The organism is Oligella sp. HMSC09E12, from assembly GCF_001808505.1.
Lineage (GTDB): Bacteria > Pseudomonadota > Gammaproteobacteria > Burkholderiales > Burkholderiaceae_B > Oligella > Oligella urethralis.
The window spans coordinates 1-57671 of the sequence record NZ_KV793520.1; the positions used below are offsets into that span (position 1 = coordinate 1).

General features: G+C 47.3%; 61 protein-coding genes and 1 other RNA gene (1 of these 62 running past the window's edge). 21 read left to right on the forward strand and 41 right to left on the reverse strand.

Features of this window, described 5'->3' with window-relative positions; all coding sequences use genetic code 11:
• Positions 1–138 precede the first annotated feature (138 nt).
• From pyrE to HMPREF3179_RS01120, 6 genes are all read right to left on the reverse strand, one after another.
• Positions 139–825: an orotate phosphoribosyltransferase gene (pyrE, locus tag HMPREF3179_RS01095; protein ID WP_070469340.1), complete on the reverse strand. Its 687-nt coding sequence runs from the start codon at positions 823–825 to the stop codon at positions 139–141.
• 87 nt (positions 826–912) lie between these two features.
• Positions 913–2166, reverse strand: coding sequence for a sensor histidine kinase (locus tag HMPREF3179_RS01100; protein WP_048766873.1), 1254 nt, complete (start codon positions 2164–2166; stop codon positions 913–915).
• A 3-nt stretch (positions 2167–2169) separates the two neighbouring features.
• Positions 2170–2886, reverse strand: a complete 717-nt coding sequence (locus HMPREF3179_RS01105; protein ID WP_070469342.1) for a response regulator transcription factor — start codon at positions 2884–2886, stop codon at positions 2170–2172.
• A gap of 6 nt (positions 2887–2892) precedes the next feature.
• Complete coding sequence (locus HMPREF3179_RS01110; protein ID WP_070469344.1) at positions 2893–4353, reverse strand: ArnT family glycosyltransferase; 1461 nt, start codon at positions 4351–4353, stop codon at positions 2893–2895.
• A gap of 16 nt (positions 4354–4369) precedes the next feature.
• Positions 4370–5479, reverse strand: coding sequence for a glycosyltransferase family 2 protein (locus HMPREF3179_RS01115; RefSeq protein ID WP_018026866.1), 1110 nt, complete (start codon positions 5477–5479; stop codon positions 4370–4372).
• Entirely contained in the window at positions 5460–5843 is a 384-nt protein-coding gene (locus HMPREF3179_RS01120; protein ID WP_239660510.1) for a GtrA family protein, read from the reverse strand. The genes HMPREF3179_RS01115 and HMPREF3179_RS01120 overlap by 20 nt, the downstream gene beginning before the upstream one ends.
• 245 nt (positions 5844–6088) lie before the next feature.
• Here HMPREF3179_RS01120 and HMPREF3179_RS01125 point away from each other — a divergent pair, with 245 nt between their 5' ends.
• The 4 genes from HMPREF3179_RS01125 (at position 6089) to HMPREF3179_RS01140 (ending at position 9790) form a co-directional block, all read left to right on the forward strand.
• Positions 6089–6889, forward strand: coding sequence for an exodeoxyribonuclease III (locus HMPREF3179_RS01125; RefSeq protein ID WP_048766867.1), 801 nt, complete (start codon positions 6089–6091; stop codon positions 6887–6889).
• Between the two features lie 159 nt (positions 6890–7048).
• A complete protein-coding gene (locus HMPREF3179_RS01130; protein ID WP_048766865.1) occupies positions 7049–7936 on the forward strand; it encodes an extracellular catalytic domain type 1 short-chain-length polyhydroxyalkanoate depolymerase in 888 nt (295 codons plus the stop codon).
• Positions 7933–9267, forward strand: a complete 1335-nt coding sequence (locus tag HMPREF3179_RS01135; RefSeq protein ID WP_048766863.1) for a class I SAM-dependent methyltransferase — start codon at positions 7933–7935, stop codon at positions 9265–9267. The genes HMPREF3179_RS01130 and HMPREF3179_RS01135 overlap by 4 nt, the downstream gene beginning before the upstream one ends.
• A gap of 52 nt (positions 9268–9319) precedes the next feature.
• Positions 9320–9790 carry a DMT family transporter gene (locus HMPREF3179_RS01140; RefSeq protein ID WP_048766861.1) on the forward strand — a complete coding sequence of 157 codons (471 nt, stop codon included), beginning with the start codon at positions 9320–9322 and terminating at the stop codon, positions 9788–9790.
• A gap of 18 nt (positions 9791–9808) precedes the next feature.
• On the opposite strand, the gene HMPREF3179_RS01145 is transcribed toward HMPREF3179_RS01140, so the two are convergent.
• The gene (locus HMPREF3179_RS01145; RefSeq protein WP_070469345.1) at positions 9809–11068 is read right to left on the reverse strand and encodes a tRNA nucleotidyltransferase/poly(A) polymerase-related protein; all 1260 of its coding nucleotides are present in this window, start codon (positions 11066–11068) and stop codon (positions 9809–9811) included.
• A 9-nt stretch (positions 11069–11077) separates the two neighbouring features.
• A complete protein-coding gene (locus HMPREF3179_RS01150) occupies positions 11078–13144 on the reverse strand; it encodes a lytic transglycosylase domain-containing protein (RefSeq protein WP_070469348.1) in 2067 nt (688 codons plus the stop codon).
• Between the two features lie 47 nt (positions 13145–13191).
• Between HMPREF3179_RS01150 and HMPREF3179_RS01155 the strand changes: the two genes are divergently transcribed.
• Positions 13192–13848, forward strand: coding sequence for a 5-formyltetrahydrofolate cyclo-ligase (locus HMPREF3179_RS01155; RefSeq protein WP_082145059.1), 657 nt, complete (start codon positions 13192–13194; stop codon positions 13846–13848).
• 101 nt (positions 13849–13949) lie between these two features.
• Entirely contained in the window at positions 13950–14570 is a 621-nt protein-coding gene (locus HMPREF3179_RS01160) for a glutathione S-transferase family protein (RefSeq protein ID WP_048766856.1), read from the forward strand.
• An 84-nt stretch (positions 14571–14654) separates the two neighbouring features.
• Here the strand turns inward: HMPREF3179_RS01160 and HMPREF3179_RS01165 are convergent, their stop codons facing one another.
• The 9 genes from HMPREF3179_RS01165 to HMPREF3179_RS01205 all read right to left on the reverse strand — a co-directional run bounded on the left by HMPREF3179_RS01165 (position 14655) and on the right by HMPREF3179_RS01205 (position 22110).
• On the reverse strand, positions 14655–15080 hold the full coding sequence (locus tag HMPREF3179_RS01165; protein ID WP_018026876.1) for a F0F1 ATP synthase subunit epsilon: 426 nt from the start codon (positions 15078–15080) through the stop codon (positions 14655–14657).
• Positions 15081–15089: 9 nt separating this feature from the next.
• Positions 15090–16493 carry a F0F1 ATP synthase subunit beta gene (atpD, locus tag HMPREF3179_RS01170; protein WP_018026877.1) on the reverse strand — a complete coding sequence of 468 codons (1404 nt, stop codon included), beginning with the start codon at positions 16491–16493 and terminating at the stop codon, positions 15090–15092.
• Positions 16494–16557: 64 nt separating this feature from the next.
• Positions 16558–17469: a F0F1 ATP synthase subunit gamma gene (gene atpG, locus HMPREF3179_RS01175; protein ID WP_036558827.1), complete on the reverse strand. Its 912-nt coding sequence runs from the start codon at positions 17467–17469 to the stop codon at positions 16558–16560.
• A 72-nt stretch (positions 17470–17541) separates the two neighbouring features.
• Complete coding sequence (gene atpA, locus HMPREF3179_RS01180) at positions 17542–19080, reverse strand: F0F1 ATP synthase subunit alpha (RefSeq protein WP_048766854.1); 1539 nt, start codon at positions 19078–19080, stop codon at positions 17542–17544.
• Positions 19081–19113: 33 nt separating this feature from the next.
• Complete coding sequence (locus HMPREF3179_RS01185; RefSeq protein WP_070469350.1) at positions 19114–19653, reverse strand: F0F1 ATP synthase subunit delta; 540 nt, start codon at positions 19651–19653, stop codon at positions 19114–19116.
• A gap of 12 nt (positions 19654–19665) precedes the next feature.
• Positions 19666–20136, reverse strand: a complete 471-nt coding sequence (locus HMPREF3179_RS01190; protein ID WP_018026881.1) for a F0F1 ATP synthase subunit B — start codon at positions 20134–20136, stop codon at positions 19666–19668.
• Between the two features lie 149 nt (positions 20137–20285).
• Entirely contained in the window at positions 20286–20525 is a 240-nt protein-coding gene (gene atpE, locus HMPREF3179_RS01195) for a F0F1 ATP synthase subunit C (protein ID WP_018026882.1), read from the reverse strand.
• A 149-nt stretch (positions 20526–20674) separates the two neighbouring features.
• Positions 20675–21562 (reverse strand): F0F1 ATP synthase subunit A, encoded by an 888-nt coding sequence (gene atpB / locus HMPREF3179_RS01200; protein ID WP_070469355.1) that lies wholly within the window; start codon positions 21560–21562, stop codon positions 20675–20677.
• 122 nt (positions 21563–21684) lie between these two features.
• Positions 21685–22110, reverse strand: a complete 426-nt coding sequence (locus HMPREF3179_RS01205) for an ATP synthase subunit I (RefSeq protein WP_048766849.1) — start codon at positions 22108–22110, stop codon at positions 21685–21687.
• Positions 22111–22418: 308 nt separating this feature from the next.
• Between HMPREF3179_RS01205 and HMPREF3179_RS01210 the strand changes: the two genes are divergently transcribed.
• A complete protein-coding gene (locus HMPREF3179_RS01210) occupies positions 22419–24296 on the forward strand; it encodes a M61 family metallopeptidase (protein ID WP_070469357.1) in 1878 nt (625 codons plus the stop codon).
• A gap of 96 nt (positions 24297–24392) precedes the next feature.
• Here HMPREF3179_RS01210 and HMPREF3179_RS01215 read toward each other — a convergent pair whose 3' ends face one another.
• Genes HMPREF3179_RS01215 through gpmA form a run of 4 tightly spaced genes read right to left on the reverse strand, consistent with a single transcriptional unit; the run spans position 24393 to position 29151 of the window.
• On the reverse strand, positions 24393–25148 hold the full coding sequence (locus HMPREF3179_RS01215; protein ID WP_026156888.1) for a HesA/MoeB/ThiF family protein: 756 nt from the start codon (positions 25146–25148) through the stop codon (positions 24393–24395).
• Entirely contained in the window at positions 25141–26664 is a 1524-nt protein-coding gene (locus HMPREF3179_RS01220) for a S41 family peptidase (protein WP_070469371.1), read from the reverse strand. The genes HMPREF3179_RS01215 and HMPREF3179_RS01220 overlap by 8 nt, the downstream gene beginning before the upstream one ends.
• A 22-nt stretch (positions 26665–26686) precedes the next feature.
• Positions 26687–28363 (reverse strand): murein hydrolase activator EnvC family protein, encoded by a 1677-nt coding sequence (locus HMPREF3179_RS01225; RefSeq protein WP_083290662.1) that lies wholly within the window; start codon positions 28361–28363, stop codon positions 26687–26689.
• A 41-nt stretch (positions 28364–28404) separates the two neighbouring features.
• On the reverse strand, positions 28405–29151 hold the full coding sequence (gene gpmA / locus HMPREF3179_RS01230; protein ID WP_036558840.1) for a 2,3-diphosphoglycerate-dependent phosphoglycerate mutase: 747 nt from the start codon (positions 29149–29151) through the stop codon (positions 28405–28407).
• A gap of 151 nt (positions 29152–29302) precedes the next feature.
• Here gpmA and HMPREF3179_RS01235 point away from each other — a divergent pair, with 151 nt between their 5' ends.
• From HMPREF3179_RS01235 to HMPREF3179_RS01250, 4 genes are read left to right on the forward strand one after another with little or no spacing between them, the layout of a single operon-like run.
• Entirely contained in the window at positions 29303–29722 is a 420-nt protein-coding gene (locus HMPREF3179_RS01235; RefSeq protein WP_018026891.1) for a rhodanese-like domain-containing protein, read from the forward strand.
• Positions 29723–29774: 52 nt separating this feature from the next.
• Entirely contained in the window at positions 29775–30032 is a 258-nt protein-coding gene (grxC, locus tag HMPREF3179_RS01240) for a glutaredoxin 3 (protein ID WP_018026892.1), read from the forward strand.
• A gap of 47 nt (positions 30033–30079) precedes the next feature.
• Positions 30080–30601: a protein-export chaperone SecB gene (gene secB / locus HMPREF3179_RS01245; protein WP_018026893.1), complete on the forward strand. Its 522-nt coding sequence runs from the start codon at positions 30080–30082 to the stop codon at positions 30599–30601.
• 21 nt (positions 30602–30622) lie between these two features.
• Positions 30623–31708 carry an NAD(P)H-dependent glycerol-3-phosphate dehydrogenase gene (locus HMPREF3179_RS01250; protein ID WP_070469375.1) on the forward strand — a complete coding sequence of 362 codons (1086 nt, stop codon included), beginning with the start codon at positions 30623–30625 and terminating at the stop codon, positions 31706–31708.
• 35 nt (positions 31709–31743) lie between these two features.
• Here the strand turns inward: HMPREF3179_RS01250 and HMPREF3179_RS01255 are convergent, their stop codons facing one another.
• Positions 31744–32697, reverse strand: coding sequence for a methyltransferase domain-containing protein (locus HMPREF3179_RS01255; RefSeq protein ID WP_048766839.1), 954 nt, complete (start codon positions 32695–32697; stop codon positions 31744–31746).
• A 92-nt stretch (positions 32698–32789) separates the two neighbouring features.
• On the opposite strand from HMPREF3179_RS01255, the gene HMPREF3179_RS01260 reads away from it, so the two are divergent.
• Both HMPREF3179_RS01260 and HMPREF3179_RS01265 read left to right on the forward strand, forming a co-directional pair.
• Positions 32790–33575, forward strand: coding sequence for a ComF family protein (locus tag HMPREF3179_RS01260; protein ID WP_246824322.1), 786 nt, complete (start codon positions 32790–32792; stop codon positions 33573–33575).
• 20 nt (positions 33576–33595) lie between these two features.
• Complete coding sequence (locus HMPREF3179_RS01265) at positions 33596–34066, forward strand: tRNA (cytidine(34)-2'-O)-methyltransferase (protein ID WP_036558846.1); 471 nt, start codon at positions 33596–33598, stop codon at positions 34064–34066.
• A gap of 49 nt (positions 34067–34115) precedes the next feature.
• Here HMPREF3179_RS01265 and HMPREF3179_RS01270 read toward each other — a convergent pair whose 3' ends face one another.
• The 6 genes from HMPREF3179_RS01270 to rsmB form a co-directional block, all read right to left on the reverse strand.
• On the reverse strand, positions 34116–35585 hold the full coding sequence (locus HMPREF3179_RS01270; RefSeq protein WP_018026898.1) for a TrkH family potassium uptake protein: 1470 nt from the start codon (positions 35583–35585) through the stop codon (positions 34116–34118).
• Positions 35586–35636: 51 nt separating this feature from the next.
• Positions 35637–37013, reverse strand: coding sequence for a Trk system potassium transporter TrkA (gene trkA, locus HMPREF3179_RS01275; RefSeq protein WP_036558852.1), 1377 nt, complete (start codon positions 37011–37013; stop codon positions 35637–35639).
• A 71-nt stretch (positions 37014–37084) separates the two neighbouring features.
• Positions 37085–37801 (reverse strand): response regulator, encoded by a 717-nt coding sequence (locus HMPREF3179_RS01280; RefSeq protein ID WP_070469379.1) that lies wholly within the window; start codon positions 37799–37801, stop codon positions 37085–37087.
• 115 nt (positions 37802–37916) lie between these two features.
• Complete coding sequence (locus HMPREF3179_RS01285) at positions 37917–40223, reverse strand: sensor histidine kinase (protein ID WP_168160344.1); 2307 nt, start codon at positions 40221–40223, stop codon at positions 37917–37919.
• A gap of 14 nt (positions 40224–40237) precedes the next feature.
• Positions 40238–40873 (reverse strand): DUF4390 domain-containing protein, encoded by a 636-nt coding sequence (locus HMPREF3179_RS01290; RefSeq protein WP_070469383.1) that lies wholly within the window; start codon positions 40871–40873, stop codon positions 40238–40240.
• A gap of 27 nt (positions 40874–40900) precedes the next feature.
• Complete coding sequence (gene rsmB / locus HMPREF3179_RS01295; protein ID WP_141743412.1) at positions 40901–42322, reverse strand: 16S rRNA (cytosine(967)-C(5))-methyltransferase RsmB; 1422 nt, start codon at positions 42320–42322, stop codon at positions 40901–40903.
• 36 nt (positions 42323–42358) lie between these two features.
• On the opposite strand from rsmB, the gene rimO reads away from it, so the two are divergent.
• Entirely contained in the window at positions 42359–43687 is a 1329-nt protein-coding gene (gene rimO / locus HMPREF3179_RS01300) for a 30S ribosomal protein S12 methylthiotransferase RimO (RefSeq protein ID WP_070469385.1), read from the forward strand.
• 85 nt (positions 43688–43772) lie between these two features.
• Here the strand turns inward: rimO and fmt are convergent, their stop codons facing one another.
• The 6 genes from fmt to HMPREF3179_RS12185 all read right to left on the reverse strand — a co-directional run bounded on the left by fmt (position 43773) and on the right by HMPREF3179_RS12185 (position 48547).
• Positions 43773–44717 (reverse strand): methionyl-tRNA formyltransferase, encoded by a 945-nt coding sequence (gene fmt, locus HMPREF3179_RS01305; protein ID WP_070469387.1) that lies wholly within the window; start codon positions 44715–44717, stop codon positions 43773–43775.
• Positions 44718–44726: 9 nt separating this feature from the next.
• Positions 44727–45401, reverse strand: a complete 675-nt coding sequence (locus tag HMPREF3179_RS01310; RefSeq protein ID WP_246824324.1) for a DUF484 family protein — start codon at positions 45399–45401, stop codon at positions 44727–44729.
• Between the two features lie 224 nt (positions 45402–45625).
• Positions 45626–46684 (reverse strand): metal ABC transporter solute-binding protein, Zn/Mn family, encoded by a 1059-nt coding sequence (locus HMPREF3179_RS01315; RefSeq protein ID WP_070469388.1) that lies wholly within the window; start codon positions 46682–46684, stop codon positions 45626–45628.
• 39 nt (positions 46685–46723) lie between these two features.
• The gene (locus HMPREF3179_RS01320; protein ID WP_018026908.1) at positions 46724–47572 is read right to left on the reverse strand and encodes a metal ABC transporter permease; all 849 of its coding nucleotides are present in this window, start codon (positions 47570–47572) and stop codon (positions 46724–46726) included.
• A gap of 9 nt (positions 47573–47581) precedes the next feature.
• On the reverse strand, positions 47582–48295 hold the full coding sequence (locus tag HMPREF3179_RS01325; RefSeq protein ID WP_070469390.1) for a metal ABC transporter ATP-binding protein: 714 nt from the start codon (positions 48293–48295) through the stop codon (positions 47582–47584).
• Positions 48296–48370: 75 nt separating this feature from the next.
• Positions 48371–48547 (reverse strand): hypothetical protein, encoded by a 177-nt coding sequence (locus HMPREF3179_RS12185; protein ID WP_168160341.1) that lies wholly within the window; start codon positions 48545–48547, stop codon positions 48371–48373.
• Between the two features lie 130 nt (positions 48548–48677).
• Between HMPREF3179_RS12185 and HMPREF3179_RS01330 the strand changes: the two genes are divergently transcribed.
• The 5 genes from HMPREF3179_RS01330 to hslU all read left to right on the forward strand — a co-directional run bounded on the left by HMPREF3179_RS01330 (position 48678) and on the right by hslU (position 52935).
• Positions 48678–49148 carry a Fur family transcriptional regulator gene (locus HMPREF3179_RS01330; RefSeq protein WP_070469392.1) on the forward strand — a complete coding sequence of 157 codons (471 nt, stop codon included), beginning with the start codon at positions 48678–48680 and terminating at the stop codon, positions 49146–49148.
• 174 nt (positions 49149–49322) lie between these two features.
• Positions 49323–50378, forward strand: coding sequence for a CobW family GTP-binding protein (locus HMPREF3179_RS01335; RefSeq protein ID WP_048766822.1), 1056 nt, complete (start codon positions 49323–49325; stop codon positions 50376–50378).
• Positions 50379–50415: 37 nt separating this feature from the next.
• Positions 50416–50871 (forward strand): RNA polymerase-binding protein DksA, encoded by a 456-nt coding sequence (gene dksA / locus HMPREF3179_RS01340; RefSeq protein ID WP_070469394.1) that lies wholly within the window; start codon positions 50416–50418, stop codon positions 50869–50871.
• Between the two features lie 163 nt (positions 50872–51034).
• On the forward strand, positions 51035–51568 hold the full coding sequence (gene hslV / locus HMPREF3179_RS01345; protein WP_026156891.1) for an ATP-dependent protease subunit HslV: 534 nt from the start codon (positions 51035–51037) through the stop codon (positions 51566–51568).
• A 32-nt stretch (positions 51569–51600) separates the two neighbouring features.
• Entirely contained in the window at positions 51601–52935 is a 1335-nt protein-coding gene (hslU, locus tag HMPREF3179_RS01350; protein WP_036558909.1) for an ATP-dependent protease ATPase subunit HslU, read from the forward strand.
• 71 nt (positions 52936–53006) lie between these two features.
• Here hslU and HMPREF3179_RS01355 read toward each other — a convergent pair whose 3' ends face one another.
• Entirely contained in the window at positions 53007–53303 is a 297-nt protein-coding gene (locus HMPREF3179_RS01355) for a copper-binding protein (RefSeq protein WP_018026916.1), read from the reverse strand.
• A gap of 104 nt (positions 53304–53407) precedes the next feature.
• Between HMPREF3179_RS01355 and HMPREF3179_RS01360 the strand changes: the two genes are divergently transcribed.
• Both HMPREF3179_RS01360 and lgt read left to right on the forward strand, forming a co-directional pair.
• Positions 53408–53974 (forward strand): cob(I)yrinic acid a,c-diamide adenosyltransferase, encoded by a 567-nt coding sequence (locus tag HMPREF3179_RS01360; protein WP_070469396.1) that lies wholly within the window; start codon positions 53408–53410, stop codon positions 53972–53974.
• A 70-nt stretch (positions 53975–54044) separates the two neighbouring features.
• Complete coding sequence (gene lgt, locus HMPREF3179_RS01365; RefSeq protein ID WP_070469408.1) at positions 54045–54833, forward strand: prolipoprotein diacylglyceryl transferase; 789 nt, start codon at positions 54045–54047, stop codon at positions 54831–54833.
• Here lgt and HMPREF3179_RS01370 read toward each other — a convergent pair.
• The 6 genes from HMPREF3179_RS01370 to HMPREF3179_RS01395 all read right to left on the reverse strand — a co-directional run.
• A complete protein-coding gene (locus HMPREF3179_RS01370; RefSeq protein WP_048766820.1) occupies positions 54802–55527 on the reverse strand; it encodes an SIMPL domain-containing protein in 726 nt (241 codons plus the stop codon). The two genes, lgt and HMPREF3179_RS01370, sit on opposite strands and share 32 nt — an antisense overlap.
• A gap of 140 nt (positions 55528–55667) precedes the next feature.
• Positions 55668–56285 (reverse strand): SIMPL domain-containing protein, encoded by a 618-nt coding sequence (locus tag HMPREF3179_RS01375; protein ID WP_246824326.1) that lies wholly within the window; start codon positions 56283–56285, stop codon positions 55668–55670.
• 58 nt (positions 56286–56343) lie between these two features.
• A complete protein-coding gene (locus HMPREF3179_RS01380) occupies positions 56344–56955 on the reverse strand; it encodes a class I SAM-dependent methyltransferase (protein WP_168160342.1) in 612 nt (203 codons plus the stop codon).
• 69 nt (positions 56956–57024) lie between these two features.
• Positions 57025–57208, reverse strand: a non-coding RNA gene (gene ssrS / locus HMPREF3179_RS01385) — 6S RNA.
• 72 nt (positions 57209–57280) lie between these two features.
• Positions 57281–57580 (reverse strand): cell division protein ZapA, encoded by a 300-nt coding sequence (locus HMPREF3179_RS01390; protein WP_048766818.1) that lies wholly within the window; start codon positions 57578–57580, stop codon positions 57281–57283.
• Positions 57581–57650: 70 nt separating this feature from the next.
• Positions 57651–57671, reverse strand: the end of a protein-coding gene (locus tag HMPREF3179_RS01395; RefSeq protein ID WP_246824328.1) for a hypothetical protein. Its footprint extends 324 nt past the window's final position; the window shows 21 of its 345 coding nt (coding positions 325–345); the start codon falls outside the window, past its right edge — the gene reads right to left on this strand; its stop codon occupies positions 57651–57653.

Consider the following 57671-nt stretch of genomic DNA (forward strand, 5'->3'; position numbering starts at 1 on the left):
GGTATTTAACTGCTTTTATGCAAAAGTCTCTATCTGTGAAAAACACTTCAGGGTGACCCAACGCTGAAGACAGGAAAAAGCTCTGCCGTCATCACGCACAGAGCCCTAGGTTTTGTTTTTAGTTCTCAATTAAATTAATTAAGCACCGTACTTCTCACGATAAGCAGCAACAGAGTTTTTATGCTGAGAGAATTGCTCATCCTCTTCTAACAAACTCATAATATCGCTTAATGAAGCGATTGAAATCACCGGTAAACCGTATTTTTGTTCCACTTCTTGTACTGCTGAATGTTCGGCGATTTCCTCGTGATTACCACCTTTTTCCATACGATCAAGTGCTATTAAAACAGCTGCTGGTGTCGCCCCCTGCTCTCGGATAATATCCACAGAATGGCGCACCGAGGTACCAGCAGTAATCACATCATCAATGATCACCACCTTACCAGCAAGCGGCGCCCCCACCAGCACACCGCCCTCACCGTGATCCTTGGCTTCTTTACGGTCAAAGGCATAAGGCACATCGCGCCCCTCTAACTGAGGATGATTCGCTAAGGCGATGGAAGTTGCCGCAGCCAAACTAATGCCCTTGTAAGCAGGGCCAAAGAGCATATCAAATTCAACGCCCGAGTTAACGAGCGTATCTGCATAAAACTTCGCTAATTCGCCTAATGATTTACCGCTATTAAATAAACCGGCATTAAAAAAATAAGGACTCAGGCGTCCTGACTTAGTTTCAAACTGACCAAATCGCAATACCCCGAGATCCAGGGCAAAACGCACGAAATCACGGCGCTGTTGAGCTTGCTGTTGAGTAGTATTCGTCATATCAATGATTCAGCAACAAAAAAAAGAAAAAATCATTATACAATTTTTTACAGTTTTAACGATCCAAGGCACCACTCAAATAGCGGATTAAGGCGCAAATATCACCCGGATGCTTGCTCCCTGCTGCTGAGCCTCCAGCACTTCTAAGCGCCACTGTAAGCGCTCACACATCAATGTCACAATATACAAGCCCAAACCGCCACCACTCGGTGCCTTTGCTAGACCCATACCTTGTTCCAACAAGGCCACTTGCTGAGCGGTCAAACCTGAACCCTCATCACAGACCGTAAAATAGGACGCAAATAAACTGACCTCCACCTGCCCCTTACTATGCTGAATCGCATTTTGAATTAAATTCCTGGCCACCATATAAGCCATATTAAATTGTGTAAACACCGTTGGCTCTGCCAACACATTAAGTGACAAACGATCAGCTACCGCCGGATCCGCTGCTTCTAAGTCTGTTTGCACCTGCCTCAGAATCTCTGCTAAGGAGTGCTGCGCTAATTCACTCGGGTTCGCTTCAGAGCGCGCCAATTTCAAGAGTACCTCGACATTATTCTGCATAATTTGACAAGCGTGTCGTATGCGTTGTAGCGTCACCTCGTCCTTTGGCGAGAGATTGCCCCGTTTATCAAGAATATCCAAACCACCTAACATAACCGCAAGCGGTGTTTTTAACTCATGACTCGCCATATTTAAGAGATTTTTTTCACGCTGTACAAACTGCTCAATTTGCATCAAAAACTGATTAAAACTATCCGAAATTGAATGCAGTTCAACCTCATCGTAATCGGTATCCAAGCGCTGCATCTGCGTCCCCGCTTGCGTGCAACTAATCGCATCGGCAAGCTGCTCCAATGGCTTAGCAATGCGCCGACTCAAATACCTAGCTAAAAACAAGCTCAATAAAACGGCAATACCACTAATCACCAGCAAAGCCAATGCAAATAGCATCTCCTGCTTTTCAAAATGGCTAATATCCTTGGAAATATATAAAACACCGCCGGGTAGTGTTTCAATCGTAAAAAGATACGTTTTACCGTTGCGCTCGATTTCGCCTCGGTAATTTTCAGGGAACTCCAAAAAAAACTCGGGTAATTGAGGTAGCGGATCGCCCTTTTTCGCATAAGCGATCAAATGCCCCTCACTACTTATCAGCACACTCTCGGCAAAATCGAACTGCTGTAAAAAAAAGTCCCGCTCCTGCTGAAACTCAATCTCCAGCATAGTTGCTTCCAGACCTTCCTGCATACTCCAAGCGATCAGATTAAACACCACGAGCAGCAGGCAGCATAAACTGATAATGGCATAATAAATGCGTCTTGCAATGGGTTTCATCACTTATTCCCCTGCCTCGGGCGCATCAATACTCAGCTCATAACCCACGCCATAAATAGTTTTAATCAATGGTCTACCAAAGGTATCGCTTAATAACTTTCTAAGCGCATAGGTCTGGGTGCGAATGGTATTCATATCCACCTCGCGCTCTCCCCACACCTGTTGCTGTAATTCCTGATAGCTCACATGATTGGGATAGCTTTTCATCAGTGTTTCAAAGATCCTTGCGCCAATCCCTGATAAATGCAAAGAGCCTACCTCAGCCACGGTCAGTAAGAAGCTACGGGGGTCATACACTATCTGACCGACGCGTAACTTCTTTTTGTCCAAACGCCCTGCATGACGACGTGCCAAGGCATGAATGCGTAATTCCAACTCCTTTAAAGCAAAAGGCTTTACCAAGTAGTCATCAGCACCCAAACTAAAAGCTAAGGTTTTATCCTCAATCTGATCCTTTGCCGTCATCATAATAATTGGCGTGCTGCTATCCAAGTCCTCCCGAATACGTTGACAGAGCTCAAGCCCGGAAACCGCCGGCAACATAATATCCAACACAATCACATCGTATTGATTAGTGACTAATAAATGTAAAGCGGTTAAGCCATCAGCGGCAAAGTCCAACTGATAAGCGGCTTCATCAAAGTACTCCGCCAGATTCTGCGCTAAGGCAGAATGGTCCTCAACAATTAAAACTCTCAGACTCTCGGTAGCTGTCATCATTATTCACTAGTTAGCAACATAGGCTGGTGGCGATAATTTAAATAGTATATAACGCTTGCTGCTAGCAATGATCGTATCTTGATAAGACGCCAAATCGCTTAAGATTTTTTCATCTCGTTTTGACACCGCAAGACAGATCGGTGCACTTTTATGTGCCTGTAGCCAGCTGTGAATATCAGCTACCGCTAGACTTTGACTTTGCTCTGAGCTGTAAAATCTTGCCGAAAATGGTGCTTTATCCACATAGTACAAAGGACATGACGGCGTGATTGCTTGCCAGGCTTGAATCAAATACTTCTCCGTTTTAAATTGCTGCGGCACCCACAACACGAGTGCACACAACACGACCGCCGCCACTGGCATCAACAATGCTGTTGTGACTGGCAAGAGCTTCAAACGAGGCCTAGTCTCCATCACATAGGGCACGAGCAGCATAGAAAGTAAATACGCAAAGGCTGGTATTGCGGGCAACACATAGGTCCACAGCACATTACCCGAGAAGGTAAAAAAGCTCGGCACAAACAGTCCATAGCATAAAAATAATGAAAAATACGGTGCTTGAGAAAGTGCTTGCCAGTGTCCCCACAGCTTCGTTGAGAATGCGGCGCCCACTGCAAAAGCAATTAACAGTAGACTCCACGGCGCCATTGCCTGTAACGCAAACCACCAAATAGTGCCATGCATATACTCATGCGCCGTGCCATACATATCACCTTGCCAACCCGGATCAAGAAAGCGTAAAACATGCTCGCCCACGATAAAATAATACAAAAAGCCAGGCGTTTTAATCTCTGCCAAGATATACCATGGCAACACCAATATCGCTGTGATGACTAATCCACTGCGCCAAGCAAAGCGCTTTAAGAGCAGCACACGCTCTTTGAAGCGTAAAAGCACCCACAATAGCAAGGGTGCCCCTAACAACACCAAAGCCAAAGGACCTTTAGCTAATAAAGCAATGCTTAAGCCAATAAAAAAACCGTAATTCCAAGCACCTTGGCCCTCCATCACCATCACAAAGGATACTAATGCGAGCAATAAGCCTAAATTAAGAAAAGGATCGGTTAGCACCCCAGCGCCGGTGGTAAAGCTTAAAGCGCAACTCACATAAATAATAGCCGCCCATAAGCCCTGCCAGGCGCTATGTAGCTGCTGAACAACACGCTGCAACAAAAAGGCACAGGCACATAAACTTAAGTAAGACGGCAAACGAGCAGCAAATTCCGATACGCCGAAAAACTTCATATTTAAGGCTTGCAACCAAAAAGAGAGAGGCGGTTTACCCCAAAATGGCGTTTGTGGATCAAACCAAGGCGTGATCCAGTCATTACGCTCTAGCATCAAGCGGGCGATTTCCGCATAACGTGGTTCGGTGGTATCACTAAAAGGCATCAAGGCCATCACTGGCAACACAGCCACTAAAATTAGCGCCAATAAGAACAAAGGACGCTCAAATAACTTCAACATTTATTCAATTCACTTATTAAGACACTTTGCGCTGAGCTAGCGGCGCTTTCTCAGCTGAGGGTTCCAGCGATTGCGCCATAGGATGACCGTGCACCGTGGCCACGTAAGGACTTGCTTGCGAGACGCCACCATACGCTGGACGACAAGCTTGCGCCTGCTCTACCGCATCACTCAATAAATAAATTGGACGCTGCTTAGACTCATAGTAGATTTTGCCCACATACTCACCTAATAAACCGACCGTCATTAATTGCACCCCACCCAAAAATGTCACTAAGGCAATAATCGACGGGTAACCTGGCACCACCTCGCCTAACATTAAGGTTTTAAAAACAATCCAAAGACCGAATAAGACGCCTGCCAGTGCAATAAACACACCCAAGCCCATGGCAAGACGTAGCGGAGAACGGGAAAAAGAAGTAATCCCTTCAAAGGCCAAACCCACCAAAGCAAAATAATCCCACTTGCTTTTACCGGCAACACGCGCCTGACGATCATATTCCACTACCTTGGTTTTCATCCCAATCCATGCAAATAGCCCTTTCATATAGCGATTACGCTCGGGCAATTGCTTTAAGGCTTCTAAAGCATGCCGACTCAACAAACGAAAATCACCCGTATCGGTAGGAATATCAACATCACTGATTTTGTTCAACATGCGATAATAGCAATGCGCCGACCATGTCTTGAAGCGCGTCTCACCCTCACGGCTACGACGCTTCATGCTGACAACATCATAGCCTTCACGCCAATGCGCCACCATTTGCGGAATTAACTCAGGGGGATCCTGTAAATCCGCATCCATAATAATCACAGCCTCGCCCCGCGCATGATCCAGACCGGCGGTTAAAGCCGCTTCTTTGCCAAAATTACGGCTTAGACGCAAGACATGTAAGCTGGGATCGCTTAAGGCTAAGCGGTACATTAATTCACCGGAACCATCACGGCTACCATCATCGACTAAGACAATTTCATAACTCAGCTCTAAGCCTGACATGACCTGTTTCAGTCGTTCTAACAACAGAGGAATCACCGGTTTTTCGTTGTACACAGGAATCACTAGCGACAGCGCTACAGAAGCCTGCTGATTGACTGCTACAGTCTCTTTAAACGGATAAGGTGTCATAGCAAAATACCTTTTTGTATAAAACAAAATTAACTAAGCTCACAATGGTGCTCACCATCAGTTGTAAAATCAGCTCAGGCGCAGCGAACAGTGCTTGTAAGACATAAAATAAGAGCGCATTGAGTCCGCAAGACAAAACACCGACGATCAAAAAACTCGGAAATGCTCGACCATGTGAGATAGCGCTGGCAAAGGTGAAGTGATATTGCAACAAGTAATTAGCAACGAGACCCACCAAGGCACCCACCGTAGTAGCAACGAGTCCGCTTGTCCCCAGTTGCAGCAGCCATATAAAAACCGCATAATGCATCGCCGTCGCCAGACCGCCATTGATTAAAAAACGAAGAAAAATGGTGTAGTGCATGGTTTCCAAGCGGCTAGTTTCCTAGCCCAATATTCATCTCATGGGTAGTGTAGTGAATCAGACTTCAAATTCTTATCAAAAAAATATCAAATACTTATCAAATTTTATTTTTTTGTATATTAGAAAACATAAAAGAAAGACAATAAAAATCAATACCTTAGAACCTTACATCCAAGGGTAAACCCCTAGGTGTTACAATGACTTATCACGATAAAATTTGACCATTTTTCATAACATCATTTGCTATGCTAAAAATCACCACGCTTAATGTTAACGGTATCCGTGCGGCGGCCCGAAAAGGCTTTTTTGAATGGATGCAGACTCAAGATGCAGATATCCTCTGTCTTCAGGAAACCCGTATCAGCGAGGCCGATCTTAAAGACGAGATACGCCATCAAAGGGGTTATCAAAGTGTTTATAACCATGCCCAGATAAAGGGCTATAGTGGCGTGGCGCTCTATTACAAGGGTAATCCTGACATCGAACATGGCATGGACTGTGAGGAATTTGACCCAGAGGGACGTCTACTCAGCGCCACCTGGGACGATCTCACCGTTATCAGTGCCTACCTACCGTCCGGCTCCAGTAGTGAAGAACGTCAAGCGGCCAAATTTCGCTTTTTAGACAAGTTTGGTCCATGGATTGATCGCATGATGGAACACCATCGCCAAACGGGTCATGAGTATATTATTTGTGGTGACTGGAATATGGCGCATAAAGAAATCGATCTTAAAAACTGGCGTGGCAATTTAAAAAACTCCGGTTTTACCCCAGAAGAGCGCGCCTGGATGAGCCATCTCTTTGAGGAACGCGGTTTTGTTGATGTGTTTCGTCAATTAAATCAAGAGGCTGAGCAATACACTTGGTGGAGTAATCGCGGACGGGCGTGGGACAATAATGTCGGCTGGCGTATCGACTATCATATCAGCACTCCAGGTATTGCCTCCAAAGCCATCCGTACCGAGATTTACAAGGAACAACGCTTTTCTGACCATGCGCCTTTAACCGTGGTGTATGACATTGATAAGGAATCATACCTAAGATAAACACTAGCTAGGCAAAGTGCAAACGACAGCATAGAATAGCAAGATTAGGTATAAACATATAAGCAAAACTTATAAAGCGATGTGTGCGATTGACCGTAACCCGGACGATAAGCGCCCATCAACATTAGTGCTCACGCAGCGCTAAGGATACACAACAAGATGAATACTATCCATAAATTTGAATTTGTCGAAAAGCATGGCTTTGCTAACTTAGAAGGCAAATGGTTAGAACCCGTTCTTAAAAACAGTTCACCCATCGGCTTATTTAATTTTCAACAATTGGAGTATGCAGCCTATTTTCCAAAAAACAAAGCACAAACAAAATTACCGTTGATCGTGATGATTCACGGCTGTGGTCAAAGCGCTAATAGTTTTGCGGCTGGTACACGGATGAATGAATACGCCGAACAATACGGTTTTGCAGTACTTTATCCCTATCAAAACACCTTTCGTAATATGAATAACTGTTGGCATTGGTTTGATGCTGATAGCAGGCAAAGTATTGAAGAAAAAAACTCTGTGGTTGAGCTGCTGAGCGCCATGGTGGAGACGGTGGATAGCATTGACCCAGAGCGGATTTATTTAGCCGGTATTTCCTCGGGTGCAGCCTTGGCAGGTCATATCGCCATGGACTACAGCCATTTATTTGCTGGCTTAGCGCTCCACTCCTGTCCGATGTTTCCCCTTGCCCGCAATGCCGCCGGCGCCATTCGCATCATGAAGGATGGCTGTAGCGAGGACATAGCTGATATTCCAGTGCCTATTAACTATATAGAGCACCCCCTACCGCTGATGATTATTCATGGCGCAAAGGATGATTACGTCAATCCGCTGAATGCTGAACAACTTAAAAAGTGGTTTAGCAGCCTAAATCGCAAAGCAGGACGGATTCATCAAACAAGTGCCCAGCCAGTACGCCTTAAAATGATCCCCGACTTATGGCATGGTTGGGCTAATGGCAACCCTGATTATCGCTATAATGAAGTATCCGACTTTGACGCTAGCAAAGAAATTTTAAAATTTTTTCATCTGCATAATACTAAATGAACATTAAAAACCTGCCGCAGCTACACCCTGCCGAATTGGAGCACACCCAAAGGCTAGCTGAGCTTTTAAAAAAAGAAATCGAGTCCAATGGACCGATTTCTTTTGAGCATTTTATGGCTCAAGCGCTTTATCACCCCCAATACGGTTATTACACCAGCGGTAGGCTAAAACTAGCCAGTCATCAAAGCAGTCAGGAAGCGATTGCCGCCTCCAGTCTAGCTTATCTTGAACGAGGTGAGGCGATTCCGCTAGAGGGCGATAACCCCTCCATCGGTATGAGTCGCATTGATAGAGCTAACCCTGCAGCCATGAGCAGCGCCTCCGCCGTGAGTGGTGACTTTATTACCGCACCGGAGTTGAGCCCTTGGTTTGGTCGTACGCTAGCACTTGCGGTTAACGATGTGCTAAGTCACTGTAGCGAAAAAAATATTCTCGAATTTGGTGCCGGCAGTGGTGCTTTAGCGGCACAGATTTTGGAGAGCTTGGACGATACCTCGGTCAAATATTTCATCCTTGAAGTTTCTTCCGACTTAAAAGAGCTACAACAGCAAAGCTTGGCGGCCTATGCCGACCGCGTGGTCTGGTTAGAGCAATTACCGGAGAGCTTTGTTGGTTGTGTGATAGCCAATGAGGTGCTGGATGCGATGCCAGTGCGCCTTTATATCTACGACGATGAAGAAAAGCTTAAGGAGCGCCATGTCACGCTACATCCCACCTCCTCCAGCGAGGATGAGGCGGTAGCAACCGAGCCTCAGAGCCTCTTTACTTGGATTGATGAGGCGGTGACAACCGAACGCTTAGCAGATGGGATTGAGCGTATGCCTAAAATTGCCGGTTATAGCTCTGAATTTAATCAACAAGCCAGGGCTTGGATTCGCAGCATGGGGGAGTGGCTAAAGCAAGGCGCAGCCATCATTATTGACTACGGTTTCCCTGCCGCTGAGTACTACCATCCCCAGCGTGCTCAGGGCACCTTAATGTGTCATTTCCGCCATCATGCGCACCCGGATGTACTGTCCTTACCGGGCATTCAGGACATTACCGCTCATGTGGACTTTTCAGCAATCGCTGATGAAGCTTTCAAAGCCGGTTTAGAGCTAGCTGGCTACACCTCACAAGCCAATTTCCTCATCAATTGTGGTATGTTGGATTTATTATCCACGCTGGATCCAGAGGATGTTGAAAACTATGCTTTACATATCGGTCCGGTGCAAAAGCTGCTCTCCGAATCGGAAATGGGTGAGCTCTTTAAAGTGATGATACTTAGCAAAGAGCTGCAAGGTTTTTGCCCCATTGGCTTTAGCCACGCCGATCGTCGCTCGCAGTTGTAATGAGGAGCGAAGCTTAAGCGATTGAGGCCCAGTACTATCAGACGAGAAATCTATGCTTTTATACTATCTTTTGGCCTTTACTGCGGCCATCGCCATTGCACTGCAAGCACCTATCAACTCTAGACTGGGTCAGGATTTATTAGGGCAACCTTTATTGGCAGCCCTCATCTCTTTTTCCGTGGGTACCATCACCCTCTTTATTATCTGCTTATTTCGTGCTGACTTCAGCCCCCTGACGCCTACCCTCGGACAACAACCTTTATGGAAGTTTTCCGGTGGCTTACTGGGTGCCTTTATGGTCTTCTGTAGCGCCTTTTTACCCTTAAAAATAGGTTTAAGTAATTTTCTCTTTGTGGTGGTTTTTACCCAAATTATGGTGGCAATTGTGGTGGATCATTTCGGTTTAATCGGCATGCCGACTAGACCAGTGGATATATGGCGTATCCTGGGCGCACTCATTAGCTCCATCGGCCTCTTTGTGTTTTTCTTTGGAGAAAAAATCACTAAGCAGCTACTCGCTTAGACTCGATTCAACGCAATGCTAAGCACAACGGACCTGTTCCAATGCCCTTAGACGTGCACTATAAATTGCCTCTTTAATTGGTCGCCCCTCTGCCGCACAAGCTTTAGCGATCGCGCCCGCGTCAACCCCTTGCACAGCGGCAAGAAGAACTCGCCATTGACTCAGTTCCGCCTCAATTTGTTCGACCGACAGCCCTTTGAAGCGCAATAACAAGGCATAGCTCTGCAGTAACTCCTCAAAACGCTCAGGTTTTCTAAGCGGATCGGTAGCTAATATCGCCTGCAACAATTGCTCAGGTGGTGTGTCAGTGCTCAAAGGATACTGCTGCATAGCTTGCACCCATTGGGCAATTAACTGCGCCGCTTCTTGACAGACATGAGGCGCTCTCAAGCGCTGCGAAAACGCCCTAATATCGGCCACACGATAAAAGATCAAACCATAGCTAAAGGCTAAACTGAGCTCGCTGTTAGCTACTAAATGTAGCAATTCAGCTGCCTCCCTATCCCAAACAAAGCCTGGTAACACACGCTCCAAGGCCGCAATCTCTGCTAAAAACCGGAACGTACGGTAGGGTGCGGGCTGCATCAAAGCGCGTGATAACTCCTGCCACACACGCTCGGCCACCAAATGGTCTACTTCGCCATTGTCCACCATTGTTTGACAGTAACTCAAGGTTTCAGGGGCTACCCTAAAGTCCTCAAAACGCGCCAAAAAACGTGCCAAACGTAAAATACGAACAGGATCCTCAATAAAGGCCTCACTGACATGCCGAAAAACCTTTTGTCGTAGATCCTGTAAACCACCAAAGGGATCGCTTAAAAACGGTGGACTCCCCGCACTGAGTCGTTGGTCTAAGGCACCGCTTTGCAATAAGGTATTAAGCTGCGCTTCTCCCAACTCATCGCTTAGTTGCGCCAAATAACGCTGGCCCGCTTGACTCAAGGCCATGGCATTGACCGTCAGATCACGCCGCAATAAGTCCTGTTCCAAACTAACATCACTGCCAGTATAAAAGGTAAAGCCTTGATAACCTCGACCAGACTTACGTTCAGTGCGGGCTAAGGCGTATTCTTCATGGGTGCTAGGGTGTAAAAACACGGGAAAATCACCACCCACGGGTAGGTAGCCATTCGCCACCATTTGTTCAGGGGTAGCGCCCACTACCACCCAATCATAATCACCCGCAGGTAGACCTAATAAGCGGTCACGCACCGCCCCACCCACCGCATAAATGGCTGTGGGGTCTAGCTTGTTACTACGAATCGACTGCTTAGACATCCTTAGCTACTAGGGATGAATGGTACCCAAACGCTGCGTGAGCGAGGCAGGTCTACCGTGATTAAACTTAATATCGTACCAAACAGCATTAGACAATACATGCTTCACATATAAGCGAGTTTCGGTAAAGGGGATCGTTTCCGCAAAAATCGCCCCCTCTACTGGCTGTGTCAGGCTATTACGCCAACGTACGGCACGGTTCGGACCTGCGTTATAACCCGCAGTGGCCAAGACTTCAGAACCTGCCTGCTTATCTAAAATATCCTTAAGGTAGGTCGTACCAAATAAGGTATTGGTATCGAAATCGTTAATCATGCTGTGATTATAATTTTGAACCCCCAGCTTACGCGCCACTAATTGCGCCGTACCCGGCATCAGCTGCATCAAACCAGAGGCACCGACACCAGAACGAGCCACCGGTACAAAGCGCGACTCCTGACGAATTAAGCCATACACCCAGGCTGGTGATACCCCAACCCGACGAGCTTGCGCAGTCACTCGCCCATCAAAGGGAGCCACATAGCGTTGCTCAAAGTTCACACTGTGCTTTGTCAGTAAGGAGGTATTAATCGCGCGATCATAAAAGCCCACTTGCTTGGCCCACTCAGCAGCTGCCATTAACTGCCTATCGTTAAGACCACGAATGGCATGATTCCACTCCACCACCGCATACTCACGCGCCCCAATCCCTAGAAGTGCTACCGCATTTTGCAAGCCGCTATTGCGCTTAATCGCCGCTAATTCGGCCGCCGTGACCGGCGCTGCTTGCTCTGGCCAAGTGATCTGCTGCCCCAAGGCCTCACGGGCCAATTGACCATAAAAATCATAGTGACTTAATAAACTCTGATAGCCCGTATGCGCCGCTGCCGTCTGACCCAGGGCCGCCAAAGCACGTGAATGCCAATAGACCCAAGCCGTCTCTTTTTGCTGCTCCTTGTTCATCATCTCGATGGTGTCTTTCACACGGCGCCAATCAACTGTAGGCTGACGTAAGGCAGCACGAACCCGCCAAGCCGCATTGTAATCGCTTAAGGCCACATCCTCCGACTGCCGATACCAGCGATCCGAGCGATCCTCCAGATTGAGGGCTGAGACTAATCCAAACTGAGCATAAGCCCATTGCTTATCCTGTTTACTGAGCAGATTAGTGGCATTTAACAGCTGAATGCCTTGCTCACGATCCTGACGTGCTAAGCGACTAAAAGCAATGGCACGCAATTCCGCCTCCAGTGGCGAGGCGGCAGCACCGGATTGGCGACTTATCCAAGCGCGCGGATCGGCCATAATGGCACGATACTGTGCTAGCTGTGCCGGTGAAAAAACCAGTGCCGCATAACGGGCCGCAGCGTTTTTATTATCATATTCTACTGCCGCTCTCAAGGCTGGCTGTAATTGCTCAAAGCTCAAACGCCCTTGACGATTCAAAGTTTCTAACATCGCCCAACAAGACTCGCCCGGTTTAAAAGTTGCTAAAGCCTCGCGAATCCCAACGCGCTGACCTGTCATGGCGTGACTTTGGATAGAGGCGCATTCAGCTTGGCTCAAACTTACGTTTACCGGTCCCAAGGCTGCTGCCGTTTGATAGTCACCCAAAGCCGCAGCCTTGATAATCCATTCTGCCTTAAGGCGCTCAGCCATATAGCTGTGAGGGTGCGCTTTGATAAACTGGTCTAAGGCAGCCGTATCCAAAGCAGCTAACGTGCTGCTACGATTGAGATGATTGCGTAAAAACCAATATTGCGGATAAGCACCAAGCTCATGATCCGCTTTGGCTGCATGAGCAAAACTCGGTAACAGCTCCCACTGGCGATTCTGCAAAGCCAGGTAGGCATTGGCCACTGCTGCTCTAGCGGCAGCATCAACTGGCTTTAAATCGCGCTCAGGCAGGCGTGAACGTGTTTGTTGTGCTTCAATCTCCGCTGCGCTTAGCTCCGCTTCTTCATCTACAGCGCCTGTCGTTAAAGCGGATTGTGATTGAGCTGTCGAACTGCATCCGCTCACCACAAATAAGGCGGAGGCCAAAATACCTGCCAGCAGTGTATACTTCCAATAAGGTGATAATGATTTTTGAGTCATGGTTGCTCCACGCATCAGATGGCAGTGTGCCAATTATTAAATAGTCTATGCAGCAGAATAACACAAACTACTATCAATCCATACGATCTAAGTTATTGAATCAACGCATGCAACTGAGCGAAGTGGCATATCAAGCACGCTCCAAGGCGCTGAGCGAGCATTTTATGGGTTGGCTTAACAGCTTAGAATACGAGACACAAGCGCAACACGACTTTGATGCCCTAAAGATCCTCCCCGCGCGTCATAAAATACGCCGTCAGGGACTAGTGATTGCCGCTTATTGGCCATTTCGGCAGGAACCTGATATCCGGGATTTACTAGATGAGCTCTATGCCATGGGGCATGAAATTGTGCTACCCAAAATTGTAGAAAAAAACGCAGCCTTACAATTCTTTTACTGGGACCCGGGTGCCCCCTTGGTTACGGGTCATTTTGGCATCCTGGAGCCAGAAGCCAAAGAAATCGCCAATACCCCCGATATTGTGTTGTTGCCCATGCTGGGTTATGGGGAACAGGGTGAGCGCTTAGGCTATGGCGGTGGCTACTACGATCGCACCATTGCCGCTTGGGAAGCACAGGAACAGTCCCCTATACTACTCGGCGCAGTGTGGTCGGATGCGCGCTTACCAGGCGATTATGAGGCATTAGCGCATGATAAATTACTCGATGGAATTGTGACGGAACGTGAGCTACGATTTTTCTAGTAATGGTTAAAGCATATTACTCACCTGATCTGCATGGCAAAATTTTTTGAAGTAGATTACATTATTAGAACAAATGATCTTAACTAAGGAGTGAATGCTTTATGAAACTTTATTATTTACAGGGTTCTTGCTCAGTCGTACCGCACACCGCATTGTATTGGCTAGGCGTAGATTTCGAGGCATATCAGACACCACGGGACTATTTAAAGTCGCCTGAATACTTAGCCAAAAATCCGGCCGGCTCAGTGCCTACCTTGGAGGATGGTGATTTTACAATCACGCAAAATATTGCGATTCTCACCTATTTGGATGGAAAATTTCCTGATGCCGAGCTATTTGGTGCAAAAAACAATTTGCAGCAGCGGGCCTTAGCTTATCGTTGGTTAGCCTATGCGAACTCCGACATACATAAGCAATTTGTTCCTTTTTTCTCTACCCCAGGCTTTATTGATGGCGACCAAGCACTGCACGAGCGGGTTAATAAAGCTGCCGAGCAATCCCTAATCAAAAGCTATAAAATTGCCGATGAGCACTTAGCCAATCGTGAGTACTTAATCGATCAGATTTGTATTGCGGATATTTATTTATTTGTGACCCTGCGATGGGCCAAGTTGGTCAAATTAGACCTCAGCCAATTAGAAAATCTGCAAGCCTACTACGAGCGTGTGGCGCAGTTTGAACCATTACAAAAGGCACTACAAGCTGAGGGCATCAGAGCCTAGTTTGCTAAAAAACTAAAGCAAACAAAAAACCCCGTTAAAACATGGGCTATGGCTGATTTTAACGGGGTTTTTATACTATCCATCTTAGTGATGAGATTTGAGATCTCGGTAGCGCTGGATGGCAACCACTTGTGCTTGTAATAAAGCAAGTTCAGCTTCAATTGCTGCCGCCTCTTGTGGCGAAGCAGCGTTTTTAAGCGTTTCTTGGGCTTTCTTACGAGACTCTTCAGCTTTGGCTGCATCTAGTTCCTCTAGACGAACTGCCACATCGGCCAACACAGTCACTGCATAAGGCTGTACCTCTAGAATACCACCAGCAACGAACACCACCTCTTGTGAGTCATCTTCGCGCGTGATTCTAACGGTACCTGGACGAATACGGGTAATCAAAGGGGTGTGACCAGGCAGTACACCCAGCTCACCCGCTTCACCCGGAAGCACGACCATCTTGACCGTGCCCGAGTACAATGACTTTTCCGCACTCACTACATCGAGTTTCAGAACTGCCATGACAATTCCTTATTTAAGGGTTTTGGCTTTTTCGAAAGCTTCGTCAATCGAACCAACCATGTAGAATGCCTGCTCAGGTAGTGCATCACACTCACCAGAAACAATCATCTTGAAACCACGAATCGTTTCAGCTAATGGTACATACTTACCAGGTGAACCGGTAAATACTTCAGCTACGTGGAACGGCTGAGATAGGAAACGCTGAATCTTACGAGCACGTGCAACCACTTGCTTATCTTCAGGCGACAACTCATCCATACCAAGAATCGCAATAATATCGCGTAATTCCTTGTAGCGCTGTAATGTATGCTGTACTGACTGAGCTACATTGTAGTGCTCCTCACCAACGATCTGAGGATCGAGCTGACGGCTGGTTGAGTCTAATGGGTCAACCGCAGGATAAATACCTAAAGAGGCAATATCACGAGACAATACAACAGTAGAGTCTAAGTGCTGGAACGTAGTCGCAGGTGACGGGTCAGTCAAGTCATCCGCTGGTACGTATACCGCTTGAATTGAGGTAATCGAACCGGTCTTAGTTGAGGTAATACGCTCTTGTAGTACACCCATCTCCTCAGCAAGTGTCGGCTGATAACCTACCGCTGAAGGCATACGACCTAGAAGTGCAGATACCTCAGTACCAGCTAGGGTATAACGATAGATGTTATCCACGAAGAATAGGATATCACGACCCTCATCACGGAAACGCTCGGCCATGGTTAGACCGGTCAGTGCCACGCGTAAACGGTTACCTGGTGGTTCGTTCATCTGACCGAATACCATTGCTACTTTATCAAGAACGTTAGACTCTTCCATCTCGTGGTAGAAGTCATTACCCTCACGAGTACGCTCACCAACACCAGCAAACACAGATAAACCAGAGTGCTGCTTAGCGATGTTGTTAATTAATTCCATCATGTTAACGGTTTTACCTACACCGGCACCACCGAACAGACCAACCTTACCACCCTTGGCGAATGGGCAGATTAAGTCAATAACCTTAATCCCGGTTTCTAATAGCTCAACTGATGGAGATAACTCGTCAAACTTAGGTGCAGGCTGGTGAATTACACGTTTTTCGTCGTGTTCAATCGGACCCGCTTCATCAATCGGACGACCCAATACGTCCATAATGCGACCTAAGGTACCCTCACCGACTGGTACAGCAATACCAGAGTGCGTACGCTCAACCGCTAAACCGCGGCTTAAACCGTCACTTGAACCTAAAGCAATGGTACGAACAACACCGTCGCCCAATTGCTGCTGTACTTCTAAAGTTAAGCCTGCTTCAACAAACTTATTGCTGCTATCTTCAGCCACCTTTAATGCCTCGTAAATCTTAGGCATATTGTCGCGCGGGAACTGTACGTCCACTACTGCGCCGATGCACTGAACAATTGTACCGTTACTCATGTTGTATCCTTACCTTTATAACGATTGAAAGTTACTACTTCATTTAACACTCGTATGCTGAGCATTAAACGGCAGCAGCACCCCCCACAATTTCTGAAATTTCTTTTGTAATTGCTGCTTGACGTGTTTTGTTATAGACAAGTTGCAATTCACCAATAACCTTTTTAGCGTTATCCGATGCAGCCTTCATCGCTACCATACGCGCTGACTGCTCTGATGCCATATTTTCCGCAACAAATTGATAGACCAAACTCTCAACATAACGCTGTAGAAGATCATCAATTACGCTGCTAACATTCGGCTCGAAGATGTAATCCCAGCCATGAGAAGATAAACCGCTCTCCCCTTCTTCGAACTTATCATCGTAAGAAGTGGTGTAGGGATCCTCTAGGTTAGACGGCAATGGCAATAAACGAATAAATGCCGGCTCCTGCTTCATCGTATTCACGAAAATTGTTGTCGCTACATAAAGTGCGTCAATCTTGCCCTCTTTATAGTCGTCCAACTGCACTTTTAGTGCACCAATTAGGCTTTCCATATTTGGCACATCACCTAATTGTGTTTGTTGTGAAACGATATTGGCACCTAAACGGCTTAAAAATGATAAGCCCTTTGAGCCCAAAGCGGTTGCCTGAACACCGACATTCTGAGATTTGAACTCTTGCAGACGATTTAAGGCTAAACGCGTAATATTGGTATTTAATCCGCCACAAAGACCCTTGTCCGTTGTAATCAACACTAGACCCACATTTTTTACCTCCTTTCTAGCTTCGAGGTAAGGATTTGAGTAGTCAGATGTTGTCAACATCAAGTGTCTGGCAATATCACGTACTTTTTTGGCATAAGGACGACCGGCACGCATACGATCCTGTGCTTTACGCATCTTGGACGCAGCTACCATCTCCATGGCCTTAGTGATTTTGCTCGTATTTTGTACGCTCAAAATCTTAGTACGGATTTCTTTAATTCCAGCCATATTAAATTCCTATTAGAATTAGACCTCAGTCAGACCTGATTCAGCCCGGTCTGACTGTGCTAAATCACCTTATTAAGCGTAAGACTTTTTGAAAGCTGCGATGGCATCTTTCAGTGCAGCCTCGTCTTCTTTGCTCAACTGCTTAGTTGATTCAATGCGATCAATTAAATCGGCATTGTTAGACTTCAAGTACTCTTTAAGCGCTTTTTCAAATGGTAGAATTTGTGCAACTTCTACATCGTCTAAATAACCGTTGTTAACCGCAAATAGCGAAACCGCCATTTCCCAAACTTTGTAAGGAGTGTATTGTGGCTGCTTCAATAACTCAACCACACGCTCACCGCGCTCTAGCTGACGACGAGTTGCTTCGTCAAGGTCAGAAGCGAACTGCGCAAAGGCAGCCAACTCACGATACTGTGCCAAGTCAGTACGAATACCGCCTGATAAGCTCTTAATCACCTTAGTTTGAGCTGCGCCACCCACACGCGATACCGAAATACCTGCGTTAATTGCAGGACGAATACCAGCGTTAAATAAGTCAGTTTCAAGGAAGATCTGACCGTCAGTAATTGAAATAACGTTGGTTGGTACGAAAGCAGAAACGTCACCCGCTTGAGTTTCAATAATCGGTAAGGCAGTTAATGAACCGGTTTTACCCTTAACCTCACCATTAGTGAATTTTTCTACGTAATCAGCATTTACACGTGCAGCACGCTCAAGTAAACGAGAGTGTAAGTAGAATACGTCACCAGGATAAGCCTCACGACCCGGTGGACGACGTAATAATAACGATACTTGACGATATGCCCAAGCCTGCTTAGTTAAGTCATCATAAACAATTAAGGCATCCTGACCACGGTCACGGAAGTACTCACCCATTGTACAACCGGCATAAGGGGCTAAGTACTGCATAGCAGCGGAGTCAGAGGCGTTAGCAGCCACCACGATGGTGTACTCTAAAGCACCTGTTTCTTCAAGTTTACGAACAATATTGTTTACGGTAGATGCTTTTTGACCAACAGCCACGTATACACAAATTACGTTTTGGCCTTTTTGGTTAATAATGGCATCCACAGCAACCGCTGTTTTACCTACCTGACGGTCACCAATAATTAACTCACGCTGACCGCGACCGATAGGTACCATTGAGTCAATCGCTTTAGAACCTGTTTGTAAAGGCTCAGATACGGATTGACGTGCAATTACGCCCGGAGCAACCTTCTCAATAACGTCTGTTTGAGTCGTGTTAATCGGGCCTTTACCATCAATTGGATTACCTAGGGTGTCAACCACACGGCCACATAATTCTGGACCAACAGGTACCTCAAGAATACGACCAGTTGTTTTAACCAGATCACCCTCGGAAACGCTGGTGTAATCACCTAAAATCACCGCACCAACTGAATCACGCTCTAGGTTTAGCGCCAAACCGAAAACATTGTTGGGAAATTCGAGCATTTCGCCCTGCATCACATCGGATAAACCGTGGATGCGAGTAATACCGTCGGTTACGGATACTACCGTACCCTGCGTACGGACATCGGCAGAAGTACCTAGACCCTCAATTCGGCTCTTTAGTAATTCGCTGATCTCTGACGGATTGAGTTGCATAATCAGACTCCTGAAATCCTATAGTTATGGCGCTTATTCAGCAACCAACTTATCGTGCAAACGTGTAATTTGCGCTTGCACCGAAGTATCTAAAACTTGATCACCCACGATCACTCGTACCCCACCAATTAAGGCTGGATCAACCTTCACCTCGGGTTCTAGAGATACGCTAAATTTCTTTTCAAGACTTGCAAGCAAATCTTTTAATTGTTCTTGAGTTAACTCAAAAGCGCTCGTAATTTGGGCGATCGCCTTGCCATCATGCTTATTTTTAAGTTGAATAAATTGTTCAGCAATCTCTGGCAATACTGCCCAGCGATCGTTTTCCACTACTAATTGAACAAAATTCTTAACATCAGCAGGCATATCAGGCAATAGTGTGTCAAAAATAGCCAAGCTGTCAGCTTCGCTCGCTTTAGGATTTGATAAAAGCTCCTTGACTTCAGCGACAGAAACTATTTCTGACAATTGTTTTACAGCCTTAGCCCAAGTCTCTAATCCGACTTGACTGTCCTTTGCCGCTGCAAATGCAGCGCTTGCGTAAGGACGGGCAATAGTTGAAAGTTCAGCCATAGCAATCCCAAATTAAAGCTGTGCCTTCAGTTGATCGAGCAACTCGGCATGTGTTTTCGCATCCACTTCACGGCGAAGAATCTGCTCAGCACCTTGTACTGCTAATGTTGCAACTTCGTCACGTAACTCATCACGTAAACGTGTTACCTCAAGAACAGCGTCCTGTTTGGCCTGGGCAATGATGCGGGCACGTTCTTGCTCAGCCTCTTCACGAGCGGCTTCAACGATTGAGGCAGCGCGTTTTTCAGCTTCAGCAAATCTTGTTTGATTCTCGGTCTTTGCTGCATTTTCGATTTCGGCGATACGACTCTGGGCTTGAGCTAAATCAGCCTTACCCTTGTCAGCAGCCGCTAGACCATCGGCTATCTTCTGTCGGCGATCGTCAATTGCTTTGATTAGTGGTGGCCAAATAAACTTCATAGTGAACCACACTAATACTAAGAAAACGATTACCTGGAAAAAGAGCGTCGCATTTAAATTCACGGTCGTTTCCCTTTTGCTAATTAAGGTCTTGCACTATGCACTACCTATCCAAAACTATACTGAATTTTTGGATGCAGAGACTGACTCAACAGCCCTGCACCAATCCATCCAGTTCACAAACCATCAAGCGATGGTGTTAAATCTATCGCTTAGACGAATGGGTTAGCAAAAGCGAATAACATAGCAATACCAACGCCGATTAAGTAGGCAGCATCGATAAGGCCGGCTAATAAGAACATTTTGGTTTGCAAAGCGTTCATCAACTCAGGCTGACGAGCAGATGCTTCTAGGTATTTACCACCCATCATACCGATACCTAAACACGCACCGATAGCACCTAAACCAATAATAAATGCGCAAGCAAGAGCTACTAAACCTGCAACTTCCATGACAACTCCTTGTGGTAATGAACCAATAGTTAAAAGATGGATAAATTAATTTATAAAATTAAACAGATTCTGATGAACGAGATGCCACTCAAAATCTGCTACTTAGTTGACTGAAAACATACACTAAGACCATTTCAGCCAACTAAATTCTAGTGATCTTCATGCGCCTGACCAACGTACACGAGAGTCAACATCATAAAGATAAATGCTTGTAATAAGATAATTAAAATGTGGAAAATCGCCCAAGCCGAACCAGCTAAAATATGACCGATTCCTAAACCGATACTTAAGGCATTAAAGCCACTCCATGCTGCACCCATCAGCGCAATCAGCATGAACACTAACTCACCGGCATACATCGTTGCAAAAAGTCGCATACCTAGTGATACGGTTTTAGCAAAGTACTCAATAATATTTAATAGCAAGTTAGCTGGTGCTAATAAAACCTTAGCAACCACACTCTCCGCACCGAAAGGTGCAGTAAATAAACTCTTAATAAAACCGCCAGGATTTTTGATCTTCACACCGTAGTACAAAGAAATTAATAACACGGTGATTGACATACCTAAAGTCATATTAAGGTCAGCCGTCGGTAAAATACGGTGGTAATAAAGCACACCGTGATTCTCAGCCGTGCCCGCCAAACCAGTCCATGAGTAGATAGATGGCATCAAATCAATTGGCAATAAATCGAGGGCATTCATCAAGGTCACCCAGACGAAGATTGTTAGCGCTAATGGCGCAACAAACTTACGCGAAGTGGCATTGTGCACGATACTTTTAGCCTGCTCATCAACCATACCGACCAACATCTCAACGGCCATTTGGAAGCGACACGGTACACCAGAGGTAGCGTTTTTAGCAGCTTTGTACAAGAAGAAAAGACCGATAACACCTACTAACACAGCCCAGAAAATAGAGTCAAAGTTAATGACACTAAAATCAGCGATCGATTCCTGTGGCTTATTACTAAAATGCTCCAAATGGTGCTGAATGTAATACTGCTGTGGTGATGGTTTAACTAAAGAAGCATCCATTTTGCTCCAATCTCCGTATGAACCACCCTCTTAATCAACATAACTAAATCAAGAGAGTAACAACTAATCAAATCTACTACTCTAGCCTGGCTATCAGAAGCTACCGCCCAAACGGCTTAGCACTATAGCTTTTTAAAGACTAAAAGTAATACGTATGCCTTTAAAACTACTAATAAGCCAACAAAAAACGCCGGCCATACTAAATTCGTACCAAATACCTTAATGACGAATACCATTAAGATCATCGCAACACCGATTTTAATCGCCTCACCCACTAAAAACATCGTGGCCGTGGCCGGTTTTTGCGATAACAGCCTTAACACCAAGTGCAAGACAAATAAAGCAGTCGGAATCAAATAGGTCATACCGCCTGCAATGATTGATAGCGCCGCCCAAGTTGTCGATACAAGCAATGTAATTAGCGTAGCTATCAGCAATGCTACCAGCTGAGCAAGCACTGTATTTAGTAGCCCCCGAACGGCTGCCGCACTCATGCGCCGCCTTTGCTCTGGGGTTAAGCTTATCGCTTCAAATTGCTCCTGATCCATAGCGCCCTAAGTATAACCTTTTTTTTACTACTTGTCACATTCAGCTGATGTGCCAGTTACATATTTTGTTGCAGTGCCGTATCAGCTTAATATGCTGTCAATTTAAACGCTCAGCGCCTAAGCTTCACAAGCCCATCAGTAAAAATATGTGCAATCATCATGCTGAATAAATCCCTGCTCAGAGCTTGTTTATAATACTAAAGAAGTACTAAACATACGCCACAACGCTTTTGATTTGCAAAACTTTCAAAAAGCTGTCAAGAATTTAAGAACTCATGGATTTTATCAGAACTAAAGGCATTACATAGATGAATAATAAAATGTTTGACGATAAAGTTTTTTATCGCATTACCTCAGATGATTTAAGCGGTCACCGTTTTAAAGTCTCACTGACCATTGCCGAACCTAACCCTGCGGGTCAAATTGTCAGCCTCCCACGTTGGATCCCTGGTAGTTATATGATTCGCGATTTTTCTAAGCATATTGAGACCTTGCGCGCCACGCATAATAACTATCCTTTGAGTATTACCCATCTGGATAATCACACATGGAAAATTGAGGCGGTACGAACTGGTCCGATTCAAATTGACTACACCGTTTACGCTTGGGATTTATCGGTACGTAAGGCGCATCTTGATGAAACGCACGGCTTTTTTAATGGCACCAGTGTCTTTCTTAAAGTCCATGGACAGGAGCATTTACCTTGTTTAGTGGAGATTAAAGCGCCCAAACAAAGTAGCAAATGGCGTGTTTATACCAGTCTACCGCCGGCTGAGGGTCACCCTAAAGCGGCAGCACATACGCGCTTTGGTTTTTACCGCGCCAAGGATTATGATGATTTAATCGATCACCCGGTCGAAATGGGTCGCCCTAAGGTCATTAGCTTTGTGGTGGCCGGTATTGTCCACGACATGGTCTTTACTGGTATTTTACCCAATATTGACTTTGAGCGAATTGCGGCCGATACGGCTAAAATTTGCGAGGCACAAATCCGCCTATTTGAACCTGAGAGCAACACCCCTCCCTTTGGCGATCATGGTGCACGCTATGTTTTCTTAACCACGGTCACCGGCAATGATTATGGCGGTCTTGAGCATCGCAATAGCACTGCCTTAATCTGTTCGCGTAAATCCTTACCGGTCATTGGTCAGAGCGAACAGTCCAAGGAATATCGTGAGTTCTTGGGTTTAGTCAGTCACGAGTACTTCCACAGTTGGAATATAAAACGCATTAAACCTGCGGTATTTGCGCCCTATCGCCTAGATAGAGCCACCCCTACCTCCCTATTATGGATTTTTGAAGGCTTTACCTCCTACTATGATGATTTGATGTTGTTGCGTAGTGGTTTAATCAGCGAGCAACAGTATTTTGACTTAGTAGCAGAGACCATTAGTCGGGTTAACAATGACTCCGGACGGATTAAACAAAGTGTGGCTGAAAGCTCTTTTGATGCGTGGACTAAGTTCTATCAACAGGATGAAAATGCCCGTAACCAGATTGTCAGTTATTACACCAAGGGCTCACTGGTCGCGCTTTGTTTGGACTTATTTATACGTCAAAAGACTGAGCATGAAAAATCACTTGATGATGTGATGCGCTACTTGTGGACACATTTTGGCAAAAACTTCTATTTAGGCAGTCAACTGGGTTTACGTGAGGCGGATGTTCCCGAGGTCCTGCATCAAGCCACTGGCATCAGTCAAGATGAACTACTCAATTTCCTTGAACGCTATGTTTATGGCACGAAAAAGCTCCCACTAAAAGCATTGCTCGAGGCCGAAGGGCTTAAACTAACGACGCTAACTAAGAAAAGCAACGCAGCGGTGAGCTTGGATATTCGCACGGCCAATCGTGAGGGTCAATGTATGATCCAAAGTGTAATGCAACATGGCGCGGCACATCAGGGTGGCTTATCGGCCGGTGACGTGCTGGTGGCCATTGATGGCTTACGCGTAAATGCTAGCAATCTGGAAGAGCTTTTAAGTCGCTACCAAAGCAAGCAAAAAGCACTAGTACATGTATTCAGACGTGATGAGTTACGCAGCTTTACGGTGGAATTTAATACCCCACTCTATGCGGAATTTCAGCTTCAACCTAAGAAAGACCGCCTTGCTACCATGGCGCCAACGAACGAGGTTGAGGACACTAGTGAGCAAATGCCTAGCCAAGTCGAAAGCGAGCAATAGCAAAACACTAGCTGCTTCCTAAGCTAAATTTATAAGTAACAAGGGCTTTTCTCTCATCGGCTCACTAGCCACGTTAGAGAAGCCCTAAACTAGACTTTATCGCGATGTGTTGGCACAAACACGACACTGTGGGTTTTTACTGAGTTTAAACTCATGCCAACGGGTATTGCGCCCATCAAACATCAATAAACGCCCCTGCAGGGACTGACCTATTCCCAACAAAAGCTTTAGCGCCTCATGTGCCTGCATCATACCGATACTCCCCACCACCGTGGATAGCACACCTAAAGTAGCGCAGTTATCGGGTTGTAAATTCTCACTGGGATCATATTGACAGGCGTAGCATGGGCTTTTTTCATCCCTAAAATCAAACACCGTCACCTGTCCATCAAAGCGAATTGCTGCCGCTGATACCATGGGTACACGATGCTTGAAACACATGCGATTTAGTTGCTGGCGCGTAGCAAAGTTATCGGTACATTCAAGCACCAAATCGACTTGTTGCATTAGCGCATCGAGCTGCTCATCATTGAGACGCCCATGATGGGGGATAAGCTCCACCTCGGGATTTAGCGCTTGCGCCATCAATTTAGCCGACGCCACTTTAGGCATAGCGATCCGCTCATTGGTGTGCACAATTTGGCGCTGCAGATTGCTTAATTCAACCGTATCATCGTCCACCAAATGAATGGTGCCCACACCGGCGGCTACTAAATACATGAGCGCCGGTGCGCCCAGGCCACCCGCTCCCACCATCAGGATACGGCTATTGATTAAACGCTCTTGGCCCTCAAAACCAAAGCCGTCCAGCATAATATGACGGGCATAGCGTAACAACTGCTCATCATTCAGCTGACTCAAGATACTCTCCAATCAAGTAATTCACTGCTTGCTGCAGCTGATAGTCCTCAGCCGAACCAAAAGTATACATCTCAAGCTCTGAAGCATCGTCTGCCGTCTCAGACTCAATCGCATCAACCTCTTCAACGGTAGTTGTCGCCTCATCTGCAGAGGTACTAGCAGCGGCGGACTCGGCACTCGCCTCAGCGGCTGGCTGCGAACTCACAACTTCCTCATCGCCGACTAAATGGTCTTTTAAGTCTGACTCGCGCGGTACACTGAAAAAATTACCCTTTTCAGTGTCAGTCACCACAATATCCGGCTCAATCCCAGTGGCCTGAATAGAACGGTCCTTAGGAGTGTAATAACGTGCAATGGTCAATTTAACGCCAGTGTCATCACCTAATGCCATCACCACCTGCACAGAGCCTTTACCGAAACTGCGATTACCCATAATCGTGGCGCGTTCATAATCCTGCAAGGCACCCGCTACAATCTCTGAAGCTGAGGCAGAACCAACGTTAATTAGTAGCACCATTGGGATCTTGCGACTCCACGTCGGTAAGTTCTTGAGCGGATCACGATGATTTAAACTATAGTCGCTAGGTACCACACGATAACGTAAGTTCACCTCACCACGGCTTTTGGTATAAACAACCAACTTTTCAGGTTCAATAAAGGCGCCAGCCACACCTACCGCAGCATTTAATAAGCCACCGGGATCATTACGCAAATCAAGCACCAATGCTTTAGGTTCTACTTTAAAGTCATTGAGATGCTTCACCAAATCCTCAACCGTGCGCTCTTGAAACTGAGAAATTCGGACATAAGCAATATCACGCTCAAGCATTTTGCTACGAACACTTTGCACCTTAATTAAATCTCTAACGATCTCAAAATCCAGTATTTCCTCGCCACGACGCACCGTCAACACAATACTTGAACCCGGCTCCCCACGTAGTTTTTTAACCACCTCAGCTAAAGGCATCTCAGTGACAGCCATGCCATCGACCTTAACAATTACATCACCGGGCCGAATACCAGCTTTGGCTGCAGGACTATCCTCAATCGGGGAGATAATTTCAATTTCCTTATTCGCTCTGTCCTCAATCTCGATACCCAAACCACCAAAAGCACCCTCGGTTGCCTCTTGTAAACTAGTAAAAGCCTCTTCGTTAAGATAACTGGAGTGCGGATCTAAACTATCCATCATGCCATTAATGGCCGCCTCGACCAATTTAGAATTTTCCACGGGCTCAACATAACGATTTTTAATAGCGGCAAAGACCGAGGCAAAGCGACGCAACTCCTCATAGGGCAAACGATCGTCTAACTCGGGAATCGCTTCAATCACAGGGACCTGCTCGATCACTTCAAGACTGAGTTGATCCTGCTTTTGCGCCTGCAAGGAATCCGCTCTAGCCACCGAGGTGTAAGCCAGCAAAACCAATAGACACAGCGCCGAGCCTAATGCCGTAAACTGCTTGGAAAGCGATTGCTTAGAGATAAGATTAGAAATAGAAAGCATGATGCACCTTTGCTTTTAAAAGCTATTTTGCCAGCATCCGCAGGGGATCAATGGGCTGCGTACCGCGACGAATTTCAAAATATAAAGCCGGCTCCACTTGACCACCGGTTGAACCTGCACGAGCGATGGTTTGACCAGAGCGCACTGTCTGACCAACCTTTAGCGATAAGCTCTGATTGTAGCCATAGACACTCATATAGTCATTACCATGATCGACGATGATTAAATTACCAAAACCGCGCATCCAGTCCGCAAATACCACCGTACCACCCGCAACGGCTTTTACCGGGGCCCCTGCCTTGGCCTGAATCAAAATACCGCGCCAAACCCCACCCGTATCAGGACGGGTACGACCAAATTTACCCTGTATCGTGCCGCGTAAGGGCCAAGGCGCACCTTGGGGAATACCGGCAGTGGTTGAGGCAGCCAGGGCTTTGGCCTTACGTTCATCCTCACGTGCTTGAGCTTCCAAGCGTTGTGCTTCTAAGGCTCGCTCTCTTGCTAGCCGCGCCTTGGCCGCTTCAATTTCGGCATTTTCCTGCTGCTGACGGGCTGCGGCTAATTGCTGCTGACTTTGCGCTCGCTGATTCAACATCGCCGTCATCCGACGCTTGGCTTGATCTAAGGCCTCAGGACCTATGGCACGGGCAATATCATTTTCAACGGCGCGAATCTGAATTTCAGTTAAACGCTGCTGTGATAGGGCCTCTTGCTGCTTTTGTTGAGCTTGGGCACGCAAGGCTGCTGCACGTTCAGCCTGCTGTTGTGCGAGCGCAGCCTGCTCTGCTGCACGCTTGGCTTGTGCCTCACGTTCTTGCGCCAACTGCTGCTGATGCGCTAAGGCGCGACGTTGACGCTCTATGGCCGCTTGTTGTGCTAGCTCCCTTTGTTGAGTAATGGTACGACCAAGCTCACCAATAAGACTATCCAAGCGCTGCTGATCGCCTTTAAGACGCCCCTGTTCGGCACGACGACGCTTCAGATCGCTTTCAATCTTAGCCAACTCACCCTGATACTTTTGCTGCTCTTTTTCTAATTCATTTTTACTCGCTAAGCTTTGCTGTGCTAGGCGTTCAATCTTTTGCTGCCGCCCCTTAATCTCGGATTCGGTTTTTTGCAGGCTTAATAACGCCTGGTTTAACTCTTCGACGGCACGCGCCCGAGCTCTAGCCACATAACTTAAATAACCCATATCACGACCGATTTTCTGAGCATCGCCACCGGATAATAGCGCCGACCACGGTGATAAACCAGAAGTGTATTGGGTATAAATCTGCTGCCCTAGATCCTCCTGCCGCTCCGCTAGCAGTATGCGCTGACCATCCGCTTGTCGGCGCAACAAGACGATCTCATGCTCTGTTTCATCCTGCTGCTCTTGTAAGCGATCGAGCTCAGCATTAATGCGCGAGATATTGCGCTCGGATTGACCAAGCCTATCCACCACATCCTTTTTCTCAGTTTCCTGAGACTGAATGGCTTTTTTGATGGAGTCGATCCTTTTCTCCAGCTCGGCACGCTGCCTTTCAGCCGATTTTTGCTGTTGACTTAAATCGCTAAGTGATTGCGATTGTGCTATTGCCACCTTGGCCAAGGCAGAACAGACCAAAAAAAGAGCGGCACAGGCAGCTACTGCTGCTCTGCTCGCTCTTTTTATCTGCTTAGCTCGAATTGAATTACGTGTTATCGGTACCACAGCCATTCATTTAAATATAAACTAAAAATCACTCGGCCTTGTGGTAACTACTTCGCCTTACCCTGAGCGGCCACCTCAGCCATCGCCTTAGCAATTTCCTCTGGATCGCCTAGGTAGTAGTGACGAATTGCCTTAAGATTTTCATCTAACTCATACACTAGCGGCTGACCGGTCGGGATATTTAAATGCACAATATCCTCTTCGGAAATTTCGTCAAATAAGTTAATTAGGGCACGAATGCTATTCCCATGCGCTGTCACCAAAATACGCTTACCGCTCTTAATGGCAGGGGCAATTTCCTCATCCCACAGTGGCTTAACACGCACAATCGTATCTTTGAGGCACTCAGCTGCCGGCAACTCCTCCGCTGGGATCTGCGCATAGCGACTATCAAAGCGTGGGTGACGCTCATCATCCAAAGACAAAGGCTCAGGACCAATCGCAAAAGCACGACGCCAGATGAGCACTTGCTCATCACCGTATTTAGCCGCTGTTTCAGCCTTATTCAGGCCAGTCAGCGCCCCATAATGACGCTCGTTTAAACGCCAACTCGGCGTATAGGGCACATACATCGTATCCATGCTATCTAAGGCAATCCATAGGGTGCGAATGGCACGCTTTAAATAGGAGGTATAGGCCTGATCAAAGACATAACCCTCCCGCTTTAAAAGCTCACCAGCCTGCTTTGCTTGAGCTCGACCCTCCTCCGTCAAATCCACATCCGCCCAACCAGTAAAACGGTTTTCTAGGTTCCACTGACTTTGACCATGGCGCATTAAAACGATTTTATACATAATGATTGCTATCCTTAGATTGATAAATAAAGCGTTTCTATGATTAATTTCATCTATTTTAGCCAACTTAGCTTATTGTGGCTAAGGCTATTTTATAATCGACAAATTAATCTTATTAATATCGCCATTTTGGCAGAGTCAGGTAGCAAACGTGGAATTTATTACTTTTAACAACACTTATTTATTTATTATTGCTGCGCTTTTGTCTGGCGCTGTACTGGCTGTTCAATATAGCCGTGCCGGCAAGGGTCTTTCACCGGCTCAAACCGTCTCCATGACCAATAGCAAAGCGCTGATTATTGATATACGAGACAGCGAGCAGTATCAAGCAGGCACCATCGCTAACGCCATCCATATCCCCATGGATCAACTAAAAGCGCGAGCTGCGACCCTCGCTAAAGACAAAGCTGTGGTCGTGATTGATCAGGATGGACGCCGTGCGCCTGCTGCTGCCAATCTATTAAAAAAAGAGGGTATTGAGGATGTACACTACCTCAGTGGTGGTTTGGTCTCTTGGCTCAAAGAGAATTTACCCTTAAAAAAACCCACTGGCGCTAAAAAGCTCAAATAGTGCTCTCTGAACACTATAATACGCATACACTTTCAACTTATAAGAGGAAACAATGGCTCAAGTTACGATGTACTATAAGGTCACTTGTCCTTACTGCACTCGCGCAGAAAAAATTCTTAAAGAACATCAGGTCACCGATTTAGAAAAGATCAGCATCGACACCAACCGCGAAGCGCGGGCTGAGATGATCGAGCGATCCAACGGTCGCACGACCGTGCCACAAATCTTTATTAACGGCCAGCATATCGGCGGTTGTGATGATTTACAAGCCTTAGAGCGTGAGGGTAAACTAGCCGACTTATTGGCTTAATTTATTCGCTTTTTTAAACCTTTTTATCTTATTGGGATTTATTTATTATGGCCGAAGAGCAAAACACACAAAATCAGGACGCTGCAGCTCAGCAATCGCAACAACCGAGTTTCGGTATGCAAAGATGCTATCTCAAGGATCTATCCCTCGAGATGCCTAATGCGCCACACATTTTCTTAGAGCAAGAGCAACCCGCCGTTGATATCAGCTTAAACATTGGTGCTGAGCGCTTGGCCGAGACGATTTTTGAAGCCACTGTACGTGCTACCATCACCACTAAAATCAATGACAAAGTCTTGTATTTAGTTGAAGGCACCCAAGCCGGCATTTTTGAGATCGCCAATATCCCTGAGGATCAGGTTGACCCGCTACTTGGCATTGTTTGCCCATCCATGATTTTCCCGTACTTACGTGCCAACTTAGCGGATGCCATTAATCGCACAGGCTTACCGTCTATTCATATGGCCGAGGTTAACTTCCAAGCTTTATATGAGCAACGCCTCCAAGAGGCAGCACAGTCTGCAGCCAACGGTGACACGGCGACGGACGACAATCCGACCATTAACTAGGCCCTTACCTCTTAAGCACGTATGCAATTATCTAGTAGCACCCCAAGCAACACGCCTGTCCACACCTTAGTCATCGGTGCAGGTAGCTGGGGCACCGCACTAGCCATTGCCGCCGCACAGACGGGACCGGTACTGCTCTGGTCTCGTCATGCGGAGCAAGCTGAACACATCAATCAGCAAGCTTATAACCCCTCCTATCTACAAGACATCCGGTTACCGGCGTCGCTCCAAGCCACTGCCGATAAAAATACGGCCATTGCTTTTTTACAGCAGGGAATCGGGGCTAATACCTCAGGTTCCGCCTTAATTATTTTTGCTTTGCCCGTCAAGGCAATGCGCCAAGGTATTCAAAGCTGGTTGCCTTTATTCAAAGAGGCTAGCCTTGAGCATGTACCTTATGTTTGGACCTGCAAGGGCTTTGAGGAAGACTCTGCCTTGCTGCCGCACGAAGTGATTGCCGCTGTCGCACCCGACTCTACGCAGCCTAACGGCGTTTTATCAGGTCCCACCTTTGCTAAGGAAGTAGCCCAAGGCCTACCCGTTGCGATGACGGTTGCCAGTCAAGACCGAATCGTGGGTGAGCGGGTGATACAGGCTCTCCACCATAAGCAAACGCGTGTGTATTACAGTAACGATATTATCGGCGTTGAGGTTGGTGGTGCTATGAAAAATGTCATAGCCCTCGCCTGTGGTATCAGCGACGGCTTAGCCCTAGGCAATAATGCGCGCGCTGCACTGATCACCCGCGGTCTCTATGAAATTCGACGTCTTGGTTTAGCCATGGGCGGTCAAGCGGAGACCTTTGCTGGCTTAACCGGATTAGGTGATCTCGTACTCACGGCGACAGGTGATTTATCACGTAATCGCCAAGTAGGTCTAGCCCTGGCAAAGGGGCAACGTTTGGATGAGATTCTAGCCACTGGTTTAACTGCTGAAGGCGTGCGTTGTGCGCGTGCTGCGCTCGCTCGCGCCAACAGTCTCGGCATCGAAATGCCGATCACTGAGGTAGTCTGCGATATTCTCTTTGATGATCTAAACTCGCTAGAAAGCGTAGCTAAGCTACTCGCCCGTGAAGTTAAGGCAGAAGAGATTTCAACACTGCCCTAACATGGGCGCCAACTGCCAGCATACATAGACAAGCGCTACTTTCTACCAATTGAGCTGATAGCAATATGCGCCACACCGTCACTGTGCAAGCTAGCGCCACGCCAGGCATGACCATTAATCAGCTCAAAGCTCAGATGAATTAAACCATCGTCCTTACGTTGTTGCTCTAAGGCCTGATGCAAACGAGCTAAGGCCGCACGGCTAAGCAATCCGGGCTGTCTACCAATACTAGGATTACCACCCAAAGCACGCACATCGGCTAACAGCTTTTGCGGCGTTTTATAGGTCAGTGTAATCATTTGCTGATCCATGACCGGATCGATAAAGCCACTTTCCATCAGCATATCACCAAAATCATGCATATCCACAAAGGCCATGGTACGGGTCTGCCAGCCCGCCACCTCCAGCGCTTGGCGCAGCTCCAGCAATGTCGCTGGACCGAAACAAGAAAACATTAATAAACCATTAACCTCTAATAGTCGGTACCACTCCTTAAATACCGCCGGTGGATTGGCATGCCAATGAAGTGCCAAATTAGACCAGATAAAATCAAAGCGATTTGGCTCTAAACCACTGGCTGCCAAATCTGCCTCAACAAAGTCCACTAAGCCTGAGGGCACAAACGATTCAGCTGCATTAGCACCTAAAGCAGCCACCCTAGCCAACAACTTTTTAAAGCCTCTAACGCTCTGTTGCTTAGGCATAAAGCGCGCTTTGGCAGCTTCCAAAAATAGGGCTTGATTATCTAAACCGGTGAATTTCGCCTCGGGATAGCGCTTTTGTAAAGCCTCTATCCCATGCCCTAGGCCACAACCCGCATCTAATACTGCCGTAGGCTGCTGCTTAATATACTGCAAACGATCCAGCATCCTCGCTGCCACCTCATCAAGTAAAAAACGCGCCGGTTCAAGCAACTGGCGACGCGCAAATTGCTGTTGTACATGCTGATGATTAATCGCTAAAACGGCTGGGGACTGAGTAGAAGACATAACAAAACTATCTGTAGCGGACAAATTAATCCTATCATACTCTAGCCACCGCAGATGATGTTAAAACGACAAGAAGCCATCGGCTTTTGGCGATGTTTACCCATCTCATGGAGGAGGATGCTATGCGACATCTGAGTGATATTATGACAGCTCAGCTACGGCGACCCAGCGCAGTGTTTAAAAATATTATTCCTTATATTGGTGGGCGTTGCCCTCTGTGTCAGGAGCTCTGCCTTGCTGGCAGCTTTTGTGCCGCATGTAGTGAGGATATTTTGACCGCCAGTGACAGCCATCAGCATCATTGTCCACGCTGTCATCTTGCGCTTAGGGGCTTAGACTATTGTGAGGCTTGCTATTTATTGAAACCGCGCTATGACAAACTGAGCATTGCCTTTGACTATGTGCAACCCATGAAGTCCTTAGTTTTACGCTATAAAAACTCTGGTCAATTGGCTTTGGCTAAGCCATTTGCCAAGCTTTTACAAGCACGCTTACAGCGGCAAGGCATTACTATCCCACCGGCAACTTTATGTATCCCCCTTCCCGCCAGTAATCAATCCCTTAAAAAAAGGGGTTATAATCCTGCATCAGAAATTGCCAAGGAACTTGCTAGGCTAAATGCATGGCGCATTGACCACCACAGCCTACATCGAGCGCAAGGGCATCACTCTATTGAGCAAAAAGCCTTAGACAGTGTGGGACGACGGCTCAATGTACGTGATCTGTATTATTGTTCAGCACGCCTTGAGGTGCCCTTGGTGATTTTAGTGGACGACATCATGACCAGTGGCGCCACCCTGGATAGTGCGAGCCAAGCTTTAAAAGCCGCCGGCGTTAAGCGGGTGCATGCGATAGTCTTGGCACGTGCTAGTTATTAGTATTTTAAATTCAAATTATTGTGTTTCATATTATCCTTGTTTGCCCCGAAATCCCCGCTAACACCGGCAATATTATCCGGCTAACAGCAAATACCGGCTGCACCTTACACCTCGTCAAGCCCTTTAGTTTTGAGCTCGACGACAAGCGCCTAAAGCGTGCGGGTTTAGATTATCACGAGTGGGCGGAGTTAAAGACACACGATAGTTTAGCGGAAGCCATTGGCACCACCGGTGCCGCCAAGGATCGCTGTTTTGCCCTGTCGAGTAAGGGGCAGCGCAACTTGGGGCAAATCAGCTTTCAGGATGGCGATTGCTTTATTTTCGGTCGTGAAACCGCTGGTTTAAAGCCCGCTGAGTGGGACCTTATCGGCAGAGAGCAATCCATCCGCTTACCCATGGTGAACACCAGTCGCAGCCTTAACTTGGCCAATAGTGTGGCCATTACCGTGTATGAGGCTTGGCGCCAGATAGGCTTCGTGGGCGGTATTTAACAGCAACAGCGCAAGCTTCAAGCGACACTTAGCCCGCCCCTAAGAGCCGTTAGCGCCGCCAGAAATGTGGCGTAAAAATCACAAAAGCGGTTAATAATTCCAAACGGCCCACCAGCATCGCCGCACTACTCACCCACAGCTGAAAATCATTAAAGTGGGCATAGTTACTCATTGGTCCAACCGAACCGATAGCCGGACCAATATTGGCTACCAAGGCCACAGCAGCACTGGAAGCCGAAATAGGGTCGGCGCCACCTAAGGCCAAAAGCGCAAAGACCACCATCAAGGTCATCATATAGAGCGCAAGAAATGTCATCACTGATAACAGCACCGAATCGGACACGACGGTTGTTTTAAAACGCACCGGAAACAGCCCGTGCGGATGCAGGAGCTTTAACATTTCCACCCGAATCCGTCGAAAAACTAATAAGATGCGAATTAACTTGATGCCCCCACCCGTCGAGCCGCCGGACGAAGCAAACGAACCCAGCGCTAACATATACACCGGTATCACAAAGGGCCAAGTCAGATAGTCAACATTCGCAAAACCGGTGGTGGTGGCAACAGACACTGTATTAAAAATACCGTAACGTAGCGCTTCAAACCAGGTAGCATAGTTACCATTAAAATAAAGTATGGCACTGATAATCAAGCCACTACCCAATACCAGCTTGAGAAATGGTAGGGCCTCAGGACAATAAGCATACAAGCGTAGGCTGCGGTTACGTAAGACCTTAAAGTGGGTGGCAAAGTTAATCCCAGCAAACAGCATAAAGACCACGGCCACCGCATCCACAGCGACATTATCAATGCTTTGAAAGCTAGCATTAAAGCTAGAAAAACCGCCCAAGGCCATGGTCGAAGCCGCATGACACCAGGCGTCAAACCAGTTTAAGCCGGCAACTCGATAGGCAATCAGGCAAAGCACCGAAGCCACAAAATAGATACCATATAGCGTTTTAGCCGTGCTCGCAATCCGTGGCGTCAAACGCTCATCCTTAAGCGGCCCGGGCATTTCACTCATCATCACCTCACGTCCACCGACATTAAAGAGCGGCAAGATCGCAACGGCTAATAATAAAATCCCCATGCCACCAAACCATAACAGGGAGTGACGCCAGATATTAACCGAGATAGGCAGTCGCTCAACCTCATTAATCACCGAGGCACCGGTAGTGGTTAGACCGGATACGCCTTCAAAAACCGCCTTGGCAATACCAAAATCCTCTTGCAAGAGCTGTTCAGCAAAATAAATCGGCAATGAACCGATAAAGGCCAAGCAGATCCAAGATAAAAAGACCACCAAAATCCCTTCACGCCGGCGTAAGGCACCACGAAAGGGAAAGCACAGTACGGTCAACAACAAACCAAACACAAAAGCACCCACTGCTGGCATCACAAAATAGCGGGCGGCTCCGTCATCAATCAGAATCGACAACACAAATGGGAAAACTAAGGTCAGTGAAAAAGCCATCACGACCATGCCTAATTTATGTAGAGAATTTAGGGTGTGATACATAAAAATTCGCCTACGTCTTCCTATTCCTTTGCAACTGCATCATGCGTGTGCTTACAGCACTAGCGCCGAGACTTGGAAGAGCTTATTGACTTGTTCCATGGTGCGCGGATCGCTTGCATACATAATCACATGATCCTCGTGATTGATGGTTGTGGTAGGCACTGGGATAATCACTCGACCCTCTCGCACAATAGCCGCTACGACAGCGTTTTTAGGCCAACGAATTTCGCCCACGGTGCGGCCCACCAGTTTAGAATTCGACGAGTCGCCCAAGACCTTAAACTCCACCGCCTCAGAGCGCCCTTGGCGTAAGCGGTGTCCGCGCTCAACCGACCCCTGCTTTAAATCACGCATTAAGGCACTAATCGTGGTCCAAATGGGTGATACGGCAATATCAATCGCACTACCGCGAATCAATTCACCGTACGATTGACGGGAAATTAAGGTGAGCACCTTTTCAGCACCGAGACGCTTGGCTAATAAGGAGGCCATGATATTATCCTCATCGGCATTAGTCACTGCCAAAAAAGCATCCATATCCATCACATGCTCATCTAATAACAAGGTCTCATCGGTGCTGTTGCCATGCAGCACGATCACATTTTCTGGCAAGCTACGCGCTAGCTCATGACAACGCTCTTCATTCATCTCAATGATGCGCACATTATAATCGTCATTAGCCAAGAGGCGGGCCAAGCGCTCGCCAATATTACCACCACCGGCAATCATAATATTTCGGACCCGATGCATCCGCTTATGTAATTGCTTAATGGCTTTACGCGCCTCCGCCGTATCCACCGCCAAGACTACCTCGTCATGACGCTCCAAACTGAAGGTACGCTCCAATGGCAATGTCTTTTCCTGCCGGATAACTTCTAGAATACGACCATTGGAGTCCGGCAAATTTAAGTGGTTTTCATTAACCTGCAACTTAAGAAATTGGCTTTTACCACCAACTTTTAAGGTTAATAATGACACTAAGCCATGCGCAAAGTCGACAATTTCCAAGACCTCGGGAAACTCGACTAAGTGAAAGAGATAGTCGGTGATACTTCGTTCGGGGTTAATGATGTGATCCACACCGAACTTTTCTTTGGCAAATTCAAGATGCGTATGATAGTAATGAGTGCGGATGCGAGCAATTCGGCGCGGTATATTAAACACCTCGCGTCCCAAATAACACGCCATCAAGTTAACCGCATCAGAAGCTGAGCAGGCTACCAGTAGGTCAGCGTCATGTGCACCAGCCTCCTCTAGCACTTGCGGTGAACTGGCATCACCATAAACCGTGCGTAAATCAAAGCGCTCCTGCAGCTCGCTCAGGCGCTCACGGTTAATATCCACCACGGTAACGTCGTCTTTGCCACTGACCAAATTTTGCGCCAAGCTGCAACCGACACGGCCCACACCCACAATAAGAATTTTCATAATTAGGCTCTAATCAGCTCGTCATGCGATAACAGGGCGATAACAGAACCGCTATCGCAGGACAGACAGGACTAGTTACCGCTATTGCGCTTACGTGATGTATCGATCCCCAACTGACGCAATTTACGATACAAATGGGTACGCTCCAGACCCGTACTTTCGGAAATGCGGGTCATACTACCATTTTCCTGTACCAAATGATACTCAAAATAAGCACGCTCAAACTCATCTCGTGCTTCGCGCAATGGCAAATCTAAAGAAATGCGTCCCAACATACCTGAACTAATATGATCGTCGGGAGCTATCGCCACTGCTGCCACCGCCGGCGCTGCTGCAGTCGACGGTGTAGCCGGGCTACCACTATCGGCCTGTGGCGCCTCGGTCGTCGTGGCTGCCGGCGCTGCCGGCGCTTCTTTGCGGATCACCGGGCGCGACAAGCAGGACTGTACCGTCTTAAGCAGCTTTTGCATGGTGATAGGCTTTTCTAAAAAGTCCACTGCACCAATACGCGTGGCTTCTACCGCCGTATCAATCGTGGCATGACCACTCATCATCACCACCGGCATATCGAGTAAGCCCTGAGCGCCCCACTCCTTGAGTAAGCTCACCCCATCCGTATCCGGCATCCAGATATCTAATAACACCAAATCTGGGCGATAACGCAAACGCGCAGCGCGAGCTTCGGATGCATTTTCCGCTAGCTCTACCGTGTGACCCTCATCATACAGGATCTCAGACAGTAGCTCGCGAATACCAATTTCATCGTCGACCACCAGAATTTTGGCCATATAAAAATACCTCAACTTTTTTCTGAACCAATCAAGTGCACAAGCATGTGACGACTTATCGATAGGTCCTAGATTGTTGTAAAAATGTGATTAATCTAATTATAACAACGCTTTGTTACTTTTTTCCTAGCGGAGCGAGTCGAGTCAACAAAATTGATATACGAGCGCCACCACTTTTAGCATTCGCTATCTCGATCTTGCCATGATGCTCCTCAATGATTTTACGCACAATCGCCAAACCCAGACCGCTACCAGTTTTTTTCGTGGTGACATAGGGCTCAAAGACATTTTGTAACACATGCTCAGGAAAGCCTGTACCCCTATCTTCAATTATAATACGCACCATATCTTGCTTTTGCTTACTCAGCTGCTCCGACGCCAAGTACTTCGTGCTGATTTTAATACCGGGCTCATCCCCTACTAGCTCCAAGCCTTCCATCGCATCACGGGCATTGGCGAGTAAATTATTCAGAACTTGTCGTAATTGGCTTTGATCGGCCTCAACCAAGGGCAGCTGATCATCCAGACACAGCGCGAGTTGGCGCGACAAAGGCTCTTCTTTGTGCTTTTGCTCCGGATCCCACCCATAGAGTACGGCCACATCTAAAATCAGCGCATTAATATCGACCGCAGTAAACACGGCTGGTGGCGTCCGCGCATAATCACGGAAGTCATTGACCATGTTTTTCAATGAGGTGACTTGATTGATAATGGTATTGGTTGAGCGAAGCAACATGGCCGCATCTTTTTCATCCAGCTTATCCTCTAACTTCATCGCTAAGCGTTCAGCTGAGAGCTGAATCGGGGTGAGCGGATTCTTGATCTCATGTGCCAAACGCCGTGCCACTTCGCCCCAAGCCACGGTGCGACTAGCCGACATCACTTCAGAAATATCATCAAACACCACCAAATAACCCGTGAAATGATTATCTACCATCAAACGTGTACCACGCATTAATAAGGTGGTGATGCGATGCTGATCCAAACTCTCAGTGGAGGTATTGACCTCATCAAAGTTTAATTCAATCTGCTCTTGCCAATAGTCACGCTCCGACTCGACCGCTGCGTGCTTAGCAAAGGCGTTGCGAATGGCTTTGGTAAATTCATTTAAGCCCTTAATAAACTCCAAAGGGCGCCCCTGCGCAGCGCGTAGCTCCGTACGTAAAATATCACCAGCGCCTCGGTTAACCGTGCTCACATTAAAACGTGTATCAAAAACAATCACGCCAGTACTGAGACTGGCCATCACATTTTCTAAATACACATTGGACTTTTCCAATTGCTGACGATTCGACTCCACCTGACGACGCGCTTCATCCAGTTGATAGGTCATCACATTAAAGGAGCGGGTCAACTGAGAAATCTCATCACGTAATTTAGGCTCGGGTAAAGGTCTATAGTCACCCGCCGCCACGGCTTGCGTCCCCTCTGCTAGTGTTAATAAGGGTCGCACCACACGTCTAGCCAAGCTTAATGCGGCAGCTAACGAAGCTAATACCGTCATCACCAAAGCTAAGGTTAAGGTAATGGTAAATAAACGCCGTAAACTGCTGCGCGATAAAGACAACTCCTCGTAATCACGTATCCCCTGCTGCACCTCATTCATATTAAAGGTGACATTATCCGGAATGGCACGGGTGATTTGTAGCCAATACCCCTCTGCAGGCGTGGCACTAAAGTTTAAACTGTCATACCGCAATTGCTTGGCAACGACTGGCACAATGACCCGAATACGATACAGCGGCTGTTCTGGATCGGAATTCGGCATCAGCTCCGCTTGGGCATAGCTATTTGATAGACGCAGCTGATTCATCAAGGCAGCCGAAGGTAGCTCCGGCAACAAACTACCAAATCCGGAACCAGCAAAAGCAATCACACGATTACCCGATGCACCAGAAAACACGAGGGCATCAGTGATCACTGGATTAGCCTCACGCTGACGAGCGAGGCTCAACGCCATATCAGAGTCATTTAAACCACTTAGTTCCAAAGACATTAGCCGAGCACGGGTCGCTAAATCCTGCACATAGCCATTCATCGTGGCGCGACCCAAGGATAAACCGGAGTCTAAAGCACTATCCACTTTTACGTTAAACCACGATTCCACTGACTTTGCCATAAATTGCACGGAAATAATGTAAATCAACACCCCCGGCACCACCGCCATTAAGGCAAAAACAAAGGCAAAACGACTGGTTAAACGGGCACCAAACTGCTTTCTGCGAATTTGTCGAATCAAACGTACCATTAAGATGCTGACCCACAACACCATAATCAGCGTCAACACACCGTTTAACATCAACAATAAATCGAATTGTCGCGTCAATCCCGACACATTATCCGTCGCTCGAAACAGCATAAACAACAAGGTAATCAGGCTTAACACGCCCAACACCAAGCCTAGTTTCAAAAGCCAACTGATTAAGCGCTGGATTTTTAGATGGATGGTTGAAATAGTAAGCTTTGCCATTCTGATGAAAGTGACCAAACACTGCGGAAATTAAATAAATTAAACTGAAAAGCACCAGGTAATTGGGTCGTATCTAGGTGCAGTCGCAACCTGGCCGTATAAACCTTATCCCGTGCTAAAGGCGCATCCAAGCTCAGAGTCCAGGTCTTGTTGCTACTAATATGCTCTAGCGAATCTTCGAGTGAGATTTCCTGATACGTACGCTGATTGTCTTTAACACTCCACTGCCTTAGCAAGGGTTGATAGTTAATTAACCACGCTTGCGATTGATAAGCGACTTTTTTCTTAAAAAAATACCAATAAGGCTCGCTAATCTCAATCTCATAGACAAAGTTTAGCGGCACACCACGTAAGGCAGCATTCACCAACTCTGGGTCTGGCTGTAGCGCTAAATCGGCTTTCAACCGCAACTGCGGGCCGTCTTGTCCTATCTCATAAGCCAGTACCTCAATCGCCTCAACCGTCGCGCCTGAGCTACTCGCCCCGGCCTCATCCTCCTCTGTGGGCTGCGTCGTTTGCGAGCAAGCCGCCACCGCAATACATAGTAGCAGTAGCAGCCGCCACCTCAGCTTAAAGAATAATTGCTTAGCTTGCTTCATCATCCGGAAAATCACTGCTAGCGCCAGTCTTTAGTCAGACTTCCTAAAAAGCGCATAAAAGAAACCGTCATGCTTTACTATGCCATGTTCGTCAGGCAATGCCAATAGCTGCCCCAAGGCTGGCAATCGCTGCGCCCCCGGCAAATGCTTTGCTAAATAAGTAGCTTGCAACTCACCCTCTTCAGGAAAAATGGAGCAGGTAATATACAGTAAATGTCCGCCCGCTTTAAGCGTACTCCAGAGGGCCGACACAATACCTCGCTGCAATGCGGCGGTTTTGTGAACATCCTCAGGACGACGTAGCCACTTGATATCCGGATGACGTCGCACAATGCCAGCCGCCGTGCAAGGCACATCCGCCATAATCACATCAAAGGGCTTGCCGTCATACCAACGATCGAGAGCCGCCGCATCAGCTGCTACGGTACGAATTTGATAGTGCGGATTATCCGCATGATCGGCTTTGAGCAATTTTAAGCGCGCCAAATTCTCATGCACTTGTGCCAAACGTCGCGCATCCACATCCAAGATACTCATATCCAGATCATAATGCTCAAGCATATGTGCGGTTTTACCGCCAGGCGCTGCACAGGCATCTAGCACCCGCATCCCATCTTTTAATGGCAACATTTTAATGGCCTGCTGGGCCGCCAAGTCCTGTACTGAAAAATGGCCTTCGGCATAGCCGGGTATTTGCGGCACAGGGATTGCTTGCTCCAGCATCAGCGCATCCTCATCTAGCTGCTCAGTGCGTATACCTGCCGCTGCCAACTTCGCTTGAAATTGCGCTAAGCTCACTTGACGCCGATTAACCCTGAGGCATAAAGCAGCTGGCTGATTGGCTGCCTGTAAAAGCGCCGCATAGTCCTGAGGATAGGCTTTAGCTAGGGCATCAATCCACCAAGCAGGAAAGTTATAACGCACCTCCACCTGCTGCATCACCTGCGCTACTAAACTCGCCGATTCGCGTTGATAACGTCTTAGGCAGGCATTTAGCAGACCCTTAAAAGGGGCGGTTTTACGATGCAGCGTAGCGGCTTTGACCGCCTGATTCACCAAGGTAAAGGCCTCATATACCGGATAGTCGCTCGCCTGGGGCTCATCCTGCGCCAACTCAGCAAAATCCTCAGCACTTAAGAGTGTCAGTGAAAGCGCTAACAAGGATTTAAACAAGGGGTTCGGCGCTTTTTTACTTAGCAACTGCTCACTTAGGGCTAGGCCACGATGCCAGTGCCTTAACGCAAAAAAACTAAGTGCCTGCACACCGGCTCGATGATGCTCATCCACCGCAGGTAATAAACGGGACAGGGACTGACCTTGCATCACCTGATGGATGACTGTGGCAGTTTCAGCAAGCAGCTCGGATAAAGGGATTTGTGACATAGTTAAGGGTGTGAGAAATTCAGCCTCTAGTTTACTCTGTAAAATGCTAAAATCAGCTTCATCAGTCAAAAATTCAATTCTTTATTCAATAAATTAGCATTAATTATGAACTCTCCAAAAGTCGGCTTTGTCAGCTTAGGCTGTCCTAAAGCCTTGGTAGATTCTGAGCGTATTCTGACGCAATTACGCTTAGAGGGTTATGAAATCTCGCCCACCTATGAGGGCGCTGATGTGGTCGTGGTCAATACTTGCGGCTTTATCGACAGTGCCAAAGCAGAGTCCTTGGACGCGATTGGTGAGGCCTTGGCAGAAAATGGCCGAGTGATTGTAACCGGTTGCATGGGGGTGGAGGAAGATACGATTCGCCAAGTCCATCCGAGCGTCCTATCGGTTACCGGCCCTCAACAATATGAAGAAGTGGTGCGCGCGGTACATGAAGCAGCGCCACCGATGATTGAGCATGACCCCTTTGTGGATTTAGTGCCACCTCAAGGCATTCGTCTAACACCGCGTCACTATGCCTATCTCAAAATCTCCGAGGGCTGTAATCACTCCTGTGCCTTCTGTATTATCCCCTCCATGCGTGGCCGCTTGGTCAGCCGCCCCATCGGCGATGTGATGGATGAGGCCAAACGCTTGGCTAATGCTGGTGTCAAAGAGATTTTAGTGATTTCTCAGGACACCAGTGCCTATGGTGTGGATGTCAAGTATCGCACCGATTTCTGGCAGGGGCGACCCATCAAAACTCAAATGACAGCGCTGTGCGAGGCCTTAAGTGAGTTAGGCCTGTGGGTGCGCTTACACTATGTTTACCCCTACCCTAATGTGGATGATGTGATTCCATTGATGGCTGAGGGCAAGATCCTGCCCTACTTAGATATTCCGTTTCAGCATGCCAGCCCCAAAATCCTCCGTGCCATGAAACGACCGGCCTTTGAGGATCGCACCCTCGCCCGTATTCATCAGTGGCGTGAGCAATGCCCGGATATCACCATTCGCTCCACCTTTATTGTGGGCTTCCCTGGTGAGACCGAGGAGGACTTCCAGTATTTACTTGACTGGCTAACTGAAGCCCAACTCGATCGTGTGGGCTGCTTTAAGTATTCAGCGGTTGAGGGTGCACCAGCAAATGAACTCGCCGATCCGGTACCCGAGGAGGTGAAGCAAGAGCGCTGGGAGCGCTTTATGGCCCATCAACAAGCCATTTCTGCCGCCAAATTACAAAAGAAAATCGGTACCACCATCGAGGTGCTCATTGATGAATTAAATGAGCATGGTATTGCCATCGGTCGTTCCGCAGCAGATGCGCCGGAAATTGACGGCGTGTTGTATGTGGATAGTCCCTATGAGCTGGCACCCGGCGATATCGTCAAGTGCGTCGTGACCGATGCCGATGCCTATGATTTATTTGCTGATACCGTTGAGGAAGCCTAAACAAACCACGCCTTGAGTAGCAGTTTTGGCAGGTGAAGCAAAGGGGCGGACGCTTAAACCGCCCGCTCGACCCTGCCATAACCTATTAATTGCGCCAGCCCTGAATAAATTGCTCAGCCGTCTGGCGTCGACCGCCTGCTCGTTGCAGCTCAGTTAAGCGGAGCGCACCTTGACCACACGCCACATCCACCCCCTCTGCTGAGCGCGCCAAAATCGTACCCGGCGCAAGCTCATGTGCTGTCTCAAGCAGCTCAGCCGACCATACCTTCACCGGCTCATCAAAACCCGCTAAATTAACACGCGCACCCGGCACCGGTGTAAAGGCACGAATCCGGCGCTCCAACACCATCGCCGACTCAGCCCAGTCTAATAAGGCCTCTTCCTTTGTCAGCTTAGCAGCATAGGTCACGCCCTCTTTCGCCTGCACGCTAGGCTCAAAGGCCGCATCGCCCTCGGCAGCTAATTTAGTTAACACCTCCACGATGGCCTCAGCACCTAGGCTTGCTAAGGCATCATGCAATTGAGCCGCATTCATACGCCCAATCTTAAGCTGCTTTTCTAATAGCACGGGCCCCGTATCCAAACCGGCTTCCATTTGCATAATCCCGATGCCACTATACTCATCACCCGCTTCGATAGCGCGCTGAATCGGTGCGGCACCACGCCAACGCGGCAATAAACTAGCATGAATATTTAAGCAACCATAAGGTGCTAAATCCAAGGTCCACTGTGGCAGAATCAAGCCATAAGCAGCCACCACGATCACATCTGGTTGCACCGCTTGCAATGCCTCCTTGGCTGCCACCGCCTCTTCAGGGTGCTTACCATCTAAACGCAGGCTCAGCGGCTGTATCAGCTCTGCGCCACGCACCAAGGCCTCCTGCTTCACCGCACTGGGACTTAACTTCATCCCTCGCCCCGCACGCCGATCCGGCTGCGTCATCACGAGAGGAACATCAAAACCTGCATCAGCTATTGCCGCATAAGCTAAGCGTGCAAACTCCGGGGTACCGGCAAATACTACTTTCATCGACTCTTCCTAGCGCATTGTGCGACTTAAGGCTGATCCGGCCAAGGCTGAAATAATTAATAAAAAGCTAATGCCCATACCCTCTTGAAAATGCTCTGGATCATCTGAGGCAAACACCAGCACACCGATATCAGAACGTTCGTCATCTAAAGGCAAAATCGCCACAGAGGCTGGCGTACGCTCAAACCAAGCATTCATCTCCTCAGGATAACTACGACCACAATAGGGCTGCTCCATTTGCTGCACATAGGCTATCAACTCCTGTGATGCGCCATCAAATTGTGACTGAATCTGCTCCGGGCAAGGCCATAGCTTAATGGCTACCTTTAAACCGGGGAAGCAATGCTCTAAACTATCAATACAGAGTTGAGGTAAATAGGTGGCATCATTTTCAGCCAACATATACACACACCATTGCAACAGCGACTGGCTAATGTCCTGATTTTCCATGGCGTATAACGACAATTCTTTTAAATGAAAATCCTGCTTTTTTAATTTACTGCGCAAATCCGCAAGCTGGCGTTGCGCCAATGACAAGGTGCCGCCACCCGTCTCATCATCGATCGTCATTGACAAAAAAACATCCGCATGATCTTTAAAAAAACTAGGATTTTGTTGTAAAAAATCAGCCACTTCTTGTGCTGTAAATGCGGTCTTGTCCGTCATCTCTAAACCTCTAAACATTGAAATTCACTATGCGCTAACAATTCGTGAAACTAAATTAGCCTCAAGCATCATACTACCAAGACAAAAGGAATACTTAAAGTCAGCGCTCTAAATTTAAACTAAGAAATTAGAAAATGCGGTTGTGTCACCCGTCCAAAGTTGAGCCTAGTAATGGAATCAAAAAAAAACCGACGGCCCCTCAACAGAAGAACCGCCGGATCAACGACATCAGTCTTTAAAAACTACTTTAAGGCGTCTAATAAGGTATCGGCATTTTTCTTAATCATGCCAAGATAGCTAGCACCCTCACCCTCTTTTTCTAAGGCATCGGCCACCAAGGTGCCACCGACCTTCACACCCGCATCATGTGCCACTTGCTCGATTAAGCGATTATTGGTGGTGTTTTCAAAAAACACAGCCCTAACCCCTTCCTGCTTAAGGCGTTTAGAAACGGCTGCCACTTGTGCCGCAGATGGCTCACCCCCACTAACACCGGTAACAGGGATTTGCGTCAAGTCATAAGCTTCAGCAAAATAAGCAAAGGCCTCATGATTCGTGCCAAAGCGACGTTGTTCCTTAGTTAAGGCAGCAAAGGCTTTTTTAATCTCGGCATCAAGCTGCTTGATTTGAGCCAGGTATTGCTCAGCATTGGCCTCGTAGCTAGTGGCATTCGCTGGATCAGCTTTTTTCAATGCGTTCAGAATATTATCTACGTAAATCACGGCATTTTGAGGATTTTGCCATGCGTGCGGATCCCATTCGCCATGGTTATGCCCATCATGCTCGTGATGATCGTGCTCGTGCTCATGATGATGGTCGTCTTCATGCGCATGATCGTGATCGTGTTCATGATCGTGCTTATGATCATGTTCGTGTTCGTGAACGTGCTTATGATCATGTTCGTGTTCGTGATCGTGGTCATGATCGTGATGAATATCATCGAACTTAAGTGGCTTAATCCCCTCACTCACCACCACAGTCTCACCCTTAAAGCCTGACGATTGCTTTAAGCGCTCAGCCCAAGGCTCCAGCTCAAGACCATTAATAAATAGCAACTTTGCGCCCTCTGCAGGCGTTAATTTTTTGACATCACTTGGCTTAGGCTCAAAATGATGCAAATCAACATCATGACCAGCTAAATTGCTAACCACAACGTGTTCACCACCCACATTTTTTACTAAATCACCAATAATACTAAAACTACTGACTACCTTGAGCTGCTCAGCCTGAGCCACAGACCAGTGACCAAAGCTGGCAACGGAGGCGGCCGCTAGCACTGTTAAAATACGCGATAACTTCATATCATCTCCATGTGTTTATAATGGCTGTTTTGAAAAAACTTAGGCTTGATAACGCTTGCGCACACTACCATAAGGACCGAATAGCATGGCCAATACCGTCACAATGCCATTAATTAAAATGATGATGGCTGATGTTGGCAAATCATAAGCATAGGAAATCACTAAACCGACATACTGACAAAACACCCCGACAAGCGGCGCTATAATCAGCTGGAAGCCGAGCGTTCGACCCAAAAAGCGGGCTGTGATAGCAGGTAAAATCACGACGCCCACCACCATCAAAGTACCCAAAATCTGAAATCCTGCAACCAGATTCACTACCAGCAGCACAATAAAAACACTAAACACCCACGAGCGTCTACCCAACTCCACCCTTAAAAACACGGGATCAAAACAATCCAACACTAAGGGTCTATAGATCAAGGCCAAAATCAAAATCGAGACGCTACTGACGCACATCGTGGTGAATAAAGACTCATCACTGATGGACAAAATCGAACCAAAAAGCACATGCATCAGATCCACATTCGTGCCGCGCACGGAAATCAGAAAAACGCCAAGCCCCAAGGAAATTAAATAAAAGGCAGCAAAACTGGCATCCTCTTTTAGACTGGTATGACGGGAAATAAAACCCGCCATTAAGGCCACCACAAATCCAGTGATCAAGCCCCCCAGCAACATCGCTAGCATCGAATTACCGGCCCAGAAAAAGCCCAAAGCAACGCCCGGCAAAATAGCATGCGTCATTGCATCACTAACCAGACTTAAGCGTCTCAAAATCAGAAAAATTCCTAGTGGTGCGGCAATCATGGATAAAAAGATGGCCCCAAACAAGGCGCGCCGCATAAAGGCAAATTCAACAAAGGGCTGTACTAATAACTCATACATCGTCGCCCCCTATCCTATCGCACGACATCGACGTTGTGCGGTACGCATATTAGCCGTGGTAAAGGTCTCTGCGGTCGGCCCCCAAGCCACAACACCACGCCCGATCACTAAGGTTTCCGGGACAATGCGCTGCACCAATTCCTCATCGTGCAAAACAATCAATAAGGTGCGACCGTCACGATGCCATTGCTGCAAAATAGGAATGAGCCCCTCTTGCGTTTCTTCATCAACCGCAGCAAAGGGCTCATCTAAAATAATCAATTGCGCATCACGCACTAATAATCGGGCAAACAAGGCTCGTTGCAACTGCCCACCGGATAAACTACCAATCAAATCCTGCGCCTGCTCTACCAAGCCGACTTGGACTAAAGCCTGCATAATCTGCTGACGTTGCGCCGAAGATAAGGATCGAAAGGGGCCTAAATGACGCCATACGCCCATGCTGACTAAGTCAAAGGTGGTCATGGGAAAATCACGATCCAACTCGCTTTGTTGCGGCAACAGTGCGATATTACGTTTGAATTCTGGTGCCAACAGAATCTCACCCGACTTAGGTGCTAGCTGACCGGTCAGGGCCTTAATTAAGGTGGATTTGCCTGCACCATTAGGTCCTACAATAGCAGTAAACGAGCCTCTTTTAAAGCCGCCACTAATCTCCTTTAGAATGGTCTGATTACCCCATGCTAAAGTGACATTATTCAGGCGCAAGACATCACTGCTCATAAAACCCTATAAGCTTAAAACAATAACTCAGAATCACAAGAAAATACATGCCGCAAGATCTCGGCGGCATAAAGACTAAAACAGACGGGTCAAATCCCAACCCATCGCTACAAATACCACGATCCAAAGCAAAAGTAACACCAAGAACACAGCTGAGGTCCGCTTTAATGCTGACATGGTCAAGCATGAGCGGCAACGACAACCGATATCATGGACTTGCTGGCTGGTAAAAACGCTGTCAGAACTGTTCATATCAACATCTAAGGAGTTGGACTGTTATAATATAATGTATTATACATAGATTTTGTTTGATTTGTTATATTATAACTAGAACGACTATTTATCAATCCATTCATCTTCGATTTTGGATAGGCACAAGGCAATGATTCAGACTAAAGCTGTTTTACCTCTTGACGACTTTCTTCATCAAGCAGAGACCATTTGCCAATCTCGGGGTAAGCGCTTAACAGCGATTCGTAAGCAGGTATTAGCGCTGATCGTCAGTGATGAGCGTTGTATGAAGGCCTATGAGATTCTTGATCTGATGGTCAAGGACTTCCCTAGCGCCAAGCCTGCTACGGTTTACCGTGCCTTGGAGTTTCTTGAAGCCGAGGGCTTTATTCATCGTTTAGATGCGCTTAACGGCTGGACAGCCTGTAATGACATTGAGTTGCACGGACATGATCATAACTTACTGATCGTCTGTACTGATTGTGGCTTAGTATCCGAAGTGGATGTACCGGATGTTAGCCACAAATTACAAGCCTTAATTACGCAAACCGGTTTTGTGCAAAAAAGCGCCCAAACTGAGATTCGTGCCATTTGCAAAAAGTGTAGCCAGCAAAGCGCTTAAACTCCCAGCCGCTGCCCACCCATGAGGCCTAGCCTAGCGCCGGGACACACACTTATGGCAAGATTATTACAATTGCTTAAGTATTTTTATCCCCATTCAGCCTATTTTATTTGCTATATCTCTAAAGCTGTGCTGTAATCTTCTATTAATTTTTGATTTAATTAGAAGAATTGTATGGCTGTTACTGAAAAGCAAGCTGAGCAAATGCTGCCCGTGACCATTCTTACCGGGTTTTTAGGCGCCGGCAAAACCACATTACTTAAACGCATATTAAGTGAGTTTCACGGTCAACGTATTGCCGTGATTGAAAATGAGTTCGGCCCCGAAAGCATTGATAATGAGCTCTTAGTGCAGGAAAGCGATGAGCAGATTATTGAGCTCAATAACGGCTGCATTTGTTGCACCGTTCGCGGCGATTTATTGCGCACGCTGACAGATTTACGCCATAAACGAGAAAGGGGCGAGCTACAGTTTGACCGCGTGATCATTGAAACCACCGGCATGGCTAATCCTGGTCCTGTTTGTCAGACATTTTTTATGGATGACGTGGTGGCCGAATACTACCGTTTAGACGGAGTCATTACGATTGTTGACGCCAAGCACGGGATGGATATTCTTGATCGTCAGAACGAGGCCCAAGCACAAGTCGGTTTTGCCGATCGCATTTTAATCTCTAAAAAAGACCTGGTGACTGAGGATGAGTATGAGCGCTTACGTCAGCGTCTGATTAAAATGAACCCGCGTGTCAATATCACGGCGGTGCATTTCGGTGAGACTGATTTAAATGAATTACTGGATATGAAGGGTTTTAACCTAGACTCGGCGCTAGACATTGACCCCGACTTCCTCAAAGCAGAAGATGAGGCTCACCATCACCACCATGATCATGAATGCGATGAGCATTGCGAGCATGACCATCATCACCATCATCAAGATGATATCGGTGCCTTTGTCTTTAGCTCCGAACAACCCTTTGACCCCTATAAACTGGATGATTTTCTTGGGGGGTTGGTACAGTTTTACGGTCCTGACATGTACCGCTATAAAGGCATTTTATTTTTCAAAGGTGTCCGTCAGCGTATGTTACTCCAAGGCGTACATATGTTATTGGGCACCGAGCCTGGCAAAGCTTGGGGCAAAGAAAAGCCATATAATAAATTGGTTTTTATCGGCAAGAATCTTCCTAAGGATGTATTTCTAGCTGGCCTCAAGAATTGTTTGACTAAGTAATGATGTATGATTGACTATTAGCTGGGAGAATAGCGTAATGGCCAAAGCAAGTAAGCAAACACCTGAAAAATTAGAAGAGTTAGCCGCTACCTTAACAGAGGAGCAGTTATTAGCGATGCCTGAAGAGGATTATATGAATGATCTGCAACTGGCCTTTTTCAAACATCGCTTAAAAGCTTTAGAAAAAGAAATTCTCGATAATGCTAACCAAACCACGGATAATCTACGTGAGACGCAGTACGTACCGGATCCTGCCGACCGCGCTACCATTGAGGAAGAGCATGCGCTGGAACTGCGCACACGGGATCGTGAGCGTAAGCTCCTCAAAAAGGTACAGCAATCGCTTGCTTCAATTGATGAGGGTGATTACGGTTGGTGCGAAGAAACCGGTGAGCCTATCGGTATCCCTCGTTTACTGGCGCGTCCGACCGCTAATTTATCTTTAGAGGCCCAAGAGCGTCGTGAAAAGCGTCAAAAGCAATTCGGTGATTAATTGCTGCACACTTAATTAAGTTGCGCCCTATTCACAGCAACCGAGCTCAAGCTGCCCGTATCATTCGTGTGATACGGGCTTTTTTATTTTGGCATTCGCTCTTGAAAAATCAACAAAGCACTCCATCTAGCCATGACCCTTTATGAAAAATCAAAAAGACATTATGGAACAATTTCACGCTACAACAATTATCTGTGTCCGCCGCGGCAATGAAGTCGCTATTGGTGGTGACGGTCAAGTCACCCTCGGCAATATTGTGATGAAGGGCTCGGCCCGCAAAATCCGCAAATTGCATAATGACACGGTGCTCGCAGGCTTTGCTGGTGCCACAGCGGATGCTTTTACCCTGATTGAGCGCTTTGAAGCCAAACTCATTAAGCATTCCGGTCACTTAATGCGTGCTGCGGTCGAGCTTACTCGCGACTGGCGCACCGATCGTATGCTACGCCGTCTGGAGGCGATGCTGATCGTTGCGGATAAGGAGCACACGCTCGTCTTAACAGGTAATGGCGATGTATTGGAACCAGAACACAGTCTTGCCGCCATTGGCTCCGGTGGTGCGTATGCCCAATCGGCTGGTCTGGCACTATTACATAACACCGATCTAGCCCCTGCCGAGATTGTTAAAAAATCGCTAGAAATCGCTGGCGACCTATGTATTTATACCAATCAAAATCACGTGATTGAAACTCTTTAATCTTAAATCGAATTGCTAGAATGACATATAAAATCAACGAAAGTATCATGACGCCCCAAGAAATTGTGTCGGAATTAGACAAAAATATTGTGGGTCAAACTAAAGCTAAACGCTCCGTTGCAGTAGCCTTAAGAAATCGCTGGCGCCGTCAACAAGTACCCGAGCCTTTACGCCATGAAATTGCCCCTAAAAATATTTTAATGATTGGCCCAACCGGCGTGGGTAAAACAGAAATCGCCCGTCGCTTGGCAAAACTTGCCAATGCACCTTTTATTAAGGTAGAAGCAACAAAATTTACCGAGGTCGGTTATGTAGGTCGCGACGTGGAGACCATTATCCGTGACTTAGTGGATATGTCTGTGAAGCAAACCCGCGAGCAGGAGCTTCAACGGGTGCGTACACAAGCAGAAGAAGCGGCTGAAGAGCGTATTTTAGATGCTATTATCCCGCCCTCCTACGATGCGCAAAACCAGCCTATCCGCCAAGAGGGTGCCGCTCGTCAAAACTTCCGTAAGCGCTTACGTGAAGGGCAAATTGACGATATGGAAATTGAAATCAGTGTTGCCAACACGGTTCAAGCGCTCGATATCATGGGCCCTCCGGGCATGGAAGAAATGACGGAGCAGTTGCGCACCATGTTTGCTGGTCTGCAACGTGATAATACCAAGCCTAAGAAAATGACGGTACGTAACGCCTTTAAACTCTTAGTCGAAGAGGAAGCGGCGAAACGTGTAAATGAAGAAGAAATTCGTAATGCCGCCATTCTAAACGCTGAACAAAACGGTATTGTGTTTTTAGACGAGATTGATAAGATTGCCGCACGCCAAGAGAGTCAAGGAGCTGATGTATCACGTCAAGGTGTACAGCGGGATCTGTTGCCGCTGGTAGAAGGCACCACGGTAAATACCAAATACGGTATTGTTAAAACCGACCACATACTCTTTGTCGCCTCTGGTGCGTTCCATCTATCACGCCCATCGGATCTCATCCCAGAGCTACAGGGTCGCTTCCCAATTCGGGTGGAGCTAGAATCCCTCAGTACGGATGATTTTGTAGAGATTCTATCCGCTACCGATGCCTCCCTCACCAAGCAATATAAAGCGCTGCTCATCACAGAGGGGGTGGAGCTGGACTTCACTGAGGATGGTATTCGACGTATTGCTGAAATTGCCTTTGATGTGAATGAAACCACTGAAAATATCGGCGCTCGTCGTCTTTATACGGTGATGGAAAAACTGCTAGAGGATTTATCCTTTAGCGCCACGGCTGCACAAGCCGGCACTGTGGTTACAATCGACACGGCTTATGTTAATGAAAAACTCGATCAGACCGCAGCCGACCAAGATTTAGCACGCTACGTGCTTTAACTGACTGCGCTCAAGCCAACAAAATCCGCCACGGCAAACAATGCTTGATGGCGGATTCTTTTGCTTACTAGCTACTTCTTAAGCTCAATCACTTCATATTTATTATCTTGGTGACGCACCTTAAAGCGCACCTGATCACCCGGCTCAATGCCTTGTAAAAGCGCTGGCGACACCTCATAGACTAAGGTCATGGCGGGTAAATTCAAATCTGTAATCGCACCATGCTTAATGGTCACTGTACCCTTGGACGTGTCTAGGCGGCGCACCTCACCGCGAGCAGAGGCCTCATCCTGCGCACTACTCATGGTAGCCGCCCCCAACACACCTAAGCCGACCAAAAGACCTGCGAATATCTTTTTCATCTTCATAATTATCACTCCATTAAATCGTACTGACAGTTTAACTCTTGCTACGCTTGGCTATAATAGATTTATTTTCAAAATTACACCCTTTAACAATTTACTCAAGGACTATGACAGATCGCCTCAGTACCATCGTCACCAAAAGTGGTGACCAGGGTAGCACCAGCTTGGCTGATGGCCAACGCTTATGTAAAAGTCACCCGCGCATTGGCGCCATGGGTGATATTGATGAACTAAACAGCCATATCGGTTTATTAATCACAGCACTACAAGGTATGAAGCAGCGCGAAGTACCAGCCCATCTGCGCTTATTGTCATCAATTCAGCATGCTTTATTTGACCTTGGTAGTGAGCTGGCGGTTCCCGGATTCAATGCCTTAAGTCCAACCATCGTCACGACACTAGAAGCGTCCATTGACACCATGCTGCAGCAATTACCACCGTTGCGTGAGTTTATACTGCCTGGCGGCTGCCACCAAGCAGCACAAGCACATATATGCCGCAGCGTCAGTCGTCGTGCTGAACGCTCCTTAGTCCTCCTTAATCGTGAGGAGCCAATGAGCGATTTATCCCTGCAATTACTTAATCGCTTATCCGACTATTTCTTTGTGTTAGCGCGTGAACTAAATCGTCTGAACGAGTACCAAGATATTTTCTGGCAAAAAAATGAGCGCTAATGCGTTAAACTTATGCTTAGCTTAGCTCGCTTAAATTCAACCATTCACACATTTGTTACTACAACACATGATCATTCAACACCCGCAATTTAATCTCATCGCCCTCTCCCTCGGTCCGCTGCAAGTGCATTGGTATGGGCTAATGTATTTACTGGCTTTTGCGATTGCGTGGTTTTTAGGACGGCAACGGATTAAACAAGGCTATTTTGATATTACGCAAAAGCGCTTTGAGGACTTACTCTTTTACGGCATCATCGGGGTGGTTGTCGGAGGTCGCCTAGGCTATGTGCTGTTTTATCAGTTCAGCTACTATCTACGCCACCCCTTGGAAATCTTTGCGGTGTGGGACGGTGGCATGGCCTTTCATGGTGGCTTAATCGGTGTTTTGGTAGCAATGCTTTATTTTGCGCACAAAGAGGGCAAGACCTTCTTTCAACTGGGAGATTTTGTCGCACCCTTAATCCCGCTTGGTTTAGCCTTCGGTCGTTGGGGCAATTTTATGAATGGCGAGCTCTGGGGACGCCCGACCAATGGTAATTGGGGCATGATTTTCCCAATGGTAGATAATGTGCCACGCCACCCCTCACAGCTTTATCAAATGGCCTTAGAGGGGATATTGCTGTTTGTGATTTTATGGTTTTACTCAAAAAAACCGCGCCCCACGGGATGTGTAAGCGCAGTCTTTTTAATCGGCTACGGCGTATTCCGCTTTATCGCTGAATTTGGTCGCGAGCCGGATAGCCATTTGGGCTTATTAAGCTTCAACCTCAGTATGGGTCAATGGCTCTCCTTGCCGATGATATTAGCCGGAATTATTCTTTTTGCCATCAGTATAAGGCAATCTCCCCGCTCACAGTAACCGATACTCGCTCCTTGCCTGCGCTGAGTGTCGGACCACTGTAGTCCTCACTCTGCACCATGGCAGCTTTCGCTACACCTAAGCGCGGTCTAGGTGATTGGACCATACTCGAATCATCTACACGTACCTGCTTAATCTCGTAATTATCAAAACCGAACTCTCTAGTCACTGCTCGTGCTTTGGCTTGGAACGCTTGAATGGCGGCAGCACGAATCTCACTTTCCACGCTCTGACGCAGCTCCGTACTCATTTCAAATACGATATTGGATAGCGTCATGTGCTCACTCACCTGCTCCACAAAACGTGTCGCTTCCACCAGATCCTGAGAGCTCACAATCACTTCGCCATTGACCACATAGGTCACCTTGCCAGTGCGCTTAGCGTTGTCATCATAATCCTGCTGCGGCCAAAGATTATAGGTACCGTTTTTAAGCTCCAACTTTTGATTATCTTTACCGCTTGCCATTACCTGATTAATGGCTTTATTGACCGCATCTGACAAGACCTTAGGATCATCGCCACGCGCTTCTTTGCTTAGGGTCAATACCACCCGATCCTGCACCACTTCCTTGGACGAGTCAGCCGCCAAACTGAGCACGGTCCGCTCATCCGCAGTCACACTGGCACTTTGAGCCAAACTTGGCTGCGCCGCCAAAAGCGTAGACAATAGAATCACTAAATGAGATAACTTCATGAATTTCTCCTAGGCTAAATGAAATTATTTTAAAACGATTTGACCTGACACTGACACCCGCACCATTTGCTTACCGGCCTCTAAGGGTGGTGCTTCAGCATAGCCCTCCTCCACACGCTCTGCCGTCATGGCACGTGCCATCATGGGTCGCAACGGGGGTCTTCTAATCGGCGCAGTAGCGGCGGAGGCATTACCATCAATATTACGCCTTCAAAACCTTCATAACCTAAGCCTTTGGCTACGGTTTCAGCCTTGCCTCTAAACGATGCGATCGCCTCTTCGAGGATTTCTTTTTCAATGGTCTGGCGCAACTCGCTTGATACATCAAAGCGAATATCATCCACCAACATATCCTCATGAGAGGCCTCGACAAATTTTAACAACTCATCAAAATTCTTTGAGCGCGCTATCATTTTACCCACTGCCGTATAGGTAATTTTCTCAATTTGATTAGTATCTTTTTTATACTGAGTGTGTTTACGAACCGAGTAATCCCCAGTCTCTAAGCTCAGTTCGGGATACTCCTTGGCACGTTCTGCCACCCTGCGCATGGCCAGATTCACATCACGTAATAATTGACGCTCATCAGCGCCATCAATTTCCTTAGTCAGGATAACATTAGCGCGATCCTCAGCCACTTCTCGAAAAGCCTCTGCCCCCACCCGCACATACGACTCAGGCTCCCTCTGCTCTGCGGCAAACGCCATTGAGGTGCTCAAGAGTAAGGGAATAAAAACAAGTGCTTTAAAATATCTCATCGTTCACTCCTTGATATGAATACTGCTTAGAGTGAACTAAGGCAAAATAGTTCGATGCCTACTTTTTGCGTGCAATCAACTGCACCACGGAAGATAAGCCTGTATGCCCCTGCCCCTCATGCACCTCACGCTCTAGCTCAGCCAAATGCAGAATATCCATCGCCGCAAAATCGCGTGCTAACTCCTCTGCGCTATACAACAAATCCACATGACTCGGGCCACCTGTCTGATACTGCGGTTGCTTGGTGCTATAGCACTCAAAAATTAACAGACCGCCAGGCTTTAAGCTATCCTGTATTTGCTGATGAAATTGAGCACGCTCAGACTGGTGCATATGACAAAAGATATTAATCACCGCATCCCAAGCATTTGCGCTAAATTGATATTGGCTCAGATCGGCGTGTACGGTTTTAAGCGCCACCCCTCGTGCCTGCGCCAGCTTTGAGGCCTTTTGCAAGCCGGACAAAGCGATATCTAACGCCGTCAGACGGTGACCCTGCTCAGCCAAGAAAACGGCGTTACGTCCCTCACCCTCGCCTAGTGAGAGCACCTCAGAATGTTCAGTCAAATAAGAGCTGGCCTCGACTAAAAAGTCATTTGGCGTGGTGCCATAGAAATACTCATCATCACTAAAGCGCTGGTGCCAGATATTATCCAATAGATTGCTCATAGCATAGACCGTGATAGATTGAAAAATACCCAACACCGTGGAGGCAGTGTTGGGCACTTTATACAAGATGGGTAACCCGCGGTACCGTCAAGGTCGGCATCTCGAACCCAAAAAGTTCAAGTTGGCGGTCGGCTCGTATGATGCGCCGGGATTCTCTGACGAGAGAGATTCACTCCTGCACCTGAGCTAACTACCCTAGCCATAAGCATCGGTAAGAGATGTATAACCAAGGTCACGAATACCGCAGGAAAACTGTTAAAGCAATGAAGCTTTGTTGGATTTATTATAGCATTGTCAGCCGCTACGTCAAAACGATAAATTGCGCTTACTTGAGACGATTAATACCCTCATCCAGTAAGGCATTAATATGATCCACCTTGGCTTTATAGTCGCCGTACGCAACCCCCTGAAACGGCCCCTCGGTCGACTCGGCAGACAATAGTTGCGAGGCTAACTGGATACACGCCATATAAGCAACCCGCTCATTGGTCATCTTGCTGCTTTGCTTGATCATCGTCATTAAATCGTTCGCCTGCTTGACTGCGGCTAACAGCTTGTCCTTTTCGCTAGCTTCGCACGCTAAGGTCAGCTCTTTATCTAAAATCGTAACTTCTAAGTGCTCCATCTACACACCCTCCTGAGTCGCACCACCGGGAAGATTAGCTAACACATGAGCTACCCGGTCTCGCGCATGACTAACACCTGCTCTTAACTGC

Coding starts and splice junctions, on each gene's coding strand:
- pyrE (WP_070469340.1), bottom strand. CDS start 825: ATGACGAATACTACTCAACAGCAAGCTCAACAGCGCCGTGATTTCGTG.
- HMPREF3179_RS01100 (WP_048766873.1), bottom strand. CDS start 2,166: ATGAAACCCATTGCAAGACGCATTTATTATGCCATTATCAGTTTATGC.
- HMPREF3179_RS01105 (WP_070469342.1), bottom strand. CDS start 2,886: ATGATGACAGCTACCGAGAGTCTGAGAGTTTTAATTGTTGAGGACCAT.
- HMPREF3179_RS01110 (WP_070469344.1), bottom strand. CDS start 4,353: ATGTTGAAGTTATTTGAGCGTCCTTTGTTCTTATTGGCGCTAATTTTA.
- HMPREF3179_RS01115 (WP_018026866.1), bottom strand. CDS start 5,479: ATGACACCTTATCCGTTTAAAGAGACTGTAGCAGTCAATCAGCAGGCT.
- HMPREF3179_RS01120 (WP_239660510.1), bottom strand. CDS start 5,843: ATGCACTACACCATTTTTCTTCGTTTTTTAATCAATGGCGGTCTGGCG.
- HMPREF3179_RS01125 (WP_048766867.1), top strand. CDS start 6,089: ATGCTAAAAATCACCACGCTTAATGTTAACGGTATCCGTGCGGCGGCC.
- HMPREF3179_RS01130 (WP_048766865.1), top strand. CDS start 7,049: ATGAATACTATCCATAAATTTGAATTTGTCGAAAAGCATGGCTTTGCT.
- HMPREF3179_RS01135 (WP_048766863.1), top strand. CDS start 7,933: ATGAACATTAAAAACCTGCCGCAGCTACACCCTGCCGAATTGGAGCAC.
- HMPREF3179_RS01140 (WP_048766861.1), top strand. CDS start 9,320: ATGCTTTTATACTATCTTTTGGCCTTTACTGCGGCCATCGCCATTGCA.
- HMPREF3179_RS01145 (WP_070469345.1), bottom strand. CDS start 11,068: ATGTCTAAGCAGTCGATTCGTAGTAACAAGCTAGACCCCACAGCCATT.
- HMPREF3179_RS01150 (WP_070469348.1), bottom strand. CDS start 13,144: ATGACTCAAAAATCATTATCACCTTATTGGAAGTATACACTGCTGGCA.
- HMPREF3179_RS01155 (WP_082145059.1), top strand. CDS start 13,192: ATGCAGCAGAATAACACAAACTACTATCAATCCATACGATCTAAGTTA.
- HMPREF3179_RS01160 (WP_048766856.1), top strand. CDS start 13,950: ATGAAACTTTATTATTTACAGGGTTCTTGCTCAGTCGTACCGCACACC.
- HMPREF3179_RS01165 (WP_018026876.1), bottom strand. CDS start 15,080: ATGGCAGTTCTGAAACTCGATGTAGTGAGTGCGGAAAAGTCATTGTAC.
- atpD (WP_018026877.1), bottom strand. CDS start 16,493: ATGAGTAACGGTACAATTGTTCAGTGCATCGGCGCAGTAGTGGACGTA.
- atpG (WP_036558827.1), bottom strand. CDS start 17,469: ATGGCTGGAATTAAAGAAATCCGTACTAAGATTTTGAGCGTACAAAAT.
- atpA (WP_048766854.1), bottom strand. CDS start 19,080: ATGCAACTCAATCCGTCAGAGATCAGCGAATTACTAAAGAGCCGAATT.
- HMPREF3179_RS01185 (WP_070469350.1), bottom strand. CDS start 19,653: ATGGCTGAACTTTCAACTATTGCCCGTCCTTACGCAAGCGCTGCATTT.
- atpE (WP_018026882.1), bottom strand. CDS start 20,525: ATGGAAGTTGCAGGTTTAGTAGCTCTTGCTTGCGCATTTATTATTGGT.
- atpB (WP_070469355.1), bottom strand. CDS start 21,562: ATGGATGCTTCTTTAGTTAAACCATCACCACAGCAGTATTACATTCAG.
- HMPREF3179_RS01205 (WP_048766849.1), bottom strand. CDS start 22,110: ATGGATCAGGAGCAATTTGAAGCGATAAGCTTAACCCCAGAGCAAAGG.
- HMPREF3179_RS01210 (WP_070469357.1), top strand. CDS start 22,419: ATGAATAATAAAATGTTTGACGATAAAGTTTTTTATCGCATTACCTCA.
- HMPREF3179_RS01220 (WP_070469371.1), bottom strand. CDS start 26,664: ATGCTTTCTATTTCTAATCTTATCTCTAAGCAATCGCTTTCCAAGCAG.
- HMPREF3179_RS01225 (WP_083290662.1), bottom strand. CDS start 28,363: ATGGCTGTGGTACCGATAACACGTAATTCAATTCGAGCTAAGCAGATA.
- gpmA (WP_036558840.1), bottom strand. CDS start 29,151: ATGTATAAAATCGTTTTAATGCGCCATGGTCAAAGTCAGTGGAACCTA.
- grxC (WP_018026892.1), top strand. CDS start 29,775: ATGGCTCAAGTTACGATGTACTATAAGGTCACTTGTCCTTACTGCACT.
- secB (WP_018026893.1), top strand. CDS start 30,080: ATGGCCGAAGAGCAAAACACACAAAATCAGGACGCTGCAGCTCAGCAA.
- HMPREF3179_RS01250 (WP_070469375.1), top strand. CDS start 30,623: ATGCAATTATCTAGTAGCACCCCAAGCAACACGCCTGTCCACACCTTA.
- HMPREF3179_RS01255 (WP_048766839.1), bottom strand. CDS start 32,697: ATGTCTTCTACTCAGTCCCCAGCCGTTTTAGCGATTAATCATCAGCAT.
- HMPREF3179_RS01260 (WP_246824322.1), top strand. CDS start 32,790: ATGTTTACCCATCTCATGGAGGAGGATGCTATGCGACATCTGAGTGAT.
- HMPREF3179_RS01270 (WP_018026898.1), bottom strand. CDS start 35,585: ATGTATCACACCCTAAATTCTCTACATAAATTAGGCATGGTCGTGATG.
- trkA (WP_036558852.1), bottom strand. CDS start 37,013: ATGAAAATTCTTATTGTGGGTGTGGGCCGTGTCGGTTGCAGCTTGGCG.
- HMPREF3179_RS01280 (WP_070469379.1), bottom strand. CDS start 37,801: ATGGCCAAAATTCTGGTGGTCGACGATGAAATTGGTATTCGCGAGCTA.
- HMPREF3179_RS01290 (WP_070469383.1), bottom strand. CDS start 40,873: ATGATGAAGCAAGCTAAGCAATTATTCTTTAAGCTGAGGTGGCGGCTG.
- rimO (WP_070469385.1), top strand. CDS start 42,359: ATGAACTCTCCAAAAGTCGGCTTTGTCAGCTTAGGCTGTCCTAAAGCC.
- fmt (WP_070469387.1), bottom strand. CDS start 44,717: ATGAAAGTAGTATTTGCCGGTACCCCGGAGTTTGCACGCTTAGCTTAT.
- HMPREF3179_RS01310 (WP_246824324.1), bottom strand. CDS start 45,401: ATGTTTAGAGGTTTAGAGATGACGGACAAGACCGCATTTACAGCACAA.
- HMPREF3179_RS01315 (WP_070469388.1), bottom strand. CDS start 46,684: ATGAAGTTATCGCGTATTTTAACAGTGCTAGCGGCCGCCTCCGTTGCC.
- HMPREF3179_RS01320 (WP_018026908.1), bottom strand. CDS start 47,572: ATGTATGAGTTATTAGTACAGCCCTTTGTTGAATTTGCCTTTATGCGG.
- HMPREF3179_RS01325 (WP_070469390.1), bottom strand. CDS start 48,295: ATGAGCAGTGATGTCTTGCGCCTGAATAATGTCACTTTAGCATGGGGT.
- HMPREF3179_RS12185 (WP_168160341.1), bottom strand. CDS start 48,547: ATGAACAGTTCTGACAGCGTTTTTACCAGCCAGCAAGTCCATGATATC.
- HMPREF3179_RS01330 (WP_070469392.1), top strand. CDS start 48,678: ATGATTCAGACTAAAGCTGTTTTACCTCTTGACGACTTTCTTCATCAA.
- HMPREF3179_RS01335 (WP_048766822.1), top strand. CDS start 49,323: ATGGCTGTTACTGAAAAGCAAGCTGAGCAAATGCTGCCCGTGACCATT.
- dksA (WP_070469394.1), top strand. CDS start 50,416: ATGGCCAAAGCAAGTAAGCAAACACCTGAAAAATTAGAAGAGTTAGCC.
- hslV (WP_026156891.1), top strand. CDS start 51,035: ATGGAACAATTTCACGCTACAACAATTATCTGTGTCCGCCGCGGCAAT.
- HMPREF3179_RS01355 (WP_018026916.1), bottom strand. CDS start 53,303: ATGAAGATGAAAAAGATATTCGCAGGTCTTTTGGTCGGCTTAGGTGTG.
- HMPREF3179_RS01360 (WP_070469396.1), top strand. CDS start 53,408: ATGACAGATCGCCTCAGTACCATCGTCACCAAAAGTGGTGACCAGGGT.
- HMPREF3179_RS01370 (WP_048766820.1), bottom strand. CDS start 55,527: ATGAAGTTATCTCATTTAGTGATTCTATTGTCTACGCTTTTGGCGGCG.
- HMPREF3179_RS01375 (WP_246824326.1), bottom strand. CDS start 56,285: ATGAGATATTTTAAAGCACTTGTTTTTATTCCCTTACTCTTGAGCACC.
- HMPREF3179_RS01380 (WP_168160342.1), bottom strand. CDS start 56,955: ATGAGCAATCTATTGGATAATATCTGGCACCAGCGCTTTAGTGATGAT.
- HMPREF3179_RS01390 (WP_048766818.1), bottom strand. CDS start 57,580: ATGGAGCACTTAGAAGTTACGATTTTAGATAAAGAGCTGACCTTAGCG.